Annotated in this window: 57 protein-coding genes and 1 riboswitch (1 of these 58 running past the window's edge); of the genes, 26 read left to right on the top strand and 31 right to left on the bottom strand. The window is 64.0% G+C overall.

Annotated elements, in window-relative coordinates; all coding sequences use genetic code 11:
* The first annotated feature begins 56 nt into the window (after positions 1–56).
* From EB233_RS07950 to EB233_RS07940, 3 genes are all read left to right on the top strand, one after another.
* Positions 57–1,064, top strand: a complete 1,008-nt coding sequence (locus tag EB233_RS07950) for an iron ABC transporter substrate-binding protein (RefSeq protein ID WP_064992414.1) — start codon at positions 57–59, stop codon at positions 1,062–1,064.
* Between the two features lie 173 nt (positions 1,065–1,237).
* Positions 1,238–2,818, top strand: coding sequence for an ABC transporter permease (locus EB233_RS07945; protein ID WP_064992497.1), 1,581 nt, complete (start codon positions 1,238–1,240; stop codon positions 2,816–2,818).
* A complete protein-coding gene (locus tag EB233_RS07940; protein WP_064992415.1) occupies positions 2,815–3,897 on the top strand; it encodes an ABC transporter ATP-binding protein in 1,083 nt (360 codons plus the stop codon). Before EB233_RS07945 ends, EB233_RS07940 begins: the two co-directional genes overlap by 4 nt.
* A gap of 93 nt (positions 3,898–3,990) precedes the next feature.
* On the opposite strand, the gene EB233_RS07935 is transcribed toward EB233_RS07940, so the two are convergent.
* From EB233_RS07935 to EB233_RS07920, 4 genes are all read right to left on the bottom strand, one after another.
* On the bottom strand, positions 3,991–5,091 hold the full coding sequence (locus EB233_RS07935; RefSeq protein ID WP_064992416.1) for a sn-glycerol-3-phosphate import ATP-binding protein UgpC: 1,101 nt from the start codon (positions 5,089–5,091) through the stop codon (positions 3,991–3,993).
* A gap of 14 nt (positions 5,092–5,105) precedes the next feature.
* Positions 5,106–6,020, bottom strand: a complete 915-nt coding sequence (locus EB233_RS07930; RefSeq protein WP_064992417.1) for an ABC transporter permease subunit — start codon at positions 6,018–6,020, stop codon at positions 5,106–5,108.
* A gap of 7 nt (positions 6,021–6,027) precedes the next feature.
* Positions 6,028–6,912 (bottom strand): carbohydrate ABC transporter permease, encoded by an 885-nt coding sequence (locus EB233_RS07925; protein WP_064992418.1) that lies wholly within the window; start codon positions 6,910–6,912, stop codon positions 6,028–6,030.
* 111 nt (positions 6,913–7,023) lie between these two features.
* Complete coding sequence (locus tag EB233_RS07920) at positions 7,024–8,376, bottom strand: extracellular solute-binding protein (protein ID WP_027054066.1); 1,353 nt, start codon at positions 8,374–8,376, stop codon at positions 7,024–7,026.
* Between the two features lie 356 nt (positions 8,377–8,732).
* Between EB233_RS07920 and EB233_RS07915 the strand changes: the two genes are divergently transcribed.
* Positions 8,733–8,909, top strand: a complete 177-nt coding sequence (locus tag EB233_RS07915) for a hypothetical protein (RefSeq protein ID WP_335336348.1) — start codon at positions 8,733–8,735, stop codon at positions 8,907–8,909.
* A 1-nt stretch (position 8,910) separates the two neighbouring features.
* On the opposite strand, the gene tlpA is transcribed toward EB233_RS07915, so the two are convergent.
* Positions 8,911–9,591 (bottom strand): thiol:disulfide interchange protein TlpA, encoded by a 681-nt coding sequence (gene tlpA / locus EB233_RS07910; protein WP_064992419.1) that lies wholly within the window; start codon positions 9,589–9,591, stop codon positions 8,911–8,913.
* A 37-nt stretch (positions 9,592–9,628) separates the two neighbouring features.
* Here tlpA and argH point away from each other — a divergent pair, with 37 nt between their 5' ends.
* The 5 genes from argH to EB233_RS07885 all read left to right on the top strand — a co-directional run bounded on the left by argH (position 9,629) and on the right by EB233_RS07885 (position 16,414).
* Entirely contained in the window at positions 9,629–11,029 is a 1,401-nt protein-coding gene (argH, locus tag EB233_RS07905) for an argininosuccinate lyase (RefSeq protein ID WP_064992420.1), read from the top strand.
* Between the two features lie 164 nt (positions 11,030–11,193).
* Entirely contained in the window at positions 11,194–11,400 is a 207-nt protein-coding gene (locus EB233_RS07900) for a hypothetical protein (protein ID WP_027054069.1), read from the top strand.
* A 69-nt stretch (positions 11,401–11,469) separates the two neighbouring features.
* Positions 11,470–12,738 carry a diaminopimelate decarboxylase gene (lysA, locus tag EB233_RS07895; RefSeq protein WP_064992421.1) on the top strand — a complete coding sequence of 423 codons (1,269 nt, stop codon included), beginning with the start codon at positions 11,470–11,472 and terminating at the stop codon, positions 12,736–12,738.
* Between the two features lie 29 nt (positions 12,739–12,767).
* Positions 12,768–13,709, top strand: a complete 942-nt coding sequence (locus tag EB233_RS07890; protein WP_064992422.1) for a threonine/serine dehydratase — start codon at positions 12,768–12,770, stop codon at positions 13,707–13,709.
* 116 nt (positions 13,710–13,825) lie between these two features.
* Positions 13,826–16,414 carry a TIGR02302 family protein gene (locus EB233_RS07885; protein WP_064992423.1) on the top strand — a complete coding sequence of 863 codons (2,589 nt, stop codon included), beginning with the start codon at positions 13,826–13,828 and terminating at the stop codon, positions 16,412–16,414.
* 48 nt (positions 16,415–16,462) lie between these two features.
* Here the strand turns inward: EB233_RS07885 and EB233_RS07880 are convergent, their stop codons facing one another.
* Complete coding sequence (locus EB233_RS07880; RefSeq protein WP_027054073.1) at positions 16,463–17,320, bottom strand: LysR family transcriptional regulator; 858 nt, start codon at positions 17,318–17,320, stop codon at positions 16,463–16,465.
* A 222-nt stretch (positions 17,321–17,542) separates the two neighbouring features.
* Here EB233_RS07880 and EB233_RS07875 point away from each other — a divergent pair, with 222 nt between their 5' ends.
* Complete coding sequence (locus EB233_RS07875) at positions 17,543–18,490, top strand: DMT family transporter (RefSeq protein ID WP_027054074.1); 948 nt, start codon at positions 17,543–17,545, stop codon at positions 18,488–18,490.
* Here the strand turns inward: EB233_RS07875 and EB233_RS07870 are convergent, their stop codons facing one another.
* The 3 genes from EB233_RS07870 to EB233_RS07860 all read right to left on the bottom strand — a co-directional run bounded on the left by EB233_RS07870 (position 18,491) and on the right by EB233_RS07860 (position 20,190).
* The gene (locus EB233_RS07870) at positions 18,491–18,862 is read right to left on the bottom strand and encodes a response regulator (protein WP_064992498.1); all 372 of its coding nucleotides are present in this window, start codon (positions 18,860–18,862) and stop codon (positions 18,491–18,493) included.
* A 118-nt stretch (positions 18,863–18,980) separates the two neighbouring features.
* The gene (gene hpt, locus EB233_RS07865; RefSeq protein WP_027054076.1) at positions 18,981–19,523 is read right to left on the bottom strand and encodes a hypoxanthine phosphoribosyltransferase; all 543 of its coding nucleotides are present in this window, start codon (positions 19,521–19,523) and stop codon (positions 18,981–18,983) included.
* A 22-nt stretch (positions 19,524–19,545) separates the two neighbouring features.
* The gene (locus EB233_RS07860) at positions 19,546–20,190 is read right to left on the bottom strand and encodes a hypothetical protein (protein WP_064992499.1); all 645 of its coding nucleotides are present in this window, start codon (positions 20,188–20,190) and stop codon (positions 19,546–19,548) included.
* A 189-nt stretch (positions 20,191–20,379) separates the two neighbouring features.
* Between EB233_RS07860 and ftsE the strand changes: the two genes are divergently transcribed.
* The 3 genes from ftsE (at position 20,380) to EB233_RS07845 (ending at position 22,855) form a co-directional block, all read left to right on the top strand.
* On the top strand, positions 20,380–21,039 hold the full coding sequence (gene ftsE / locus EB233_RS07855; protein ID WP_027054078.1) for a cell division ATP-binding protein FtsE: 660 nt from the start codon (positions 20,380–20,382) through the stop codon (positions 21,037–21,039).
* On the top strand, positions 21,032–22,018 hold the full coding sequence (locus EB233_RS07850) for a cell division protein FtsX (protein ID WP_064992424.1): 987 nt from the start codon (positions 21,032–21,034) through the stop codon (positions 22,016–22,018). The genes ftsE and EB233_RS07850 overlap by 8 nt, the downstream gene beginning before the upstream one ends.
* Positions 22,019–22,129: 111 nt before the next feature.
* The gene (locus EB233_RS07845) at positions 22,130–22,855 is read left to right on the top strand and encodes a YdcF family protein (protein ID WP_064992425.1); all 726 of its coding nucleotides are present in this window, start codon (positions 22,130–22,132) and stop codon (positions 22,853–22,855) included.
* A gap of 18 nt (positions 22,856–22,873) precedes the next feature.
* On the opposite strand, the gene EB233_RS07840 is transcribed toward EB233_RS07845, so the two are convergent.
* From EB233_RS07840 to EB233_RS07830, 3 genes are all read right to left on the bottom strand, one after another.
* Positions 22,874–23,506 carry a pyridoxamine 5'-phosphate oxidase family protein gene (locus EB233_RS07840; protein WP_064992426.1) on the bottom strand — a complete coding sequence of 211 codons (633 nt, stop codon included), beginning with the start codon at positions 23,504–23,506 and terminating at the stop codon, positions 22,874–22,876.
* Between the two features lie 128 nt (positions 23,507–23,634).
* Complete coding sequence (locus EB233_RS07835) at positions 23,635–24,105, bottom strand: nuclear transport factor 2 family protein (RefSeq protein ID WP_064992427.1); 471 nt, start codon at positions 24,103–24,105, stop codon at positions 23,635–23,637.
* A gap of 59 nt (positions 24,106–24,164) precedes the next feature.
* The gene (locus EB233_RS07830; protein WP_064992500.1) at positions 24,165–24,716 is read right to left on the bottom strand and encodes a carboxymuconolactone decarboxylase family protein; all 552 of its coding nucleotides are present in this window, start codon (positions 24,714–24,716) and stop codon (positions 24,165–24,167) included.
* A 101-nt stretch (positions 24,717–24,817) separates the two neighbouring features.
* Here EB233_RS07830 and EB233_RS07825 point away from each other — a divergent pair, with 101 nt between their 5' ends.
* Both EB233_RS07825 and EB233_RS07820 read left to right on the top strand, forming a co-directional pair.
* Complete coding sequence (locus tag EB233_RS07825; RefSeq protein ID WP_064992428.1) at positions 24,818–25,729, top strand: LysR family transcriptional regulator; 912 nt, start codon at positions 24,818–24,820, stop codon at positions 25,727–25,729.
* A gap of 72 nt (positions 25,730–25,801) precedes the next feature.
* Positions 25,802–26,590: a lysophospholipid acyltransferase family protein gene (locus EB233_RS07820; protein WP_064992429.1), complete on the top strand. Its 789-nt coding sequence runs from the start codon at positions 25,802–25,804 to the stop codon at positions 26,588–26,590.
* A gap of 18 nt (positions 26,591–26,608) precedes the next feature.
* Here EB233_RS07820 and EB233_RS07815 read toward each other — a convergent pair whose 3' ends face one another.
* The 3 genes from EB233_RS07815 to EB233_RS07805 all read right to left on the bottom strand — a co-directional run bounded on the left by EB233_RS07815 (position 26,609) and on the right by EB233_RS07805 (position 28,919).
* A complete protein-coding gene (locus EB233_RS07815; RefSeq protein ID WP_064992430.1) occupies positions 26,609–27,235 on the bottom strand; it encodes a LysE family translocator in 627 nt (208 codons plus the stop codon).
* Positions 27,236–27,326: 91 nt separating this feature from the next.
* Entirely contained in the window at positions 27,327–28,274 is a 948-nt protein-coding gene (locus EB233_RS07810; protein ID WP_064992431.1) for an aldo/keto reductase, read from the bottom strand.
* A gap of 123 nt (positions 28,275–28,397) precedes the next feature.
* Positions 28,398–28,919, bottom strand: coding sequence for a gamma-glutamylcyclotransferase (locus tag EB233_RS07805; protein ID WP_064992432.1), 522 nt, complete (start codon positions 28,917–28,919; stop codon positions 28,398–28,400).
* Between the two features lie 137 nt (positions 28,920–29,056).
* On the opposite strand from EB233_RS07805, the gene EB233_RS07800 reads away from it, so the two are divergent.
* Together EB233_RS07800 and EB233_RS07795 are read left to right on the top strand one after the other, a co-directional pair.
* Entirely contained in the window at positions 29,057–30,055 is a 999-nt protein-coding gene (locus EB233_RS07800) for a DUF2125 domain-containing protein (RefSeq protein ID WP_064992433.1), read from the top strand.
* 7 nt (positions 30,056–30,062) lie between these two features.
* Positions 30,063–30,992, top strand: coding sequence for a sugar kinase (locus EB233_RS07795; RefSeq protein WP_064992434.1), 930 nt, complete (start codon positions 30,063–30,065; stop codon positions 30,990–30,992).
* Here the strand turns inward: EB233_RS07795 and EB233_RS07790 are convergent.
* Both EB233_RS07790 and hisC read right to left on the bottom strand, forming a co-directional pair.
* Positions 30,989–31,924 carry a prephenate/arogenate dehydrogenase family protein gene (locus EB233_RS07790; protein WP_171892217.1) on the bottom strand — a complete coding sequence of 312 codons (936 nt, stop codon included), beginning with the start codon at positions 31,922–31,924 and terminating at the stop codon, positions 30,989–30,991. The two genes, EB233_RS07795 and EB233_RS07790, sit on opposite strands and share 4 nt — an antisense overlap.
* 19 nt (positions 31,925–31,943) lie before the next feature.
* Positions 31,944–33,053, bottom strand: a complete 1,110-nt coding sequence (gene hisC / locus EB233_RS07785) for a histidinol-phosphate transaminase (RefSeq protein WP_064992436.1) — start codon at positions 33,051–33,053, stop codon at positions 31,944–31,946.
* 136 nt (positions 33,054–33,189) lie between these two features.
* Positions 33,190–33,267: riboswitch (SAM riboswitch) on the top strand.
* Positions 33,268–33,374: 107 nt separating this feature from the next.
* Here hisC and metX point away from each other — a divergent pair.
* A complete protein-coding gene (gene metX, locus EB233_RS07780) occupies positions 33,375–34,544 on the top strand; it encodes a homoserine O-acetyltransferase MetX (protein WP_064992437.1) in 1,170 nt (389 codons plus the stop codon).
* Positions 34,545–34,602: 58 nt separating this feature from the next.
* Positions 34,603–35,217: a methionine biosynthesis protein MetW gene (gene metW, locus EB233_RS07775; protein ID WP_027054094.1), complete on the top strand. Its 615-nt coding sequence runs from the start codon at positions 34,603–34,605 to the stop codon at positions 35,215–35,217.
* A gap of 14 nt (positions 35,218–35,231) precedes the next feature.
* On the opposite strand, the gene EB233_RS07770 is transcribed toward metW, so the two are convergent.
* Positions 35,232–35,552 carry a DUF1330 domain-containing protein gene (locus tag EB233_RS07770; protein WP_027054095.1) on the bottom strand — a complete coding sequence of 107 codons (321 nt, stop codon included), beginning with the start codon at positions 35,550–35,552 and terminating at the stop codon, positions 35,232–35,234.
* A gap of 348 nt (positions 35,553–35,900) precedes the next feature.
* On the opposite strand from EB233_RS07770, the gene EB233_RS07765 reads away from it, so the two are divergent.
* On the top strand, positions 35,901–36,815 hold the full coding sequence (locus EB233_RS07765; protein ID WP_064992438.1) for a glycosyltransferase family 2 protein: 915 nt from the start codon (positions 35,901–35,903) through the stop codon (positions 36,813–36,815).
* 76 nt (positions 36,816–36,891) lie between these two features.
* Here EB233_RS07765 and EB233_RS07760 read toward each other — a convergent pair whose 3' ends face one another.
* The 3 genes from EB233_RS07760 to EB233_RS07750 form a co-directional block, all read right to left on the bottom strand.
* Positions 36,892–37,695 carry a DUF1194 domain-containing protein gene (locus tag EB233_RS07760; RefSeq protein ID WP_064992501.1) on the bottom strand — a complete coding sequence of 268 codons (804 nt, stop codon included), beginning with the start codon at positions 37,693–37,695 and terminating at the stop codon, positions 36,892–36,894.
* Between the two features lie 88 nt (positions 37,696–37,783).
* Positions 37,784–39,601, bottom strand: a complete 1,818-nt coding sequence (locus EB233_RS07755; RefSeq protein ID WP_064992439.1) for an ABC transporter ATP-binding protein/permease — start codon at positions 39,599–39,601, stop codon at positions 37,784–37,786.
* 127 nt (positions 39,602–39,728) lie between these two features.
* Positions 39,729–40,517: a class I SAM-dependent methyltransferase gene (locus EB233_RS07750; protein WP_064992440.1), complete on the bottom strand. Its 789-nt coding sequence runs from the start codon at positions 40,515–40,517 to the stop codon at positions 39,729–39,731.
* Positions 40,518–40,658: 141 nt separating this feature from the next.
* On the opposite strand from EB233_RS07750, the gene gloB reads away from it, so the two are divergent.
* Together gloB and EB233_RS07740 are read left to right on the top strand one after the other, a co-directional pair.
* Positions 40,659–41,426, top strand: coding sequence for a hydroxyacylglutathione hydrolase (gene gloB / locus EB233_RS07745; RefSeq protein ID WP_064992441.1), 768 nt, complete (start codon positions 40,659–40,661; stop codon positions 41,424–41,426).
* A gap of 19 nt (positions 41,427–41,445) precedes the next feature.
* Positions 41,446–41,886, top strand: coding sequence for a cupin domain-containing protein (locus EB233_RS07740; RefSeq protein WP_064992442.1), 441 nt, complete (start codon positions 41,446–41,448; stop codon positions 41,884–41,886).
* Here the strand turns inward: EB233_RS07740 and EB233_RS07735 are convergent.
* The 3 genes from EB233_RS07735 to EB233_RS07725 are packed head-to-tail and all read right to left on the bottom strand — an operon-like array spanning position 41,861 to position 44,267.
* The gene (locus EB233_RS07735; protein WP_064992443.1) at positions 41,861–42,535 is read right to left on the bottom strand and encodes a lysoplasmalogenase family protein; all 675 of its coding nucleotides are present in this window, start codon (positions 42,533–42,535) and stop codon (positions 41,861–41,863) included. The genes EB233_RS07740 and EB233_RS07735 overlap by 26 nt on opposite strands.
* On the bottom strand, positions 42,532–43,440 hold the full coding sequence (gene yddG, locus EB233_RS07730) for an aromatic amino acid exporter YddG (protein ID WP_064992444.1): 909 nt from the start codon (positions 43,438–43,440) through the stop codon (positions 42,532–42,534). The genes EB233_RS07735 and yddG overlap by 4 nt, the downstream gene beginning before the upstream one ends.
* 38 nt (positions 43,441–43,478) lie before the next feature.
* Positions 43,479–44,267 (bottom strand): DUF3108 domain-containing protein, encoded by a 789-nt coding sequence (locus EB233_RS07725; RefSeq protein WP_064992445.1) that lies wholly within the window; start codon positions 44,265–44,267, stop codon positions 43,479–43,481.
* A 258-nt stretch (positions 44,268–44,525) separates the two neighbouring features.
* Here EB233_RS07725 and rpmB point away from each other — a divergent pair, with 258 nt between their 5' ends.
* The 3 genes from rpmB to EB233_RS07710 all read left to right on the top strand — a co-directional run bounded on the left by rpmB (position 44,526) and on the right by EB233_RS07710 (position 46,447).
* Entirely contained in the window at positions 44,526–44,822 is a 297-nt protein-coding gene (gene rpmB, locus EB233_RS07720; protein ID WP_027054105.1) for a 50S ribosomal protein L28, read from the top strand.
* Between the two features lie 183 nt (positions 44,823–45,005).
* The gene (locus tag EB233_RS07715) at positions 45,006–45,686 is read left to right on the top strand and encodes a queuosine precursor transporter (protein ID WP_064992446.1); all 681 of its coding nucleotides are present in this window, start codon (positions 45,006–45,008) and stop codon (positions 45,684–45,686) included.
* Positions 45,687–45,766: 80 nt separating this feature from the next.
* The gene (locus EB233_RS07710) at positions 45,767–46,447 is read left to right on the top strand and encodes a spermidine synthase family protein (protein WP_064992447.1); all 681 of its coding nucleotides are present in this window, start codon (positions 45,767–45,769) and stop codon (positions 46,445–46,447) included.
* 18 nt (positions 46,448–46,465) lie between these two features.
* On the opposite strand, the gene EB233_RS07705 is transcribed toward EB233_RS07710, so the two are convergent.
* The 4 genes from EB233_RS07705 to EB233_RS07690 form a co-directional block, all read right to left on the bottom strand.
* Entirely contained in the window at positions 46,466–47,491 is a 1,026-nt protein-coding gene (locus EB233_RS07705; protein WP_064992448.1) for an esterase-like activity of phytase family protein, read from the bottom strand.
* The gene (gene cobT / locus EB233_RS07700) at positions 47,488–49,386 is read right to left on the bottom strand and encodes a cobaltochelatase subunit CobT (RefSeq protein WP_064992449.1); all 1,899 of its coding nucleotides are present in this window, start codon (positions 49,384–49,386) and stop codon (positions 47,488–47,490) included. The genes EB233_RS07705 and cobT overlap by 4 nt, the downstream gene beginning before the upstream one ends.
* An 11-nt stretch (positions 49,387–49,397) precedes the next feature.
* On the bottom strand, positions 49,398–50,384 hold the full coding sequence (gene cobS, locus EB233_RS07695) for a cobaltochelatase subunit CobS (protein ID WP_064992450.1): 987 nt from the start codon (positions 50,382–50,384) through the stop codon (positions 49,398–49,400).
* Positions 50,385–50,507: 123 nt separating this feature from the next.
* Positions 50,508–51,137, bottom strand: coding sequence for a J domain-containing protein (locus EB233_RS07690; protein WP_032917612.1), 630 nt, complete (start codon positions 51,135–51,137; stop codon positions 50,508–50,510).
* Positions 51,138–51,318: 181 nt separating this feature from the next.
* Between EB233_RS07690 and EB233_RS07685 the strand changes: the two genes are divergently transcribed.
* Positions 51,319–51,621: a BolA family protein gene (locus EB233_RS07685; RefSeq protein ID WP_064992451.1), complete on the top strand. Its 303-nt coding sequence runs from the start codon at positions 51,319–51,321 to the stop codon at positions 51,619–51,621.
* A 30-nt stretch (positions 51,622–51,651) separates the two neighbouring features.
* On the opposite strand, the gene EB233_RS07680 is transcribed toward EB233_RS07685, so the two are convergent.
* The 3 genes from EB233_RS07680 to EB233_RS07670 all read right to left on the bottom strand — a co-directional run.
* Positions 51,652–53,205, bottom strand: a complete 1,554-nt coding sequence (locus EB233_RS07680) for an acetolactate synthase large subunit (RefSeq protein WP_064992452.1) — start codon at positions 53,203–53,205, stop codon at positions 51,652–51,654.
* Positions 53,206–53,317: 112 nt separating this feature from the next.
* A complete protein-coding gene (locus tag EB233_RS07675) occupies positions 53,318–54,118 on the bottom strand; it encodes an alpha/beta hydrolase (protein ID WP_064992502.1) in 801 nt (266 codons plus the stop codon).
* A gap of 84 nt (positions 54,119–54,202) precedes the next feature.
* Positions 54,203–54,876: the 3' portion of an HlyC/CorC family transporter gene (locus tag EB233_RS07670; protein ID WP_064992453.1), read on the bottom strand. Its footprint extends 217 nt past the window's final position; 674 of the gene's 891 nt are visible here — the last part of the coding sequence; the start codon falls outside the window, past its right edge; it ends in the stop codon at positions 54,203–54,205.

The raw sequence follows: 54,876 nt of genomic DNA, 5'->3' as shown, positions 1-54,876 counted from the left end.
ACCATGCTCAGGTATCGATAGGAGAGCCCTGCCAACCTTAAACCAAGGACGACGCCATGAAACACGCTCTTTCCGCCCTTGCCGGTGCTACCGCACTGGCAATCAGCCTGATCACCGCGCCGGCGATGGCAGAAGATGCCGACATCATCGTCTACAACGCGCAACATGAGAGCCTAGCCAAGGAATGGGCCGAAGGGTTCACCAAGGAAACCGGCATCAAGGTCACCTTGCGCAATGGCGGCGACAGCGACTTCTCCAACCAGATCGTCGCCGAAGGCGCGGCCTCGCCCGCCGACGTGTTCCTGACCGAGAATTCACCGGCCATGGTGCTGGTCGAGAATGCCGGCCTGTTCGCGCCGGTCGATGCCGACACGCTGGCTCAGGTGCCGCACGACTATCAGGCAGCCAGCGGCAAATGGGTGGGCGTCGCAGCGCGCAGCACCGTATTCGCCTACAACAAGTCCAAGCTGAGCGCCGACAAGCTGCCCAAGTCGCTGCTCGATCTCGCCGATCCGAGCTGGAAGGGCCGCTGGGCCGCCTCGCCTTCGGGCGCCGACTTCCAGGCCATCGTCAGCGCGCTGCTGCAGCTCAAGGGTGAGGCGGCGACGGCGGACTGGCTGAACGCGATGAAGACCAATTTCACCGCTTACAAGGGCAACAGCACTGTCATGAAGGCGGTCAATGCCGGCGAGATCGAAGGCGGCGTGATCTACCACTATTACTACTTCGGCGATCAGGCCAAGACCGGCGAGAACAGCAAGAACGTCGCGCTGCACTATTTCAAGAACCAGGATCCGGGCGCGTTCGTCTCGGTCTCGGGTGGTGGCGTGCTCGCCTCGAGCAAGCATCCGAAGGAAGCCCAGGCCTTCCTGAAGTGGGTGACCGGCAAGGGCGGCCAGGATGTGCTGAAGAACGGAAACTCCTTCGAATACGCCGTCGGCAAGGGTGCCGAATCCAACCCGAAGCTGGTGCCGCTCGCCGACCTGCAGGCGCCGAAGGTCGACGCCGCGACGCTGAACTCCAAGAAGGTCACCGACCTGATGACGGCAGCCGGCTTGCTTTAGTTGCCGTTCGTCCTAATAAGGGCAACCGACCGTGCTCCCGCGGGACTTTACCTTCCGCGGGAGCGTTTTGTTTTCGAGATGGCATCGTCGATGACGACACGCTGCATTCCTGACCGTCGCCCGTGGTCCCTTGATTGCCGGCACCTCGCCGCGGCCGCGGGACGTCCGAGCTGATGCAGTCCGCGGTCGATCTTGCGGGCTCGGGCTTGCCACCGAGGATGCGCCGAAGGCCACGGCGACGGGCGGCACGCTGGCTTGTCCTTGCCGCCGTCTTCGTCTCGCTGCTCGCGCTTTTGCCGCTCGCCTTCATCGTCTGGATCGCGGTGCAGACCGGCTGGGAGACGGTCTCGGCGTTGGTCTTCCGGCCGCGTGTTGGGGAACTGCTGGTCAACACCACGCTGCTGGTGTTGCTGACCGTCCCGATCGCCATCGTCCTGTCTGTCGCGCTGGCCTGGCTGACCGAGCGCAGCGACCTGCCCGGCGCCAGGCTGTGGGCCTGGCTGTGCGTGGCGCCGCTAGCCATTCCCGCTTTCGTGCACTCCTATGCATGGATCACCATGGTGCCCGGGCTGCACGGCCTGTGGGCCGGCGTCCTGGTGTCCGTCATCGCTTATTTCCCGTTTCTCTATCTGCCCATTTCGGCGGCGCTGCGTCGCCTTGACCCGGCTCTCGAGGACGCGGCCGCGGCCCTTGGCCTTGGGCCGTGGCGCGTGTTCTGGCGTGTCGTGGTGCCGCAGCTCAGGCTCGCCATCTGCGGCGGCTCGCTGCTGGTCGGGCTGCATCTGCTGGCCGAATATGGCCTCTACGTCTTCATCCGCTTCGACACCTTCACCACCGCGATCGTCGACCAGTTCCAGTCGACCTTCAACGGGCCGGCCGCCAACATGCTGGCCGGTGTCCTGGTGACCTGCTGCTTCGTGCTTCTGGGCCTCGAAGTCCTGGTGCGCGGCGAGGAACGCTATGCCCGTGTCGGCTCCGGCGCGGCACGCCAACAGCCGCGCACAAGCCTCGGCCATGCCACCATCCCGAGCCTGCTCTTGCTTGTCGTTACCACGCTGCTGGCGCTCGGCGTGCCGTTCGTCACCATCGGCCGCTGGCTCGTCGCCGGCGGCGCCGAGGTCTGGCGCCTCAACGAGATTGGCCTGGCACTCGGCCAGACCCTGTTCCTGGCGCTTGCCGGAGCACTGCTTGCCACCGTCGCCGCCATGCCGATGGCCTGGATCTCGATCCGCGCGCCGGGACCCTTGCAGCGCCTGCTGGAGGGTTGCAACTACATCGTCGGCTCGCTACCGGGTGTCGTCATCGCGCTGGCGCTGGTCACTATCACCGTGCGCATTGCGCTTCCGCTCTATCAGACGCTGTTCACCATCCTGGTCGCCTATGCCCTCATGTTCCTGCCACGTGCCCTTGTCAGCCTGCGCGCCTCGATCGCCCAGGCTCCGGTCGAGCTCGAGCGCGCCGCGTCCAGCCTCGGCCGACGCCCGCTCAACGCGCTGTGGTCGACGACCATCCGCTTGTCGGCGCCCGGTGCCGCGGCCGGCATGGCGCTGGTGGCGCTCGGCATCATGAACGAACTGACCGCGACCCAGATGCTGGCGCCGAACGGCACCCGCACGCTGGCGATGGCGTTCTGGTCCTACAGCGGCGAGATCGATTACGCCTCGGCCGCCCCTTACGCCTTCATCATGGTGGCGATATCGCTGCCGCTGACCTGGCTGCTCTATGTCCAGTCGAAACGGATGGCCGGACGATGAGCTCTCTCGAAATCCGCGGCCTGCACAAGCATTATGGTCCGGTCGCCGCACTGGCCGGCGTCGACCTCGATGTCGCTAGCGGCAGCCGCACCGCCATCGTCGGCCCCTCCGGCTGCGGCAAGACCACCTTGCTGCGGCTGATCGCCGGCTTCGAGGCGCCGGACGAAGGCCGCATCGTGCTCGACGGCGAGGTGCTGGCCAATGGCGGCACGGCTGTCCCGGCGCATCGCCGCGGCATCGGCGTTGTGGCGCAGGACGGCGCCCTGTTCCCGCATCTGACCATATCGGACAATATCGGTTTCGGCCTGGGCCGCGGCGAGGACAAGCGCACCGAGCGCATCATCGAACTCGCCTATATCGTTGGACTGGACAAAGCGATCCTCAAGCGCCGCCCGCACGAGCTTTCAGGCGGCCAGCAGCAGCGCGTCGCGCTCGCTCGCGCCATGGCGATGAAGCCGCGGCTGATGCTGCTCGACGAGCCGTTCTCCGCGCTCGACACCGGACTGCGCGCCTCGATGCGTAAAGCGGTGGCCGAACTTCTGGAGGCGGCCGGCATCACCACCATCCTGGTGACGCACGACCAGGCCGAAGCACTGTCCTTCGCCGCCCAGGTGGCGGTGATGAGAGAAGGCAAATTCTCGCAGGTCGGCACGCCGCGCGATCTCTACCTCAAGCCGAAGGACAGGATGATCGCCGAGTTCCTCGGCGACGCCATCATCCTGCCGGCGAGCATCTCGGGCGGCTTCGCCAACTCGCCGCTCGGCCGCATCGCCGTCGATACCAGTGACATCCGCGACGTCGCCCGCATCATGCTGCGGCCGGAGCAGATTGCGCTGAAGAGAACATCGCGCGAAGGCATGTCGGGCACATCAGACATGCTGTTTGGCGAAGTGACGGAATCGGAATTCGCCGGTTCGACATGCACGATCGCGGTGCGCCTGCTGAACAATGCCGACCCACCGGACGCCGCGGCGATCGGCAACAAGCCGCTGATCCTGCGCAAATCCGGCATGGACGCGCCGTCGGTCGGCGAGATCGTGCGGCTCACCGTGTCGGGAAAGGCGCATGTGTTCGCCTAAGGTCTGGCGCTGCGGCGCCCGGCATGCGGTAGCGAGATGCGATTTCCGGATTCAACTAAGCAGCTCGGCCGCTGATCAATGACGCCTGAAAAATCAGAGTGCCGGCTCGGGTACGGAGGCCTTGAAGACATCGAGACGGCTTCCGGTCTCCGACGAGAAGAAATGCATGTCTTCGGGCAAGATCTTCAACCCGATGGTGCTGCCGGGCTCGGGGTGGACCGCCTCCGACGTCATCACCGAAAACGGCGCGCCGTCGAGATCGACATAGATGACCCGCCCCGCGCCCAGTTCCTCGACCAGGTCGACGGTGGCCTTGAGGGCTCCCGCCGTACCTGATTTCACCAGCCTGACGGCTTCCGGCCGGATACCCATCGCGACCTTGGTGCCGACCGGCAGGCCGGCGCGCGCCATGGCCAGGCGCCGGCTGCCGCCGAGCAGCGACAGCCCGTCGAGCTCGACCGTGCCTTCGAGCATGTTCATGGCCGGTGCGCCGACAAAGGTGGCGACGAAGCGGCTCGCCGGGCGGGTGTAGATTTCACCTGGCGTGCCGACCTGCTCGACCTTTCCGCCGTTCATGATCACCAGCCGGTCGGCGAGCGTCATCGCCTCGACCTGGTCATGGGTGACGAAGACCGAAGTGGCGTTCAGCCGGCGATGCAGCTTGCGGATTTCCGAGCGCATCTGCACGCGCAGCTTGGCGTCGAGATTGGACAGCGGCTCGTCGAACAGGAACACCTTTGGCTCGCGGATCATGGCGCGGCCCATGGCGACGCGTTGCCGTTGGCCGCCGGAAAGCGCCATCGGCTTGCGGTCGAGCAGATGTTCGAGCTCCAACGTGCGGGCGACCGCCTGGATGCGCTGATTGCGCTCGGCCGCGGGAATACCGGCGACCTTGAGCGAGTAGCCGATGTTCTGCGCCACGCTCATATGCGGATAGAGCGCGTAGTTCTGGAAAACCATGGCGCAGCCGCGCTCGCGCGGTTCCAGTTTGTTGACGACGAGGCCGTCGATGGCGATCGTGCCGTCGGAGATCTCCTCCAGCCCGGCGATCATGCGCAACAACGTGGACTTGCCGCAGCCGGACGGCCCCAGGATGACGACGAATTCGCCCGAGGCGAAGTCGAGGTCGACACCGTGCACGACCTGCGTCTTGGCGTAGTTCTTCTTGACGCCGCGAATGGTGATGGAGGCCATTTTTTTGTCTCCTGTTATTTCTCGGTGGCGATCAGGCCACGCACGATCCAGCGTTGCATGAGCACCACGACAAGCAGCGGCGGCAGCATGACGATCAGCGTCCCGGCCATGGCAATGTGCCATTCCGGAGTGCCGCCGACATTGGGGATCAGCTGTTTGAGCTCCGTCACCGCCATCGCGTGCGACTGGTCGGTGGTGATGAGCAGCGGCCACAGATACTGGTTCCAGGCCCACAGGAACATGATGGTCCCGAGCGCCGCCATGTTGTTGCGCGACAGCGGAAGAAGAACATCGATGAAGAAGCGCAGCGGCCCTGCGCCGTCCATACGCGCTGCTTCGGTCAGTTCATCCGGCACGGTGAGGAAGAACTGGCGGTACAGAAAGGTCCCGGTCGCGGTGGCGACCAGCGGCAGTATCAGGCCGGGGTAGGAATTAAGCAGCCCGAGGTTGAGCGAGACCTGCACGCCCGACAGCTTTTCGATCAGCCAGCTGAAGCCTGTCACGTCGAGGATGGCCTGGTAGGGCGACAGCACGTTGGCGACGACCGCATAGGTCGGCACGATGCGCACTTCCAGCGGCAGCATGAGGGTGACGAAGATCAGCCAGAAGATAAACATCCGGCCAGGAAAGCGGAAATAGACGATCGCGAAGGCGGTGAGCGCCGAAATGATCACTTTGCCGGCCGCCACGCCGCCGGCGACGATGAAGCTGTTGAGCAGCTTGGGGCCGAGACCGGCCGTTACCCACGCCGTCTTGATGTTGACCCAGAAGTCGCTACCCGGCAGCAGCGACATCGGCACATCGTTGACATCCCTCAGGTTGTGCGACGCGGCGATGGCGACGACCGCGAACGGCGCGACGCAGAAGACAAAACCGACGAACAAAATCAAATGCGTGAAGAAATTGAGGAATGGGGTGCGCTCTACCATGTCATCCTCACCCGTAATGCACGCGCCGCTCGATGAAGCGGAACTGGAAGATGGTGAGGACGATGATGAGCAGCATCAGGATGATGCTCTGCGCGGCGGCGCCCGAATAATCCAAACCTTTGAAGCCGTCGGAATAGATCTTGTAGACCATCAGATTGGTTGCATTAGCCGGGCCGCCTGACGTCATGATGTCGACGATGCCGAAGGAATCCTGGAAGCTTTCGGTGATGTTGATGACCAAAAGGAAGAAGATGGTCGGCGTGATCAGCGGGAACTGGATGTCCCAGAAACGCCTGATGACGCCCGAACCGTCCATTGCGGCGGCCTCGATCAGCGAGCGGGGTATGGCCTGGAACGCGGCCAGGAAGAAAATGAAGTTGTAGCCGACATATTTCCACGAGAAGGCGACGATGATCGACGCCATGGCATCCGCGCCATCGAGACCCGGATCCCATATCCCCGGCCACATCCGGTTGATGACGGAAAGGAACCCCGCCTCCGGCGCTAGAATGAAGCGGAACGCCAGCGCCAGCGCCGGTGCGGCGATGCCGTAGGGCCAGATCAGCACCACGCGATAAAGGCGCGAGCCAGCGAGTTGCCGATCGGTCAAGGCGGCGAGCACGAGCGCGATGAACATCGCAAGCCCGGTGCTGATCCCGGCAAAGACGAGGCTGGCGGTTATCGAATTCCAGTAGTCGGCGTTGGCCAGGATCGAGCGGAAATTGTCGAGCCCGACCCAGATGTTGCCTCCGCCCCAGGGCTGCTGCAGCGTCAGCGACCAATAGACCGCTTGGCCCGCCGGCCAGTAGAAGAACGTGAAGATCAGGAGGAGCTGCGGCACCGCGAACAGGATGCCGATCGTCCAACTGCTGAAAGTGACGCGTTTTTCCATCGGTCCGCCGATGCCGCCGAGCGGCCAGTCACGTTTGCATTAAATACGCGAAACAACCGCCCGTCGACTCGAAGCACAGGAGTCGGCGGGCGGCCTGAAAATTTCCAGCGATCAGGGCAAGGTCTTGCCTGGATAGGTCTGCTGGAACCGGTCGAGGATGGCGTCGCCATTCTTGACCAGCGTGTCGAGGCCTTCCTGAACGCTGACCTTGTTGGCGAAGATCGCCTGCATCTGCGTGCCGAACTCGGCGCGGATCTGGGTGAAGTTACCCAGCCGGATGCCGCGGGTGATTTCGGTCGGCTCGGACGCGGTCAGGCTGGCGATGGCGACTTCGCGACCTTTGTAGGGAGCCTTGTCGTAGAAGCCCTGGCCTTTCATGTAATCGAAGCCCGACTTCGTCACCGGAATGTAGCCGGTATTGGTCGACCAGAACAAGGCGGTCTTCGGATCATGGATGAAGTTCAAGAAGGCCGCCGCGCCCTTGTATTCGGCATCCGACTTGCCGGAAAGCACCCACAGCGAAGCGCCGCCGACCAGCGAATTCTTGCGCTCCGTGCCGGCATAGACCGGCAGTTCGGCGACATCCCAGTTCATGCCTTCCTTCTGCGTCCTGCCGACCGTGCCATGGTCGCCGACCGAGGTCAGGATGACCTGGCACGTTCCCGAGGCGAAGGCCTGGACCATGTCCTGGCCGAGATCCTTGGACTTGATCTTGATGAGGCCGGCGTCATACCATTTCTTGAGATCGGTGACGTACTGGACGAACTTGGTCTTGTTGACTTCGAGACGCGCGTCGAGGCCGTCATAGCCATTGTTCTTGGTGGCGATCGGCTGGTTGTGGAGCGCCGAGAACTGTTCCATCAGCTGCCAGCTTTCGTTGGCCGAGATGTTGATGGCCATCGGGCATTCGTAGCCGGCGTCCTTCATTGCCTTGAGGTCGGCGCCGACATCTTCCCAGGTCTTCGGCGCCTCCGTCTTGCCGATCTTGGCGAAGGCGTCCTTGTTCCAGTACATCAGCGGGGTCGACGAGTTGAACGGGAAGGACAGCATCTCGCCCTTCGACGTCGCGTAATAGCGCGCGATGCCGGGGAAATAGTCGGCGTAGTCGATCTTGTAGCCGTTTTCTTCCATCAGTTTGTCGGCAGGCTTGTAGGCACCCGACAGCATCATCGTGGCGGTGCCGACATCATAGACCTGGACGACGGTCGGCTGCTTGCCGGCGCGGAAGGCGGCGATCGTGTTCTGCAGCGTGGCGTCGTAATTGCCCTGGCTGGTGCAGACGACCTCGTAGTCCTTCTGCGAGGCGTTGAAGTTCTTGCACATCGTGTCGACGACGCGGGCGAGGTCGCCCGAAAGGCCGAACCAGAAATCGAATTTTACCGGTTCCGCAAAGGCAGGCATCGCGAGCGCGGTGCTAAGCGCGCCGGCCGCAAGGGCAGCAAAGCCCCGCTTGATCATGGTCATGGTTTCCCTCTTGAGTGGCTGTTGACAAGGGTCTTGCGCAAGTCCTTGCCGGCTCTCTTAGAGAAGGTATGTGACAGTTCTGTTGTGGCCCTCCGACCTTTGCACAGCTGCTCGCTCCTCTCCCTCGGCGGCTTGGCCGGCATCAAAATTCATACCGGCATCTCAGCCAGCTAGGGCGGCTGGCGAGCAGGTAAAGACCGTGGGCCTCCACAATTACACGGCTAAGGGGAACCGCGGGTAACGCAGCTGACGCACGTGTCCACCACCGACAGGCTAGCGAGACGCGGAGAACCCGGCGCGCTAGAAATCGCCGGCTCGGCAGTCCGAGTTCGGATCATGAGGAGACACTTGGGGAGTTGAAATTCCTGAATGCCGAAGCCTGCGAGATCGGCCAAGGCTACTATCTCGGCAAGCCGGCGCCGATCGAAGCGTTCGACGATCTGACCGGCCACGGCAAGCGTGCCCTGATACACGCCTCCGAGCACCACGACGGCGGCCTCGTACTGCTCAAGTCAAGCGCGCGTTCGGCCTAACTTACGATCCGAGTGCCGTCTCGACCAGCCGCCTGGCGTCGGGCCCAGACCATTCGGCCGGGCCATTCATATGAGCGATCAGGCAGCCTTCGCCGTCAATCAGCATGGTGACGGGAAGGCCGAGCGCCAGGCCTCGCGCCTTAAGGTCGTTGAACAGCGCCACGGTCGAATCCCGGTAGTAGCCGAGCGCCTGGACGCCAGTGTCCTTGAGGAATTTCTTCGGCTTCACATCGTCGCCGGCATCGACATTGACGGCGACAACCTGAAAGGCGTCGCTGCCTTTCTCCTTCTGCAGCGCGTCGAGCGCCGGCATTTCGGCACGGCACGGCGCGCACCATGTCGCCCAGAGGTTGAGCAGCACCGTCTTGCCGGCATGGTCGGCAATCGTCATCGGCCTGCCGTCCGGACCATTGAAGGCAAGGCTCTTCATCGATTGCGGCGGATCGGCGGGCAGAAGTGCCGCGACCTCGCCAGTGGCGGCAGCCGCAACCTTCTTGGCGCGGTTGCTCTTGGCGGCGCAGGCGACGTCGTCCTTGCTGTCGCCGACGGCGACCTGGGCCGGTGCATTGTTGCCAGACCTGCTCTCGCTGACATATACCGCGACCGCGCCGGCCAGCGCTCCCACCACCAGGGCGGCGAGGATCAGGCGCGGGGCCGGGAAAAATCTGTTTCCGTCTGCCATGTTCTCAAAACTGCTCCGAAGCACGGGTTTTATAGCGATGAGCGACAAGAAGACCAGCAACCAGATGTGGGGCGGACGATTTGCCTCGGGTCCGGCCGCGATCATGGAAGCGATCAACGCGTCGATCTCGTTCGACCGCAAACTTTATGCGCAAGATATAAGGGGTTCGATCGCGCATAGCGAAATGTTGGCTGAGACGGGCATTATTTCAGCGGCCGATCAAGAAAAAATCGCTCACGGCCTGAACACGATCCTGAAAGAGATCGAGGCCGGCAGCTTCGAGTTTTCAACGAAGCTGGAAGACATTCACATGAATGTCGAGGCTCGCCTGGCCGACCTGATCGGCCCGGCCGCCGGCCGCCTGCACACCGCGCGTTCGCGCAACGACCAGGTGGCGGTCGATTTGAGGCTCTGGGTCAAGGACGAGTGCTTTCGCGTCGCCGAGGCGCTGAAGGGCCTGATCGCGGCGCTGCTGGAGCGGGCCGAGGAGCACGCGGCGACCGTCATGCCGGGCTTTACCCATATGCAGGCGGCGCAGCCGGTGACCTTCGGCCATCACTGTATGGCTTATGTCGAGATGTTTTCGCGCGACCTGTCGCGCGTGCGCGACGCGATCGAACGCATGGACGAGAGCCCGCTGGGTGCGGCGGCCCTGGCCGGCACCAGCTTCCCGATCGACCGCCACAAAACCGCCAGGGCGCTCGGCTTCCGCGAGCCTATGCGCAATTCGCTGGACAGCGTCTCCGATCGCGATTTCGCGCTCGAGTTCCTCGGCATGGCCGCGATCTGCGCCACGCATCTGTCTCGGTTGGCCGAAGAGATCATCATCTGGTCGACGCCGCAATTCGGCTTCATCAGGCTGTCGGATAGCTTCTCCACCGGCTCCTCGATCATGCCGCAGAAGAAGAACCCCGACGCCGCCGAACTGGTGCGTGGCAAGACCGGCCGCGTCAACGGCCATCTGGTCGGCCTCCTGACGGTGATGAAGGGCATGCCTTTGACCTATGGCAAGGACATGCAGGAAGACAAGGAATCCGTCTTCGACGCCGCCGAGACGCTCGACCTGATGCTGGCGGCGATGACCGGCATGGTCTCGGACATGACGGTGAACGCAGCCGCGATGAAGAAGGCCGCCGGCTCCGGTCACGCCACCGCGACCGACCTCGCCGACTGGCTGGTGCGCACGCTCGGCCTGCCCTTCCGCGAGGCGCATCATGTTACCGGTCGCGCCGTGGCGCTTGCCGAGGAGAAGAAGGTGAGCCTGGAGAAGCTTTCGCTGGAGGACCTGCGGTCGATCAATCCCGGCATCACGACGGACATATTCTCGGTGCTGGCGGTGCAGAACTCGGTCAAAAGCCGCACCAGCTTCGGCGGCACGGCGCCGTCGGAAGTGAGGAAGCAGATCCGCTATTGGAAAAAGCGCATCGCAAAGGCGTGATTTCGGATATTGCGATAGCAATATCCCGGCTGTTGCGATTGCAATGGCCCGGACATTACGGCTGCACTATCCCGGATAGTGCAATCGGCGATATCCCGGGGTGCAATACGCCGAGAACTCGGCTAAAAGCGGCGGCTGACAAAATGTTTCGCACGGATGGATCGATGACCGGAAGCAGGATTTTGGTGACGCTGACGCTGCTGGCGGCAATGGCCGCCGTGACCGCCTGCGGCCGCAAGGCTGGTCTCGACACCCCCTATGAAGCCGCCGAACAGGCCCGCAAGGACGCCGAGAAGGCCAAACAGCCACTGCCGCCGGAACCGGAAAAACCGGTCAAGGACAAGAAGTTCTTCCTCGACCCGCTGATCTAGAACCGGTCGGGCCGGGTTTGGTCTTCTGAGCCCCCGTCTCGTCGCGCTCCAACTTCCGGAACCACTCTCGTGAACCATTTCGACTACCGCGACGGTGTGCTGCACGCCGAGGACGTGGCAATACCCGATATCGCCGCCCAGGTCGGCACGCCGTTCTACTGCTATTCGACCGCCACCTTGACCCGGCACTACCGCGTCTTCGCCCAGGCCTTTGCCGGGCTGGACGCACTGGTCTGCTACGCCATGAAGGCCAACTCCAACCAGGCCGTGCTGCGGACCCTGGCCAGGCTCGGCGCCGGCGCCGACGTGGTCTCGGAAGGCGAATTGCGCCGGGCCTTGGCCGCCGGCGTCCCGGCCGGCAAGATCCTGTTCTCCGGCGTCGGCAAGACCGCGCGCGAGATGGATTTCGCCCTTGAGGCCGGCATTCTTTGCTTTAACGTCGAGTCGGAACCCGAACTCGAGCTGCTGTCGGCGCGTGCCGTGGCACTGGGCAAGGTGGCGCCGATCTCGCTGCGGATCAATCCCGATGTCGACGCCAAGACCCACAAGAAGATCTCCACCGGCAAGGCCGAGAACAAGTTCGGCATTCCGTGGCAGCGCGCGCGGCAGGTCTATGCCCGAGCGGCAACACTTCCGGGCATCAAGGTCACCGGCATCGATACCCATATAGGCAGCCAGATCACCGAGCTGCAGCCTTTCGACGACGCCTTTGCCCTGCTGGTCGATCTGGTCGGCGCGCTGCGCGCCGATGGCCATGCCATCGATCATATCGACCTCGGCGGCGGGCTGGGCATTCCGTACCGCGTCGACAACAATCCGCCACCTTTGCCCGACGCCTATGCCCAGATCGTCAGGAAGCATGTCACCAAGCTCGGGCTGAAGGTGATGTTCGAACCGGGCCGGCTGATCGTTGGCAATGCCGGCATTCTCGTCTCGGAAGTGATTTTCGTGAAGGAAGGCGACGCCAAGAATTTTCTGGTCGTCGACGCCGCCATGAACGACCTGATCCGGCCGACCCTCTACGATGCCTTCCACGACATCAAGCCGGTCGTGCAGCCACCCGCCGACACGCCGCGCATGATGGTCGACGTGGTCGGCCAGGTCTGCGAGACCGGCGATTATCTCGGCCTCGACCGCGACCTGCCCAGGCTGAAGGCCGGCGATCTCGTCGCCGTTTCCACGGCCGGCGCCTATGGCGCCGTGCAGGCTGGCACCTACAACACCCGCCTGCTGGTGCCCGAGGTGCTGGTCGACGGCGACCGTTTCCATATCGTGCGCCCGCGCCTGACCTATGACGATCTGATCGGGCTGGATTCGGTACCGGACTGGCTGGCATAAGGCTGGCATCGCAAGACCAGGAGCAAACCATGTCGCAGCGCATTACCGTCACACGCGAACGCATCGCCGCGATGGAACCGCGCATCCGCCCCTATATCCGACACACGCCGGTGCTGCGCGTCGACATGGCCGATTTCGACCGCCCGCCGCTGGCGGTCGACCTGAAGCTCGAATGCCTGCAGCATTCCGGCTCGTTCAAGGCGCGCGGCGCCTTCACAAATCTGCTCGAGCGGCCCGTTCCCGCGTCTGGCGTCGTGGCCGCGTCCGGCGGCAACCATGGCGCCGCCGTCGCCTACGCCGCCATGCGGCTTGGCCACAAGGCGACCATCTTCGTTCCCGAAGTGAGCCCGCAGGCCAAGCTGGACCGCATCCGCTCCTATGGCGCCGACCTCGTTGTCGGCGGCGCCCGCTATGCCGAGGCGCTGGCCGCCAGCGAACGTTTCGCCGAGGAAACCGGCGCCTTGCAGATCCACGCCTTCAACCAGGAGGAAACGCTGGTCGGCCAGGGCACGCTCGGCCTCGAAATCGAGAAGGACTTGCCTGAGATCGATACGCTGCTGGTCGCCGTCGGCGGTGGCGGCCTGATCGGCGGCATCGCGGCCTGGTATGCCGGTCGCATCCGCATCGTCGCCATCGAGCCGGAGGGCGCGCCGACACTTCACCGGGCCTTCGAGGCCGGTCACCCCGTCGACGCGCCGGCCGAAGGCATCGCCGCCGATTCGCTGGCGCCGAAGCGCGTCGGCGAAATGATGTTTCCGATCGCCGAGGCCTTCGTCGAACGCTCCATCCTGGTCAGCGACGACGACATCATCGCTGCCCAGAAGGCGCTGTGGAACCGGGTGCGCATCATCTCCGAGCCGGGCGGTGCTGCCGCCTTCGCCGCGATCCTGTCCGGCCGCTATGCGCCGGTGGCTGGCGAACGCGTCGCCGTGCTGGTCTGTGGTGCCAACGCCAACCCCGCTAATTTCTGATTGCAACCATAGCGGCGGGCTTCACGTTTTTTGAAAGCGCCTCGCCTTTGCCGTGTTTGCTGGTATTCTTCGAGTCGTGAGGATCGGGCTATCCCGCCTGAGTCCAGGAAGGGCCGATGACGCAACGACCCACCTCTAGTGATCGCGGTCTCGCCGGGCGCCTGGCCTTGAGCCGGCTGGCGACGCGGGTCTCGATGATGATCGAGCGCGGCTGGCCGCTGCTGCTGCCGCTGGTCATTGTCGCCAGCCTGTTCCTGAGCATCTCCTGGTTTGGCGTTTTTTCCCGGCTGCCGGATATGGCGCGCATCGGCCTTGTCGCCGGGTTCGGACTGGCGGCAGTGGCGGCGCTCTATCCGCTGCGCTTCTTCCGTATGCCTGGAGCCTCCGAGGTCGATCGCCGCATCGAGGCCGCCAACGAGCTGCTGCACAGCCCCGTGCTGGTGCAGGCCGACCGGCCAAGCGGCCGGGAAAGCAGCTTCTCGCAAGCGCTGTGGCGCGAACATCAGAAGCGCATGGCCGCAAAGCTCGACAGCCTCGGCCCCGACCTGCCGCGCACACGAGTGCCGGAGCGCGACCCCTGGGGGCTGCGCGCGGTGGCCGCGCTGCTGCTCGTCACTGCCTTCGCCTTCTCCTTCGGGCCGGCGGGCGGCAGGATGGTCGACGGCTTCAGCGCGCATGGCACGCACGATGCCGTGCCGCCGCGCATCGACGCCTGGGTGACGCCGCCGGCCTACACCGGCAAGCCGCCGATCTTTCTGACCGCCGACGCCAACCAGGCGACGCCAACGTTTCATGTGCCCGAGGGCAGCGATGTCTCCTTGCGCGTCACCGGAGGTTCGGGCGATGAGACGCTTGCCTATGCCGACAAGGATGGCAATGCGCGCGCTATCGACCCTACCGCGCCGCAGGCCGCCGCCAAGCCGGCCGCAAGCCCCGCATCGCCCGCGAAGGTACGCCAGTTCACCGGCAAGCTGACCGGCGACGGCACGCTGACACTGCAATCGGGCGAGGACCAGCTCGGCCGCTGGGCCTTCGCCGTGATCCCGGACAAGCCGCCGCAGATCCGTTTCGTCGGTGAGCCCAAGCGAGCCGCCAACGGCGCCTTCGAACTCAACTACCAGATCGACGACGACTATGGCGCCGCCAACGCCAAGGCGGTCTTCGAACTGGCCGATCCGCAGCCGCCGGGCGCGCATCCGCTCTACGGCCCGCCCGAAATGCCGCTGACGCTGCCGCGCCGCGGCGGCAAGTCGAACGCCGCCAAGACCACCAAGGACCTGACAGAGCATGTCTGGGCCGGCAGCAGCATCAAGTTGACGCTTGTCGCCACCGATGACGCCGGCCACACCGCCTCGAGCGAAACCAAGACGCTTGTCATGCCCGAGCGGCCGTTCGCCAACCCGCTGGCGCGGGCTGTGATCGAACAGCGCCGCCTGCTGGCGCTCGACGCCAATGCCAGGCCACGCGTGCTCGACCTGATCGACGCCATCACGCTGCGGCCCGAAGACACGTTCGACAACATGTCCCACTACCTCGCCATCATGAGCGCGCGCAGCCGGCTGAAGCTGGCGGCGAACGACGATCAGCTGCGCGGCGAGGTCGCCTATCTCTGGGAAATCGCGCTCGGCATCGAAGAGGGCAACCTGTCGGCCGCCGAAAAGCGGCTGCGCCAGGCCCAGCAGGCGCTGCAGGACGCCATCAAGAACGGCGCCAGCGACCAGGAAATCGAGAAGGCGATGAAGGAACTGCGCGAGGCGATGAACCAGTTCCTGCAGGAATTCGCCGGACGCGCCAAGCAAAACCCGAATGCGCCGCAGATGCAGCAGAACGGCCAGGAACTGCGCCAGAGCGACATCGACCGGATGATGGACCAGATCGAGAATCTGGCGAAGTCGGGCGACCGCGACAAGGCACAGCAATTGCTGTCGCAGCTGCAGGACATGATGAACAATCTCCAGGCCGGCCGTCAGCAGCAAGGCGGTGAGCAGGACAGCCAGATGCGCCAGCAGATGGACAAGCTCGGCGAGATCCTGAGGCGCCAGCAGGAGATGATGAACGACACCTTCCGCATGGACCAGATGCAGCGGGGCGAGCGCCAGCGCGGCCAGAACCGTGACGAGCAGCTCGGCCAGGGTGGTGGCGAGGACCAGGACAAGCCGGGCGTTGGCCAGGACCGCGATCCTGTCGCCAGGCAAAAGCCGATGACGCCGCAGGAATTCGCCGAGGCAATGAAGCAGTTGCAGGAAGGCCAGGGCCAGTTGAAGAGCGATCTCGAGAAGCTGAAGAAGAGCCTCGAAGGCATGGGCATGGAGCCGAATGAAGGATTTGGCGAAGCCGGCAAATCCATGGGCAGCGCCGAGCAGGCGCTCGGCGAAGGCCAGGGCGACGAGGCCACCGGCCACCAGGGCCGGGCACTGGAAGCGCTGCGCAAGGGCGCCAAGGACATGATGAAGCAGATGCAGGCCATGCAGGGCGATCAGGGCGGCAGCCAGGAAGGCGGACGTCAGCAGAATGCCGACCGTGACCCGCTCGGCCGGCCGCGTGCCAGCCAGGGACCGGACTTCGGCGATTCGGTGAAAGTACCCGACGAGATCGACGTCCAGCGCGCCCGCCAGATCCTGGAAGCGATCCGCAAACGGCTTGGCAATGCGCTCAGCCCCGATATCGAGCGCAGCTACCTGGAGCGGCTGCTGGAGCTGAAGTAGCAACGGCGAGCGCAGCCGGCCGCATTTGCGCGAATTCCTTGGCCAGCCCTACCTGTTGACGAAAGCGTCGCGGATCGCCTCCTGCATGCCGTCAATCGCCTCGCCCGAGGCATTCGGGTTGCGGTGCATGACCACATTCGAGGCATCGATGTCGCCGAAGCCGTCGGCCGCGGTCAGTTCGCGGCAGTCCGCCGGAATGTTGCTGCGCGAGATCGGTGCGATCGCCAGGCCCGAGGTGACGGCAAGCTTCAGGCCGCCGGTGGTGTCGCTGGAATAGGCGACACGATAGGCGAGCCCACGCTGTTCCAGCGACTTGATGGCGAAGTCCTTGCACCAGCTGACCCGGTTGTAGAGCGCGATCGGGACCGGGCGTTCCTCATGCATGTGATGCAGGTTAGACGTCACCCAGACGGTCGGATCGTGCATCAGCACTTCGCCGCCGGAAGGATCCTGCCATTCGAACACCACGCACAGATCAAGCTCGCCGGCGGCGAGCGCCGCGATCTGCGCCTCGGAATGCGCGTAGCGCACCGTGACCTCGACCTTGGTGTGGCGCTTGGAAAATGCGCCCAGCGCCCGCGACAGGATGGCGTGGCCATACTCCTCGGGAATGCCGATGCGCACCGGTCCGCCGAGCGGCGCCGCCGACATCGACGCCGCCGTCTCGTCGAGCAGCGCGACGATGCGGCGAGCGTTGACGATGAGTTCGCCGCCACGCCGCGTCAGCGCGACGCCGCGTGAGCCGCGCTCGAACAGGCTGTCACCGACCAGCTCTTCCAGCTTCTTCATCTGCATTGACACGGCCGACTGGGTACGGCCGGCCTGCTCGGCCGCCCTGGTGAAATTGCCGGCCTCGGCAATCGCGACGAAGGTGCGCAGGAGGTCGCTGTCGAGAGTTGGTCGCATGGTGCCAGCCATAAGAAAATCTGATTGCAGCTATCATTCCAATTCGTTTGCAACATGTCAAACACCGGACGATAGTTGTCCTACCCATTGGATAGGCGGCTGCGATTTCGGCCGCGGACCAATAAAGAGTCCTCACTCGTACCCGCTGCCCGAAACGGTGGCGGGTTCTTTTTACCCCGCAGGCGGCAGCTTCGGATCATGCGCGCAGGAGCCGGAACCCAGATGCAGAATAGGATGGTGCGCGGCATCCTGAGCCTGTGCCTGGGTGTGCTGGTGTTCTCGCTGCAGGACCCGCTCGTCAAAGCCGTGTCAAGCGGTTACCCGGTGACCGAGGTGATGGCGATCCGCTCGATCGTCGCCTTGCCGATTCTGATCGTCCTCGTCCACGCCGATGTCGGCTTGCGCGCAATCCTGTCGAAGCGGTTCGGCCTGCTGACGATACGCGCTTTCATCCAGTTCACCTCCTACACGGTTTATTATCTGGCCATCGCAGCGCTGCCGCTGGCCGACGCGGTGGCGCTTTATTTCATGGCGCCGCTGTTCATCATGGCACTGGCCGGACCCTATCTCGGCGAGCGCGTGTCCTGGCGGACGCTGGCGACCGTGCTGATCGGGCTGTTCGGCGTCATCGTCATGGTGCGCCCCGGCGCCGGCCTGTTCGACTGGGCGGCGCTGCTGTCGCTAGGTTCGGCAGCGCTCTACGGATTCTCGCAACTGATGGCCCGCAAGATCGGCGATACCGAATCGTCCACCGTCATGGCCTTTTACCAGAACGGTGCTTATCTCGTTGGCGCAGCCGTCGTTGCCGGCACATTCCACCTTGCCGGCATAACCCACGCCGTTCACCCGAGCGTCGAATTCCTGGTGCGGCCATGGATATGGCCGACGCTGCCGGATTTCCTCAAGATGGCCGCCTGCGGTTTCGTCGCCTCGGCCGGCATGATCCTTTTGTCGCAGGGCTACAGGCTGGCGCCGGCCAACCGGGTCGCCACCTTCGAATACACCGGCATCCTGTGGTCGCCGCTGTGGGGTTTCCTGTTCTTCGCCGAGGTGCCCAGGTCGACCACGGTCATCGGTGCGGCGCTGATCATCGGCGCCGGCCTGCTGGCGCTCAACACGGCACGGCGCAAGAGCGCGGCGCCGGTGCTTGCAACCGCCGATCCGGTGTGATCAGGCGAAGCAGATCAGCGCCCGTTCGACGCGCGAGCGGATTTCGGCCAGCGTGAAGGGCTTTTGCACGACATCGAGGATGATGCCGTTCAACTCCTCGGCGCGCTCGCGTTGGTCGGCATAGCCGGTCATCAGCATGATCTTAATTGCCGGGAAAAGGGCGGCCGCCGCGATCGCCATCTCGATGCCGTCCATCTCCGGCATGCGGATGTCGGAGACGACGAGATCGTAGCCGCCGCTCGCGGCGCGGATCAGCGCCAGGCCTTGAGCGCCGTCGGCGGCGATATCGATTGCATGGCCGGCGCGTTCCAGCGCGCGGGCAGCGAGGGTGCGGACGGACTCATCGTCCTCGACGATCAGAAGCTTTGCCATGGCCGGCAATTTGGCCGCGAAAAGTTGATGTTTCCTGAAAGGACCCACCGGCCGACCGGCCTAATTTTTCCATGGCGTTAAGGCCTTCTTCAGACCTCGTCGGCAGGCGGCGGTGGCCTCACGCATCGCCTTTCACGACGCCGACGAACGGCAATTCACGAAAGGCGTGCGCGACATCCATGCCATAGCCGACAACGAAATAATCGGGGCAGTCGAAGCCGACATAATCGGCGGTGAGCGCGGTCTGGCGGCGCATGCGCTTGTCGAGCAGCACGGCAATGGAACAGCTTCTCGCGCCGCGCGACAGCATCAGGTCGCGGGTGAAGGTCAGCGTCTTGCCCGATTCCAGAATGTCGTCGATCAGCAGCACGTCGCGGCCGGCAACCTCATTGTCGATGTCGCGCAGCACCCTCACCTCGCCGCTGGTGGTGCCGGCGCCATAGCTGGAGATGAAGATGAACTCGACCTCGGGCGACAGGCCGACATCATGCATGGCGCGGATAAGGTCGGCGGCGAAGATGAACGAGCCCTTCAGCACCGAAATCACCAAGAGATCATGATAGTCGTGCCCGGCGATCTCCTTGGCGAGTTCGAGATTACGCCGTGCGATCGCTGATGCCGAAAACAGGACTTCGATGTCCTTGTCGCGTACGATTGGCATTGTGGTCTTCCCCGGTGATCGCCTAGTCAGCGAAAGTAACCAAAACGGTCTTTACGCCGTTCTTAGGCACGTCGAGCCGGCTGGCAAAGCCGAATCTTTCGCCCGATGCCAGCGAATGGCCGGATGTCCCCAACGTATAGCGGGTCGTGCGGCCGTCATTGCCTGTCACCCGGATTTCGAGTGGCGGCATTGTCGCCGGCGCGATCCCGTCATTGGCCGCCTCGCCATCGACGAACAGCACTGGATTCGCCCCCGAGGCGCCGACGCGCGAGGTGACGCCTGAAATCGTCAACGCCGACGCTTGCGCCCCGGAAAGGAACGGTGCCTGGCGCATCAGCGCATGCCCGCCGGAGACCCAGAAGGCGGCCAACGCGGCACCAATTCCGGCGATCCAGAAGATCGGCCCGCCGCGCGCGGCCCGCGGCCGTTCCGCCGGCGTTTCCGGCTTGCGCAACATGTCCATGCCCTCGATGGGCGGCGTGACGATCAAGCGCGGCTGTGGCGAAACGTTTTCAACCGGTGGGATCGGCCGCGAGATCACCACATAGTCCGCGTCGACGATATCGGCCGCCGGGCCGCGCACGATCCGGTCCGCCACGGCGATTGCCGGGGGATCGGTCATGATTTCGCCGGAAACCGGGCGCGCGGTTCGTTCGTCAGCCATCAAGGCCCCGTTATTGCGCGTGTTCGCTTTTCGTTTCTTTTGCGTAAACACAAATGGTTAACGCTTCCCCACCGGAGCCCTCTTGAAGAGCCGAAAGAACCCAGGAATTAACCGCCGGTTAACCATGCCGGCCGATGGTCTTCTTCCAGAACAGGCTGGCTCGCCGCCACCCGGAATCTCAGGTCGTCGAAATTGATTCGCTTCGAAAATGTCGGCCTCCGCTATGGCATGGGTCCGGAAATCCTCCGCGACATTTCCTTGCATATACCGGAGCGCTCCTTCCAGTTCCTGAGCGGACCTTCGGGCGCCGGCAAGACGACGTTGCTGCGCCTTTTGTTCATGTCGCTCAAACCGACGCGCGGGCTGATCACGATTTTCGGCAAGGACCGCTCGCGCATCTCGCGCACCGAATTGCCGCATCTGCGGCGCCGCATCGGCGTGGTGTTTCAGGATTTTCGCCTGCTCGACCACATGACCACCTATGAGAATGTCGCGCTGCCGCTGCGGGTGCGCGGGCGCGAGGAAACGAGCTACCGCACCGATGTCACCGAGCTGTTGAAATGGGTGGGGCTGGGCGAGCGCATGCATGTGCTGCCGCCGGTCCTGTCGGGCGGCGAGAAGCAGCGCGCCGCCATCGCGCGTGCCTTGATCGAGCAGCCGGAGATCCTGCTGGCCGACGAACCGACCGGCAATGTCGATCCTCCGCTGGCGCGGCGCCTGCTGCGGCTGTTCATCGAGCTCAATCGTCTCGGCACCGCCGTGGTGATCGCCACGCACGACCTCGGCCTGATGGAACAGGTCGACGCGCGCCGCATGATCCTGGCCGGCGGAAGGCTGGACATCTATGACTGAGCTGTCCGCCGAACACCTTGACGAGCAGGACGCCGAGGCGGCCGAGGCAAGGCCACGCGCCCAGCGTCGGATGGCGCCGATCGTGCCGGCGCAGAACATCGCCGGCCGGGCACTCGTCCTGGTCATCGCCATCATGACTTTCCTGTCCTGCCTGACCTTCGGCGCGGTGACGCTGGTGCGCGACACCGCTTCGGTCTGGGAGAACCAGATCTCGCGCGAGGCGACGATCCAGATCAAGCCGGCCGACGGCCTCGACATGGAGGCAGCCCTAACCCAGGCCTCGCAGATCGCCGGCGAATTCGCCGGTGTGAAGTCGACGAGGATCATCGATCGCGAGGCGACCGCCAGGCTCTTGGAGCCATGGCTGGGTTCGGGCCTCAACATCGACGAACTGCCGGTGCCGCGCCTGATCATCGTTACCATCGACGAGAACAGCCCGCCCGACTTCGCCGCCATGCGCGCCGCCATCACGCCGAAGCTGCCTAGCGCGTCGCTCGACGATCACCGCACCTGGGTCGACCGGCTGGTGGCCATGGCCCGCACCACGGTGACCATAGGCATCGCCGTGCTGGCGCTGATGCTGTCGGCCACGGTGCTGACCGTTGTCTTCGCCACCCGTGGCGCCATGGCTGGCAACGGTCACATCATCGAGGTGCTGCATTTCGTCGGCGCCGAGGCGACCTTCATCGCACGCGAATTCCGCCGCCATTTCCTGGTCACCGGCATGAAGGGCGCCGCCGCCGGCGGGGCTGCGGCGGTGCTGGTCTTCATCGTCTTTTCCTGGTGGTCGTCGCGCAACATGGCAACGCCGCAAGCCGATCAGGCAACCGCTTTGTTCGGCAATTTCGCCATCGGCTCGGCAGGTTATCTCGGCGTCGTCCTGATGGTGCTGGTGATCGGCGCGCTGACGGCGGCAACCTCACATGCCACCGTCGTCGCCTATCTCAGCGACATCGACGTTCGCCAGCCCGACGCATGAAAAGGGCGCATGCTTTGGCGGGAATGGAAGAAGGGTGATCACGGATGGAGAAACGGCGTAACGCAAAGTGCGTCTTTTACCTACCAAAGGCCGCATTTCGGGATTAACCATATGGCTATGGACGTGCGGGACTCGACCGGGACGGCTGGGCAGATGCCAGTGGTGGTTGCTCGTTTGCGCGACCGCAGCCCAGTTAGCCGTTTAAGGACCGCGCTGCGCATATCCGCGCTCTCTCTCCTCGTTCTTGTCATGTTGTTCGCCGGCGGCTTCGGCTGGTTCGCCAACAAGGTCGCCCATCTGACCACGCCCGCCAATCCGGCCAAGGCCGATGCCATTATCGTGCTGACCGGCGGCCAGTCCCGCCTCGATGCGGCGATGGATCTGCTGGCGTCAGGCAAGGGCGAGCGGCTGTTGATCAGCGGCGTACATCCTTCCGCCAGCCGGCGCCAGCTGCAGGCCGCGACCGGTGGCGACAAGAAGCTGTTTTCCTGCTGCGTCGACATCGACCGCGCCGCGCTCGACACGATCGGCAATGCCGAGGAAAGCGCCAAATGGGTCGAAAGCCATGCTTATGGCACGGTGATCCTGGTCACCAACAACTACCACATGCCGCGCAGCCTGCTGGAAATGGGCCGGTTGCTGCATGGCGCCAAGCTGGAACCCTATCCAGTGGTCAACTCCAATCTCGACAATGGCGGCTGGCTGACCAAGCCACGGGCCTTGCGGGTACTGTTCACCGAATACGCCAAATACTTGCTGGCGCTGGCGCGCGGCATCGTACCGATGAAACCGACCCCTGACGGCATCGCACTGGCCGAGACGGCGGCCGGCGGCTGAGCCCCCGGCGAGACCCCGTCATTCCTCGTCTGTCCCCTTCGACGCGGCTTTCAGGCGTAAAACCTCCTGCTCCAGCTGTTGAATGCGCCGGTCCCGCTCGCCAAGCGCCGCCGCCACGTCGGCAGCCTCGAAGCGCTGCGGGATGTGTTGCGGGCAGTTGGCATCCCAGGCCGAGACGGTAAACAGGATGACCTGTTCGGGCCGTGCCTTGTAATCCCGCGGCATCAGCTTCGCCATCAGCTCGGCATCATTCTCGACGACGCGGGCCGTGCCCCAGATCTTGATGCGCTGGCGCAGCATGTAGTCGATCAGGAACAGGAAGGCTTGCGGATTGTCGGCCAGGTTGCCCTGCGTGATGAACTGCCTATTGCCGGAGAAATCGGCAAAGCCGATCGTCTTTTCATCCAGCACCTTGAGAAACCCGGCGGGGCCGCCGCGATGCTGGATATAGGGCTGGCCATCGCTGTTGGCCGTCGACAGGAAGGCGCTCGTCTGCAGCGCGATAAAAGCGGCAAGGTCCGGCGTGATGACAGCCTGCCAGCCGCCGCGCTCCTCGACGCGGGCATAGGACTGGCGCGAGCCCTTGCGCGCCTGGATCGCCTTGACGGTCGGCGTGAAGGCGACGTCGCTGGTGAAAGCATGCGCGTTCATCGAAAGCCTCCTTAATTCGAGCCGGCCTCCAGCAATTCCAGGAAAAGTGTGTAACGGTTTTCCGTCCGGAATTGCGTAAAAACAAAGAGTTAGAGCGGTTCGGCGATTCCATCAAACGCTGAACCGGTCTAAAGTCCGAGCTCCGACAATATTGGGTGATCGTCCGGGCGGCGCCCGAGCGGCCAATGATATTTCCGCTCGGCTTCCGCGATCGGCAGGTCGTTGATGCTGGCGATGCGCAGGCGCATCAGCCCGTGCTCGTCGAACTCCCAGTTCTCATTGCCGTAGCTGCGGAACCAGGAGCCGGAGTCATCGTGCCATTCATAGGCGAAGCGCACGGCGATGCGGTTGCCGTGGAAGGCCCAGACCTCCTTGATCAGCCGGTAGTCTAGCTCCCGGCTCCATTTACGCGTCAGGAAGGCCTGGATGGCTTCGCGGCCTTGCAGGAATTCGGCGCGGTTGCGCCAGCGGCTGTCGGTCGTATAGGCGAGCGCGACCCGTGCCGGATCACGCGAATTCCACGCATCCTCGGCCATGCGCGCCTTCTGCGCGGCTGTTTCGGCGGTGAAGGGCGGTAGCGGCGGGCGACTTTCAGACATGGGAATCCTCTGTGGCATGACGGGTGGGGACCGGCGGCACCGCCAGCCCCTTTCCGGATTCAGGCAGCATCGCGGGCAGAAACAACCGGAAAATCGATCTCGGTCTGGGCAACCTCGTTGATATAGTTGGTCCAGACGTTGAGGGCGACATGCTGGACGATCTCGATGATCTCCCCATCATCGTAGCCCGCCAGCCTGACGGCAGAGAGATCCCCGTCGCCGACATGCCCACGGCTTTGCGCAACCCGGGCGGCAAAATGCACAGCCGCGGCCGCCTTGGGGTCCGTGGAGCCACCATGGCGATTGGCCATGATCTCGGCTTCGTCGAGCCTCGCGAGGTTCTTGCCCAGGTAGGTGTGCGCGGAAAGACAGTAATTGCAGCCATTGATCTCGGCGATGGCCAACGCAATGCGCTCGCGTGTCGACGCCGGCAACCGGCCCTTGGCCAGCGCCCCCGACATGCCCAGATAGCCTCCGAGCGCGGCCGGACTGTTGGCGACCATTCGAAACAGGTTCGGCACGGCACCGAGCTGTTTTTCAACCGCCTGCAGCAGGGGCTGCGCTGCGGCGGGAGCAGCGGCAATGGACGATGGTGTGGCGATGCGGGACATGACGACTTCCTTGTTGATGTGCACGGCTTATATGCATCCTTCCATCTGATGGATGTAGATGCCATATTTGCAATCAACCTTTCCAATTTCCGGAAGAAGTTATGGATCGCCTGGAAGCCATGTCCCTTTTCATCGCGGCGGCGGAAGACGGCAGTCTTTCAGCCGCCGCACGCCGTTGCGGCATTCCGCTGGCCACAGTCAGCCGCAAGGTCTCCGAACTGGAACGGCATCTCAAGACACGCCTGCTGAACCGCTCGACACGGCGGCTGACGCTTACCGATGCCGGCGACGCCTACCTTGCCGCCTGCCGCCGCATTCTCGACGAGGTCGGCGAGGCCGAACGCATCGCCGGCGGGGAATACAGCGCTCCCACGGGTGAGCTGATCATCACTGCGCCGATTGTCTTTGGCCGCCTTCATGTGCTGCCGGTCGTCACTGCCTTCCTCGCCGCGTACCCGCAGGTGGATATCCGCCTGACGCTCGGCGACAGGATAGCTCAATTGGCCGAGGACCATATCGACCTCGCCGTCCGCATCGGCCGGTTGCCGGATTCGCGCATGGTCGCCATCAAGGTCGGCTCGATTGGTCATGTCGTGTGCGCAAGTCCGGCCTATCTGGCGGACCGGGGCACTCCGAAAAGCCCGGGAGATCTCGCGACGCACAGCTGCATCACTTTCGAGGGCCTCAGTTCTCTCGCCACCTGGACCTTCGCGGTGGACAAGGCCGACTTTGCCGTGCCGGTCCGCTCGAGGCTCCGCGTCAACACTGCCGAGGCGGCGATCGACGCGGCAATCGCCGAGGTCGGGTTGACGCGGGTGCTCTCCTACCAGGTCGTCGCCGCTGTGCGGTCAGAAGCGCTGCGTCCCGTGCTCAGGGATTTCGAACCCGAGCCTTGGCCGGTAAACCTGGTGCATGCGGGCCAGGGCCGGTTGCCGGTGAAACTTCGCGCCTTCCTCGACTTCGCCGCGCCGCGCCTCAGGGAACGTCTGGCGCAGGCGACCTGGCAGGAATGAGCCGCATCGCGGTGTTTCCTTTTTGCGCCCGCTTGGTGTAACCAACGCACACTTCCTCACCGGACCTCCCCCATGCTCTATGTCAGATCGCTGGCGTTCAACTTCGTCTTCTACGTCAATCTGATCGTCCAGATGATCCTCTGGACCCCCTATTATTTCCTGTCGCCCCGTCACCGCGCCTGGTTCGTACCGAAATTCTGGTCGCGCAGCTGCATGTGGCTCTATGACAAGATCGCCGGCACCAGGAGCGACATCACCGGGCAGGAAAACCTGCCCGAGGGCTCCTTCATCCTGGCGCCCAAGCACCAGTCGTTCTGGGACGCGATTGCGTTCTTCCCCTTCCTTCAGGATCCGCTCTACATCCTCAAGCGCGAGTTGACCTGGATCCCGTTCTTCGGCTGGTACATCATGAAGATGCGCATGATCCCGGTTCATCGCGGCAGCCGCTCCAAGGCCTTGAAGGCGGTGGTCGCGGCGACCAAGGAAGAGATGGCGCGCAACCCACGCCAGCTGATTATCTATCCCGAGGGCACGCGCCGCGCGCCGGGCGACGAGCCGGCCTACAAATACGGCATCGTCGAAATCTATACGCAGCTTGGCGTTCCGGTGGTGCCTGTGGCCCATGTCGCCGGCCTCTATTGGCCGCGCCGCAAATTCCTGCGCTATCCCGGCACCATCAAGGCGCGCTTCCTGCAGCCGATTCCGCCGGGCCTCGGCAAGGAGGAATTCATGGCGCGGCTGATCGGCGAAACCGAAGCCGCCTGCGATCAGATGCTCGTCGAGGCATCGCGCGCGCCCAACCCGCCGGCGCTGCCGCCGACGGCGGTGAAACGGTTGCGGGAGCTCGGCGCGAAGGCCTGAAGGTCCTCCTGCAGGCAATCAGCCATAGACAGCCAGCACCGTGGTCAGCACCAGCGTCGCGGCGAACACCAGGTTGATGATCCGCGACGCGACGGGCCTGCGCAGGAAGCGCGCGAGCGCGGCGCCGGCCAGCAGCCACAAGGCGTGGATGACAAGGATCATCGCGGCGAGCACCGCCAGCTTCAGCCAGAGGCCGGGTTCGGCACCGCCCTGTTTCGACGAGGCGCCGGCGAACACGGCGGCGATCGCCACATAGGCCTTGGGGTTGGCGACAGCCAGAAGAAACCCGGCCAGCCAGGTCGGGCGCGAAGCGTCGGCGGCGCCCGCCGCGAGCGGGGGCGCCGTGGCGATCCTGAAGGCGAGATAGAGAATGTAGGCCGCGGACGCGACAACCAGCACCGGCGCCAGCCTCGGCATCGAGGAAAGCGCCGCCGTGATCCCGGTCGCCACAACCAGCAGCACCGCGATCGTGCCAAGAACGACCCCCCAGGCATAGCGCAGCGAATCGCGCAGGCCGAAGGCGGCGCCAACGGCGGTGACGCTTATCGTTGCCGGCCCCGGACTACCCATGACAACGATCGAGGCCAACACCAGCGCGAGCAGCGGTCGCCAAAGCTCCGGCTGCGAGAGAAGCGGCTCACTCATTGCACACCCTGTCTTGCCTTGAGCGCAGGACGCTAAGGCAAGACAGGGTGGGTGGTCTTGGACGTTCGTGCGAGTCGAGCTGGCCGAAGCCTCAGCCGCTCGCTCTGTCGAGCTCGGCCATGTCGTCGGCGGTCAGTTTCAGCGACGCCGCCTTGATCAGGCTGTCCATCTGGCTGGGCTTGGTGGCGCTGGCGATCGGCGCGGTGACGCCGGGCCGCGCAATGACCCAGGCAAGCGCAACCTCGGCCTGTTTGGCCGAATGCCTGGCGGATACCGCGTCAAGGGCGGCGAGAATACGCATGCCCCGCGCATTGAGGTAGTCTTTCACCCCGCCTCCGCGCTCGCTTTGGCCAAGATCGGCCTCGCTGCGGTATTTGCCGCTCAGAAAACCCTTGGCCAGGCTGAAATAGGTGATGACGCCGATGTCCTCGGCCACGCACAGATCGCGCAGCGGCCCATCGAAGGAGGAGCGGTCGTAAAGATTATATTCCGGCTGCAGCACCTCGTAGCGAGGCAGGCCGCGCAGGCTTGCCACGTCGAGCGCGGCGCGCAGCTGGCCGGCGTCGAGGTTCGAGCAGCCGACATGACGGACCTTGCCCTTGGCGAGCAGTTTCTCGTAGGCCCCGAGCGTTTCCTCGTATGGCGTCGTCGGGTCCGGCCAGTGCGACAGATAGAGATCGATGACATCGGTCTGCAGCCGCTTCAGGGAGGCGTCGACGGCCTTTTCGATATAGGCGGCTGACAGGTCCTTGTGGCCTTGCCCCATATCAGAGCCGACCTTGGTGATCACCACGACCTTGTCGCGGTTGCCACGATCTTTCATCCAGTTGCCGATGATGGTCTCCGATTCGCCGCCCTTGTTGCCCGGCACCCAGCGCGAATAGGCGTCGGCCGTGTCGATGGCGTCGAGGCCGCCTGCGACGAAGCGATCGAGCAGGTCAAACGAGGTTTTCTCGTCGGCGGTCCAGCCGAACACATTGCCGCCCAGGACCAGCGGCGCGATGGAAAGGTCGGTGCGACCGAGACGGCGTTTCTGCAAGACTGATCTCCGTGATGATTTGGGGCCGGGCGCAGGACGCCCGCTCGCTGGGTTCGGACCCTAACCTAGGTCTTGCCGCATCGAGGTCAAAGGCCTGGCGGCCTTTTCCGCAGAGCCAGCGCTTCACAAAGGTGCTATCCCCCGCGCCACCCCCTCCAGCCAATGGTCGCGGATGCCGAGTGCTTCCAGATGTTTCAGCGTGCTGAGCACATAGTCCTCGTTGTTGCCGGATTGGCCGACCGCGCCGCGCACCATTGCTGCCGCATCCGCCGCGTCCAGCGCCCCGGCATATTGCTCATGCTTGCGGTCGACGATGTAGGCCACCGCCTCGACCGCCGCGCCACCATCGAGGCGGACCTTGAGCGTGCGCTCGAGATAGACTGATGTGACGAGCTCACGCTCGCGCAGATAGGCGATGACCTCGTCGCGCAATTCGCCCGGCACGCGGAAGGCAAGGCCGACGCAGGAGCCGCCATGGTCGAGGCCGAGCACCAGTCCGGGCCGCTGGCGCGTGCCGCGATGCACGAAGGAATAGACACAGAGCGAGCGGCGGTAGCCGTGCAGATGGGCGCGCCGTGTCTCGACATGCGCGAAACCCGGCCGCCAGATCAGCGAACCGTAACCAAACACCCAAAAATCGCCCATATCGCCGCGCCTGATTGCAAAAAGAATGGCAACACCGCACCGGAAACCGGTGTTTTTTCCGCTCGTCTCTGTCTACCTAGTGTTGTCGGAATCGAAGGTCCGTCCACCAATACCCATGCGTTAATGAGAGCCAAAGCATGACGTCAAGTGACGAACGCCAACCAAAGTCCCGCCGCGGCCTGTTCTGGCTCGTGGCGTTCATCGTTGTGCTGTTCGCCATTTACAGCGCCGGCTGGTTCTACCTGGCCAACAGGGTCAGGACAGAAGCCGACAAGGCGGTTGCCACGCTCAACAAGAGCGGCATCCAGGCCGGCTGCGCCAATCTCCAGGTCAGTGGTTATCCCCTGAGCTTTGCCGTGTCTTGCGACAATCTGGCGTATGAGGACGATGCCAGGAATATCGCGGCCTCGGCCGGCTCCTTCAATGCCGTCGCCCAGATCATCCAGCCTTTGTCGCCCGTCGCCGATCTGCGCGGTCCGCTCAGAACCTCGGTCCCCGGCATGGTGCCGCTGTGGATCGACTGGGACAACCTGCAGGCCAACGTCAAACTGTCATGGCCGCTACCACGGCGCATTGCGCTGCAGGCGGACGGCCTGTCGGGCCAGACCGATCCGGCCGACGACACCGATCCGGTGGAGTTGTTCAGCGCCGGCAAGGCATCAGGCCAGCTGCAGCCGAACGGCGGGGATATCGACTATGTCGGCAGCTTCACCGATCTGGAGATCGACCCAGACGCGATCGGCGGGCGCGTGCTGCCGGCGCTCGATGCCGGCGGCGACGCCACGCTGAAGAATGGTGTGGCGCTGATTGGGACGCAGGTGAAGAGCCTGCGCGGCCAAAAGGTCGAGATCCGCAACCTCGATCTGTCCTCGGGCACGGCGCGGGTCACCGTTTCCGGGCCGTTGTCGGTCGATACGGAAGGCCTGGTCGATGCCGACCTGATGATCCGGATCAAGGATCCCAAAGCCGTGGCGACCATCCTGGCCGGTGCCATACCCGAGCAGAAGAATGCAATCGAGCAGGGTTTTGCCGCGCTGGCCATGCTCGGCAGCGAACCGTCGATGCCGCTCAAAGTGATCAAGGGCAAGGCCTCGCTCGGTTTCATCCCGCTCGGCAAGATCAAGCCGGTTCAATAGCGCGGCCATGGCAAGACCAGCGAGGCTCCTGAGTGTCGGCGCGCTGACGCTGGACACCATCCTGCGTGTCGAGACGTTGCCCACGCATCAGGGAAAATTCATTGCGGCCGACGGTGTCCAGATCGCCTCGGGCATGGCCACCAGTGCTGCCTGCGCCGCACATCGCCTTGGCGCCGACGTGTCGCTGTGGGCGAGCGTCGGCGATGACACAGTCGGCGATCAGCTGATTGCCGGCATCGAGGCTGAGGGTGTCGATTGCAGCCACGTGCGTCGCGTCAGTGGCGCCCGTTCGGCACTGGCCTCGATCCTTGTCGACGCCCATGGCGAGCGCATCATCGTGCCTTTCTACGACAGCCTGGCACAGGCCGATCCCGGGACTTTGCCTTTCACGGACATCGCTGTGTTCGATGCCGTGCTGGTCGACGTGCGCTGGCCGGGTGCCGCGGCGCTAGCCCTGAAGGCGGCGCGCGCCGCCGGTCGGCCGGCGATCCTCGATGCCGACACAGCACCGCTGGCGGTGCTGGAGCAGCTGTTGCCGCTGGCCTCGCACATCGTCGCCTCCGAGCCGGCGGTCCGCATCGTATGCGGCCACGCGCTGGATCTGCAGACCGCATGCACCGACATGGCTTCCCGCACCGACGCATTCGTCGCGGTCACCGGCGGCGCGGCAGGCACATGGTGGTTCGATCGCAGCGCCGGATCATCCCGCCATGTCGCGGCACCAAATATCAAGGCGGTCGACACACTGGCGGCGGGCGATGTCTTTCACGGCGCCTTTGCCGTCGGACTTGCGGAAGCCATGCCGGTCGAGCAGGCTTTGCGCTTTGCCAGTGCCGCCGCCGCGCTCAAATGCCTGCGCTTCGGCGGCAGGCTCGGCGCACCGGACCGCGCCGAGACGCTGGCGATGGTCGCGGCGACCTGGCTTGCAACAGCCTAGCTCTTCGCCGGGTGCTCGACCGCCTGCCGGCCGAAATCCGGCGCATCGATATCCTGGCCGGCCTCGATGATCGAGCGGCGTACGGCGCGGGTGCGGGTGAACAGGTCGAACAGCTTGTCGCCGTCGCCCCAGCGGATCGCGCGCTGCAGGAACGCCAGGTCTTCCGAAAACCGCGCCAGCATTTCGAGGATGGCGTCCTTGTTGTGCAGGCACACGTCCCGCCACATGGTCGGGTCGGAGGCTGCCAGACGCGTGAAGTCGCGAAAGCCGGAGGCGGAATATTTGATGACTTCGGTCTTGGTCACCGATTCCAGATCGTCGGCTGTGCCAACGATGTTGTAGGCGATGATGTGCGGCAGGTGCGAGACGATGGCGAGCGTCATGTCGTGATGCTGCGGGTCCATCGTGTCGATGTTGGCGCCGCAGCGGCGCCAGAATTCCGACAGCCTTTCCAGCGCCTCCGGATCGGTGTCCGGCAGAGGCGTGAAGATGCACCAGCGATTGTCGAACAGATCGGCAAAGCCGGCATCCGGTCCGGATTTTTCCGTACCGGCCAGCGGATGTCCGGGGATGAAATGGACGCCGCCAGGCACATGCGGCTGCATTTGCGCGATGACCGAGGCCTTTGTCGAGCCGACATCGGTAAGAATCGCACCCTGCTTCAGCGCCGGGGCGATTTCCTGCGCCACCGCCCCCGATGAGCCGACCGGCACCGAGACGATGACCAGATCGGCGTCGCGAGCCGCTTCCTTCGCATCCGTCGTGTAGGACGAGCCCAGTCCAAGCTCCCGCGCCCGCGCCAGCGTCGCGGCGCTGCGGGTGGAGATGGCCACGTGGCCTGCCAGGCCTTCGCGGCGGATGACGCGGGCCAGCGACGAGCCGATCAGGCCGATGCCGACCAGCGCGATCTTTTCAAACATCGGTGATGTCATGGTGCGGCTTTCGGGCGTTCTAGCTTTTCAGGAATGTCGTCAGCGCGGCGACGACGCCGCGATTGGCCTCTTCGGTGCCGACGGTCATGCGCAGCGCGTTGGGGAAACCGTAGCCAGAAACGCGCCGCAATATATAGCCGCGCGCCGTCAGGTAATCGTCTGCCGCCGCCGCCGAATGCTTCTGGTCGTTGGGAAAATGGATGAGCAGGAAATTGCCGACGCTCGGCGTCACCCGCAATCCGAGCCCGGTCATCTCCGCGCTCAGCCAGGCAAGCCAGGTCTCGTTATGCGCCACGCTACGCTCGACATGGGCCCGGTCGCGGATCGCGGCGATACCGGCCTCGATCGCCGTCGCATTGACGTTGAAGGGACCGCGTACGCGGTTGATGGCGTCGACGATGTGCATGGGTCCGTACATCCAGCCGATCCGCGCCCCGCCGAGGCCGATCTTGGAGAAGGTGCGGGTCATGACCACATTCTCGGCGCTGCCGGCCAGTTCGATGCCGGCTTCATAATCGTTGCGGCGGACATATTCGGCATAGGCCGCGTCGAGCACCAGGAGCACGTTGCGGGGCAGGCCGGCATGCAGGCGGCGCACCTCCTGGAACGGCACATAGGTGCCGGTCGGATTGTTGGGATTTGCGAGAAACACGATTTTCGTACGCGGCGTGACGGCGGCCAGGATCGCATCGATATCGGCGCGCTCGTCGGTCTCCTTGACCACAACCGGCACCGCGCCTGCCGACTGTATGTAGATCTTGTAGACCATGAAGGCGTGTTCGGTGAACACGGCCTCGTCGCCAGGGGCGAGATAGGTCTGAGCCAGAAGACCGAGGATCTCGTCGGAACCGTTGGAACAGATGATGTTCTGCGCATTGAGGCCATGCACCTCGGCGATCGCCTCGCGCAGCCGCCTGGCGGTGCCATCGGGATAGATGTCGAGCTTTCCAGCAATCTCCCGCGCGGCCTCGATCGCCTTCGGTGACGGACCGAGCGGATTCTCGTTCGACGACAGCTTGTAGACCTTGGCGACGCCGGCCGGCGCCGTGCTCTTGCCGGGCACATAGGCGTCGATGTCCATGATGCCCGCGCGCGGGGTTGGACGTGCCTGATCCGGTGTCTGTGTCATTTTCCGTAAAATCCGTCGAAATGCCCCCATCTGGAGGCCGCAGCGGAAATACAAGCCATGGGCGGCAATGTCGAGAGGTGGCAGTGGGGCCAGCAGACGGCATTGACGACGGAGCGGACGAGTTCTAGAAGAACAATGACAGTCCCGTGGTGATTTGGCCGGTCGGCTTGCAGCCACGTTAAACAATTCGCTAAAGGGCCGTTTGCGTGACGTAACCGGCTTTGCGAATGGCAATGCCGGTTTTTTTATTGTCCGCTGCCGGCCGGACGACGCATCGGCGGGCGATCTGTCGGCTGATACGATGCAGCAAGTGAGACGAGAATGGCCGCTCCGCGTGCAGGAAAGACCAACAACGAGGCCGACCAGCCGTCGAGCCCGGTGTTGCGCTTCGGGCGCGACAAGCCGCTCAAGCTCGACGCCGGCACGCTTCTGTCGCCGTTCCAGATCGCCTACCAGACCTATGGCACGCTGAACGATGCCCGCTCCAATGCCATCCTCGTCTGCCACGCATTGACCGGTGACCAGCATGTCGCCAGCACCAACCCGGTGACCGGCAAACCGGGCTGGTGGGAAGTGCTGATCGGCCCCGGCAGGATCATCGACACCAACCGTTTCTTCGTCATCTGCTCCAACGTCATCGGCGGCTGCCTCGGCTCCACCGGGCCGGCCTCGACCAACCCCGCCACCGGCAAGCCCTATGGGCTCGACCTGCCGGTCATCACCATCCGTGACATGGTGCGCGCGCAGCAGATGCTGATCGACCATTTCGGCATCGAGAAACTGTTTTGCGTGCTCGGTGGCTCGATGGGCGGCATGCAGGTGCTGGAATGGGCGTCGAGCTACCCCGAGCGCGTCTTTTCGGCGCTGCCGATTGCCACCGGCGCCCGCCATTCCTCACAGAACATCGCCTTCCACGAGGTCGGCCGACAAGCCGTCATGGCCGATCCGGACTGGCATGGCGGCAAATATTTCGAGCACGGCAAGCGCCCGGAAAAGGGCCTGGCGGTGGCCCGCATGGCTGCCCACATCACCTACCTTTCCGAGGCCGCCCTGCACCGCAAATTCGGCCGCAATCTGCAGGACCGCGACCACCTGACTTTCGGCTTCGACGCCGACTTCCAGATCGAGAGCTATCTGCGCCATCAGGGCATGACCTTCGTCGACCGCTTCGACGCCAACTCCTACCTCTACATGACGCGGTCGATGGACTATTTCGATCTCGCCGCCGACCATGGCGGCAGGCTGGCGGACGCCTTTGCCGGCACCAAGACCCGTTTCTGCCTGGTGTCGTTCACATCGGACTGGCTGTTTCCGACCGAAGAAAGCCGCTCCATCGTGCATGCGCTCAACGCCGCCGGCGCATCGGTATCCTTCGTCGAGATCGAGACCGACCGCGGCCACGACGCCTTCCTGCTTGACGAGCCGGAACTGTTTGCCGCCATCAAGGGCTTCATCGGCTCGGCGGCTCGCGCCAGGGGGCTGAGCGCATGACCCGGGAAAGTCGCGGACTTGTCCGTCCAGGATCACGCCCCATCCAGGAGGCGACATCATGAGTGTCAACGGCAGCCAGCGCGTCGATCTCGAGGTCGTCGCCAACCTCATCCCACCGCAGTCGCGCGTGCTCGACGTCGGGTCGGGCGACGGTTCATTGCTCGAATTGCTTCAGGAGACCAAGCAGGTCGACGGCCGCGGGCTTGAATTGTCGCAGCGTGGCGTCAACGAATGCGTTGCGCGCGGCCTCTCGGTCATCCAGGGCGACGCCGACAAGGATCTCGAATTCTATCCCGACAAGGGTTTTGACTTCGTCGTCCTGTCACAGACCTTGCAGGCCACCCGCAATCCGAAGCTGGTACTCGACGAACTGCTCCGGATCGGCAATCGGGCAATCGTGTCCTTCCCCAATTTCGGCCATTGGCGGGTGCGCCTGTCGCTGTTCGTCAACGGCCGCATGCCGGTAACGAAGGACCTGCCCTATTCCTGGTACGACACGCCCAACATCCATTTCTGCACCATCCGCGATTTCGTCAATCTGTGCGAGGAACTCGGCGCGACGGTGGAAAAGGCAACCGCGCTCGATGCCGCCGGCCAGAAGATCGGCCTGTCCATGCCCTGGTGGTTCTGGAACTTCTTCGGCCAGCAGGCGGTGTTCCTGCTGAAGCGATAGGCGCATCGGCCAACCTATCGCAGAACATCCGTCGCCTTGTGCGGATGCTCGACGCCGTCGACCATGATGACGACGGAGTCCGAGTTATCGGTGCGCAGCGAGAGGATCGCCTGATACGCGGGCGACCCATACCAGCCGCGCATCCGTCGCCGATCGGGGAACTCGATGATGATCAGATGACCCGGCCATTCGTTCTCGACCGCCTCGACATCGCCGCCATGGACGAGGAAGCGGCCGCCGAAAGGTTCCAGCGTGGCATCGATCCTGTGCAGATATTCGACGATCTGCGGACCCATCGTGACTTGGCGCATATGGGCAACGGCGTAGGCGGTCATGACGCAACTCCTTTGTCGATCGAAGCCGATTTACCGGCTCGATGGACGCAATGTGCCAGGGGACAGGAGGGAGTGCGATTACGCGAGAGGTAATGGAAAAGGCGCGACAGCAACCCGCACGAAGACACGCGACCGCACGGAGTTCGGCCCGCAGCGGTGTTGCCATCGAGTCACGGAACGGCGAATTCATCGTCTTCGCGAGATGGGAACCCTGGTCGAAAGCATGACATCAGGACATGTCTTCTGTAGCGTCTCGTATCTGAGCCGAGACGTGAAAAGGGATGGTTGTATCCGTCCGGTCACTGTAAAAAATCGAAGCCGCCTAGCCGGGGATTGAGCCGATACGACGTGTCCGACAACGCAGACACCCCTCCCCTCATCACGGTCGTCACGCCGACGCATAACAGGCGCGAGACGCTGTTGCGCGCCGTGCAAAGCGTGCTTTCCCAGAGCCTACGGCGGCTTGAGCACATTGTCGTCGATGATGGCTCGACCGACGGCACCGGTGCGGCGCTGGCCCGCATTCATGACCCACGGCTGGTCTATATCGGCGCGAAATGGCGCGGCGCCAACGCCGCCAGGAATGCCGGCATCGAGCGGGCGAGCGCGCCTATCGTAACATTTCTTGATTCCGACGATGTCTACCTGCCACACCGGCTCGAACGGACCTTGGCCTGGTTCGAGGACAATCCCGCACTTCAGGTGCTGCTCTCCTCATACGTTTCCCTGAAAGGAAATCGAACCACCAATTGTGTCAACCGCACCGCCTTTCTGAGCCCGCCCATGCTGGAGCGCGCGGTGTTTGTGCAGACAGCTTTCGTCGCCGGTTCGGCGATAACGGCTCGTCGCGAGGCCTTGTTGGCCATAGGCGGCTATGACAGCGACATCAACCGGATGCAGGACCGGGAGTTGCTGCTGCGTCTCGCCGCACGCTTCGGCGCGCAATTGTCCGGCGACATCGACTGGACGAAGCACAATTCGCAGAACTCGATCTCGAGCCGCCGGGGCGGTTATATCGAAGCCTATGCGAGCCTGATGGCCAAACATCCGGATATCGCCCGCCGCTATCCGCACATCCCGCCTTTCATGATCGCGCGGCAGATCCTCGCCGATCTTCTCAACGGCCGTATACCTCAGGCATTTGCCGGATACATGACCAACCGCTCATCGTCAGCGCTCGGCTATTCCCTGCCGGAGCTGGTCAATGGCTATGTCTGTGGCCGACGCACGCGTCGCGACCTCTACAATGAAGTTCGCGGCTAACGCTCATAGCTGCGCTGAAGAGAACCCTTTCAGATTGCTCCAGGGTTAGAGCCGCGCCGGCGTGACCGCCGGCGGCTCACCGGTCGAGTTCGGGGAAATAGGGATCCGACAGGAACCGCCTGTCGCGTTCGCCCCGCAGACAGTCGATCGGCGCGTCGGCGTCGACGGGTATGGCCCTGGCCTTGTCCTGGACGCCGCTCACTTCGAGGATCAGCTTGCGCCGGATGGCGGTTGAAAATTCGGCAGCCGCGTGGATCGGCAGCACGAAGGAACCAGGACCACCGGTCACGCACTGCGCATAGTACTGGTCGAGATGGCTGAAGGTCGGCGACGGATTGATCAGGATCGGCAGGCCGTTGACGACGATGCCTTTGGCGGTTGCCGCATCGCGCATCGCGGTGACCGGCGGCCCAATATTGTTCGGACCATCGCCCGATATGTCGATGACGCTGCGTTCGCCCTTGAAATTCGTCCCGTCGAACAGCCCGGCGCCGAAGGCAAGAGCCGTGGAAATCGAGGTGCCGCGAAAACTCCAGAACGGCCGCGCCGCCACCTTGTCGGCGAAGCTGTTGGCGCTCTCGGCGCTGTCGATGATCTGCCAGCCGATGATCGCGTCATCGCGCACCGTGCCGGCCCATTCGAAATAGGCGATGGCGATGCGGCCCGTATTGCCGGATCGGACAGCCTGGATGAAGTCGGTATGCCGCAACGCCTCGACATAACCGGCGCGTTGCAGGGCAGATTCCTTCTCGTCCATCGACAGCGAGATATCGACCGCCAGCACCAGTTCGACGTCGACAGCCAGCGCCTCCGATGGCGACGCAACGGGCATTGGCTGGGTACAGGCAAGACAGGCAAGCAGGCGCAGGGCATCGAGCATCGCCACCGCCAAGGTTCGCTTCTCCGGGAAATCTTCCTTTGCGATCGCGGCAAAATAAAGCTCGCCGCGACAGTACGCGAAAACGGCCCTATTTCTTGCGGCGGGCGGCAGCCGGCGGCGGATCGATGGCGCCGGCCCGGACGCGGGCGGGCTTCAGCGCCTGAGCATCGGAATCCTTCACGATCGTCAGGCCGCGCGGAAAGAACTGAGGGTTGTGCTGGCCGCGTCCGATGTTGATGATCGTAGCGCCCTTCAGATGCTTCTCCAGCATCGACAGCACGCGCCGCAGCGAGGGCCCGTCGAACGCATCCATGGCTTCGTCGATGATTACCCATTTCGGCTGCCGCAATGCGAGCCTGGCCACGCCCAGCAAACGCTGTTCGTCATCGCCCAATTCATGGTCCCAGCGCCCGACACGGTCGAGCGAGGACGACAGCCGCTCGAGACCAACCTCGGCCAGCACCGCCGCAATATCGGCATCGGTCGCCGGCGCATGCCCGTTGGCGTGATTGAGCACTTCGCGCAAGGTGCCGGCCGGCAAATACGGGACGTGCGGCACGAAGATGAGGGTTTCTCCCGCCGGCAGGCCTATGGTTCCGCTGCCCCACGGCCAAAGCCCGGCAATGGCGCGGAAGAACAGCGTCTTGCCGGCGCCCGGCTCTCCGGTGATCATAACGCGTTCGCCAGCTCGAATCTCGACATGCTTGTCGGAGAGTTTCGTGCAGCCCTCGGGCGAAGCCACATGAAGCGTCTCGAAGGTCAGGCTGCCATTGGCGTTTTGATCGAAGGTGATGCGCTTTTCGGTGTCGTGCAGCACATCTGTTTCATTGAGCGCGATGCGGAAATCGGCAACGCGCATCAGCGTGGCCCGCCAATCGGCGATGCTGCCGATATTGTTGATGAACCAGCGCAACGAAGAGTGGACCTGGTTGAAGGCGCCGACCGCCATCATCAACCCGCCGAAGCTGATATCGCCCGAGAAATAGACAGGCGAGGCGACCAGGATCGGCGCCACGACGGTGATCCAGCCATAGGTATCGGTCACCCAGGACAGATTGATCTGGGCTGTGTAGATGCGTCGCATGGCGCCCAGCACCGTACCGAGGTCGAGCTCAAGCCGTCGCCGGGCATCATCCTCGCCATGATAGAGCGCGATGGCATCGACATTCTCGTTGACCCGCACCATCGAGGAGCGCAGCTCCGCCTCTCGTGTGTAGCGGTCACTGTTCAGGCTGATCAGCGGTCGTCCGACCAGCCAGCTCAGCCACGAGGCGGTGCCGGCATAGAGGAACGCGGCCCAGACCATGTAGCCCGGTATGGCCAGCGCCCAGCCATTGACGTGGAAGACGAAACCCGAAGACAGCTCCCACAGCACGCCGACGAAGGACACGAGCAGGATGAGCGACTGCAAGAGCCCGACGCCGAGGTCCGTCGACAGATCAGACAGATGCGCCGCATCCTGCTGCATGCGCTGGTCGGGATTGACGCCGATGGCACCGGCATTGGCCAGCCGGAAGGCGCGCGCCGGCCGCATCCACTGGTCGATCAGGTCCAGCGTCAGCGCCTCGCGCAGCTTCAGCCGGATCATCTGGTTGAGCCAGGTCTGGCCGATATTGAGCACCAGAAGTCCGCCGGCGATCATCGCAAAGACGAGGAGCTGGTGCAGGAAGGCCGCCATGTCGCGGCGCGCTAGCGCATCGTAGAAGGGCTGGTTCCAACGGTTGAGCAGGACCTGGCCGATCGACGTCGCGATGATGACGGCCATGATGCCGACCGATGTCCACAGCAGCCACTTGCGAACCGGCGAGCCCACCAGCGCTTGTTTGATCGTCGTCACCTGATCGCGCAGGCTGCTGGCCACAGCGACCGGCTGAACGGTGGCCTGATTGTCCAATTGATCAGCCATATCAGAGGTCCTTGCGTTCAGGTGCGATGCTGAACCGGATGAAGAGAGCCGACCGCCGCTGCCGGTCAACCAGTCCGCGAGAGAGATAGGTCGGAAAAATGCCGCGCGAGCAAGGTTACCACCTTGATCACGAAGGTTTCACTTGGCGAGCCGGTGCGGTCGCGCCTCCGGCCTCGGCCCGACGTCCGAGCCGCGTCGCGCCGTGTGGCGACAGCACAGGCACGAAAACGCGGCGCGAGGCGCGCTGGGCGACCGGCACGCCTTGATACAGCCGCTTTTGGGCCTCGACGACGATGACGCCGGAAAAGATCGGCCACAGCCGCCGGCCTGCACGTTCCAGCACATTGTGGAAGCGCATCATGAAGCGCCGCCGCGATGGCGGGAAGAACAGGGCGTCGGACCATGCGGCAGGCGTGAAATTCGCCTCGCGCAGCAGCTCCGTCAATTGCCCGCGCGAAAACGGCCGGCCATTGCCGAACGGCGTATGCTCGAAGCGCGCCCAGACACCGCGCCGGTTGGGCACGACGATGACGACGCGGCCCGCGGGCGACAGCACCCGCCAGATCTCGTTCAGCGTCTCGCGCGGATTTTCGACATGTTCGAGTGAATGGACGAGCAACATGCGGTCGATGCAGGAATCGACCAGCGGCAGTTCCTCGTCGAAGACCAGCGCCGTCGACGTCGGCCCTGTCGCCGGCCAGACCACGGCGCCCTGCGTCGCCGGCATGAAAGCGAAGACCCGCTCGGCGTCGGTGCCGAAACGCTCCAGCCAGGGCAAGGTATAGCCGAGACCAACCAGCCGTTCATTGGGGACAGTGGCCCATATCGACGACAGCGCCATGGTGATCGAGCGCTCGGCGAACCGGCCGAGCGTTGTCGAATAGAAGGAGCGAAGGTCGACGATGTCGGAATGCATTTCAGGGATGTAGCCGCGATACCGGCAGGTTTCAACAAAAGCGCTCCACTGTGGCCGACATCCAGGAGTGACATTTGTCATCGCCAGGATGACATCCACGCGCCGACGCCCTATGTCTGCGGCAACTAATGGAGAGATGTGATGGCGGTCGAAATCGAACAGTTCATGTGCCGCAGCGACAATTTCGGCGTGCTGGTGCACGATCCCAAAAGCGGACAGACCGCGATCATCGACGCCCCTGAGGAAGCGCCGATCCTGGCCGCGCTCAAGCGCACCGGCTGGACGCCGACAATGATCCTGACCACGCATCATCATATGGACCATGTCGAGGCCAATCTGGCGCTCAAGGAGCGCTTCAAGCTGCGCATCGTCGGCCCGGAGGCGGAAAAGGCCAAGATCCCCGGCATCGACGAAACCGTCGAAGAGGGCTCCGTCCTTCATCTCGGCGACGAGCGCATCGAAGTGATCGCCACCCCCGGCCATACCGCCGGCCACGTTTCCTATCATCTGCCCGCGTCGAAAGTAGCGTTCACCGCCGACACGCTGTTCGCGCTGGGATGTGGGCGGCTGTTCGAATGCAAGCCGCCGGTGATGTACGAATCGCTGAAGAAGCTTGCAGCCCTTCCCGCCGAGACGGTGATTTATTGTGGCCATGAATACACACTCGCCAACGCTCGTTTCGCGCTTAGCGTCGACCCGACCAATTCGGCATTGAAGGAACGCTCCGCCAGGATCGAGGCGCTGCGCGCCGACAACAAGCCGACGCTGCCGACGACGATCGGCGAGGAATTGTCGACCAATCCTTTCCTGCGCTGGCACGATCCGGCGATCCGCAAGCATCTCGGCATGGAAAAGGCCGGGGATGCCGAGGTGTTCGCCGAGATCCGCAAGCGCAAGGACAATTTTTGAGCGTGCGGGCCTTCGACCGATGACCAGTTCAGCAGAAATCATCGCGACACTCGGACTGAAACCGCATCCCGAAGGCGGCTGGTACGCGCAAACCTTCCGCGACGAAGCCGGCGGTCCGCGCGGCCATTCGACCGCCATCTACTTTCTGCTGGAGGAGCATCAGCTTTCGGCCTGGCATCGGGTCAGGGACGCCGCCGAAGTCTGGCATTTCCATGCAGGCGCGCCACTGGCGCTGTCGATGTGGGAAGACGGCAGCGCCGTCATAGAGCAGGTGCTGGGCATCGATCTGGCCGGGGGCGAACGGCCGCAGATCATCGTGCCGGCCGGCTGGTGGCAATCGGCTCGTAGCCTCGGCGAATGGACGCTGGTTGGCTGCACGGTCGCGCCGGGTTTTGAGTTCGCCGCCTTCGAACTGGCCGAGCCAGCATGGACTCCTACCCCAGCAGGAAACCCAGCGTAATCGCCAGCTGGGCGGCGTAATACAAGACCCAGACGGCAAAACGCATCCAGCCGCGATGCGGCGAGATGGCCGCCACCAGGAACTTTTCCGTGGCGAGCAGCCCGTCCGATGCCATGAACAGCACGGCGCCGCCGATAACCCAGGTGCTGTTGGTGGTCAGCGCCGCCATGCCCATCGCCAGGATCGCCACGACATAACAGGCGATCGGGATACGCAGGCTGGGGCCGACGCGACGCCACAGCGCAGCGAGCATGACGATGACAAACACCGCCAATGCCAGCGCGATCGCCCCGCGCCAGGATTCGGCGCCAAGCAATCCGAGACCGCCGCCAACATGCAGGAACAGCACGATGTAGACGATGTGAGCGACGAGAAAACTCGCCAGTCCGCCGAGAAACGCCTTTTCGCCGTCGCGCGACAGGAAGGCGTCGCCAATGGCGCTGAGCGCAAGGGCGACGACCAGCAACAGCGGGCCGCCTTGCAGTGCTGAAAGCACGGCAAGCATCGCCACCGCGAGCGTCTTTGCCGCCGAGCGGGCAAGCGTTGGCGGCATGCCCAGCGTGAAGGCATAGATCACCGCCGCCACCAACGAAAAGGTCAGCGTCGCATTGGCATTGGCGTCGATGCCGCCGGCAAACGGCATGGTCATGCCCGGGCTCCGCCTTCGGATGCCCCGCCTTCGGCTGTTGTCGGCTTGCGCTGGAACAGCGACTTCGCCGCAAGGGCCGCGCCACCGGTGATGAGCACACAGGCGGCTAGAATGCGCAGCGACGGCTCGGCGACGCCGGCCGCGATCAGCACCAGCGTCGACAAAAGCGGCGCCGCATAGCTTGCCGCACCCAGCACCTGGATGTTGCCGCGCTTGACGCCGATGTCCCAGGCGTAGAAGGCGGCGCCCACCGGCATCAGGCCAAGGCCGAGCACCGCCAGCCACTGGCCGGTGCTTTCAGGCAGCACGGTTTGCTCCAGCGCCAGATGGCAGACAAGTGACAGCACGGCGGTCGCCGCGCAGAACCAGGTGACGATGCTGGTCGGCACCGACGGGAAGCGCCGCGACAAAAGCGAATAGGATGACCACAGCACCGCGCAGACGGCGGCCATGGCGTAGCCGAAGGCGTAGCGCGCATCGAAGGCCAGCCCGCCGCCCTTGGTGACGATCAGCACTGTTCCCGCAAGACCGAGCAGCGCGCCGACGACATGGTTCCAGGCCAGTTTTTCGCCTGGCATCAGCGCCGAGCCGAGCACGATCAGCAACGGCCACAGATAGGCGATCAGGCTCGCCTCGACCGCCGGCGCGTTGCGCAAAGCGGTGAAATAGAAGAAGTGGTAGCCGAACAGGCCGGCAATGCCGATCAACCACACTTGCGGCGGTATCTTCTGGCTTTTGTCGGCGGCCGGCATGAACAGCCGCGCGACAAGCCCGACGCCGGTGCCGATCGAGAAGGTGATCGCCGACAACAGGAACGGCGGCACTTTGCCCGAAGCATCCGTGAGCAGCGCCAAAAGCGCCCACATGGCGACCGCCGAAAAGCCGATCAGTGTTGCGCGCGCCATGCCCTCTCCCGTGGCGCGCCCAATTCCCGGGGGCAGGCCTATTGTACCGCTTCGAAACGCCCGGCGCTGATGGTCAAGGTGCCGATCTGCGTTCCAACCGTGGCGTGGATCGGCGCATATACCCCGGTTTGGCCGAGCGGTGCAAACGTCACCATCATGCGGCTTTTGTTCTCGAGATAGTTGAGCGCCTTGCGGCCCTTGCGATAGCCCGCCACCGGCTCAAAGCCCATCCGGCAGGTGATGGTGTCGCCTTTGTAGCCCGGCACCGAGATCGTGCCTTTCGAATCGTAGGCCAGCGTCAGGTCGGCCCGCATCTCGCCATCGTAGAATTTCACCGTGCGGCCGCAGACCTGGTCGAGACTGTCGGCATGGATGACGGTGGCGGCCATCGGATCGAGCACCGATGCCAGGTCGCCGGCACCGATCGGCACCCAATTGTTGGGATCGCGCTTGCCCGGCGCCGGAATGACCTGCGTCGAGGTCACCCCGCCATTGGTGAAGCGGATGTCGATCGCGGACACCTTCTTGCCGGAGGTATAGTCGGCGCGGAACGCCTGCGGCACCATCTTCTGGCCCGAAATCGTGCCCTTGGATGAGATCGTGCCCCGCGTGTCATCGAACAGTTTGGCCAGCCCCGCTGACTTGACGGTGCCTTCGATGGCATAGACGCCGTTCTCGTAGTGGCTGGAAAAGGTCGATCTTGCGATCGAGAGGCCAAGGAACGACACCGTGTATTCGCCCTTGAAAGACTGCGGCGAGGCCGCCGATGCGGCGGACGGCAAGGCGATGGCAAGCGCGGCAACGAGCGCGTGAGGCAAACGAGGCATGGCGGGATCGGATCCTTGATTTTCGGCCGGAGCGGGCGACTCCGGTCTGGCATGTCCCTATGAGACTGCTTATAGGATGAAATCCGGCCTTAATATGAAATGCCGAGCGCTTCCGTGGCGAAGCCGGAGCTTGACGCATCGGTGAAATGCAACTATGGAACGCCAACTTTTTCCATAAGGCCGCCTGACCAGAACCGCGCGCCACCCGGCGTGGGCACAAGGGTTTGGCAGGTCCCGAGAGAATTGAAGGTTAGAATTATGTCCCGCACCTGCGAACTCACTGCCAAGGCAGTCATGACCGGCAACAATGTGAGCCACGCCAACAACAAAACCAAGCGTCGCTTCCTGCCGAACCTCGTCAATGTGACGCTGATCTCGGAAGCGCTGAACCAGAATGTGCGCCTGCGCATCTCGGCCAACGCGCTGCGTTCGGTCGAACATCGCGGCGGTCTCGACGCTTTCCTGGCCAAGGCCGACGTCAAGGAACTGTCGCAGCGCGCGCGTCTGCTGAAGAAGCAGATCGCCAAGAAGATCGCCGAGCAGGCGGCCGCTTAATTCTTTCAGGCGGGGGACAACCGCCCCGGCCAACTTCTAGTCGGCCGCCGGCCAACTTGCTGTTGGCCTGTGAGCATCGGATCGAAGCCGCGAAGCGGTTCTCGGGTCCGATGCCCCGAACAAAGCGAGCGTGATCCGGTTTCGGCAAAATGCTCCTCTGGTTCCATTACCCAGGATAAAAAAATGAGTTCCTTCTCGCGATATTTGCCCTTCGTGGCCGCCATGGCGCTTGTCGTCGTGGCATCGAACATCCTCGTGCAGTTCCCGATGCAGGGCCAGATCGGCGGCCTGTCGCTGGCCGACCTGCTCACCTGGGGCGCGTTCACCTATCCCTTCTCCTTCCTGGTCACCGACCTTGCCAACCGCCGCTACGGGCCTGCCGTGGCGCGCCGGATCGTCTTTGTCGGCTTCATGACGGCAGTGGTCTGCTCGATCCTGGTGCCGCCCTTCCTGTTTCGCCACGGCCTGATCGAATTCGAGACGGCGGCCGACCGGCTGGTGCGCATCGCCGCCGCGTCCGGTGCAGCCTTCCTGTCCGCGCAACTGCTCGACGTCACCGTGTTCAACCGGCTGCGCCGGCAGAGCTGGTGGCGGGCGCCGATCGTCGGCACGCTGGTCGGCTCGGTGTTCGACACGATGGTCTTCTTCACCGTCGCTTTCTCGGCCGCTTTCGCCTTTGCCGGCCCGAACGACAGCTTCGCGCTCGAAACGGCGCCGCTGATGGGCGTCTTCCATATCGACGCCATGCGTTGGGTTTCCTGGGCATTCGGGGACCTCAGCGTGAAGCTGATCATCGCCGTGGTCGCACTCATCCCCTACCGGCTGCTTGCCGCCCGCTGGAGCCAGCCGGCAGTCATGGCTTAGACCATGATCCCGAACCGAAGGTCCGCGTCAGCGAAACCTGGTCTCCGGTTTTGGGATGAGATCATGGTCGGGCAAAGATCATGATCCCCTGGGTCCAGCTTGATTCGGCCAAGACCCCGGACGGTGCGCAGGAGCTGCGCCTCAAGCGGCGCGGCGCCGAATTCTCGATCATGCTCGGCACCAACGAGCTGATGAACAGCCGCCTCAGCGGCTCCGAGGAAGCGTTGGCGAAACTGTCCTGCCAGAGGGTTGCGGGCCATCGGCGGCCTAGGGTCCTGATCGGCGGCCTTGGCATGGGCTTCACCTTGCGCGCCGCCTTGGCAGAACTCGGCAACGACGCCAGCATCGTCGTCGCGGAACTGGTGCCGGCGGTCGTCGCCTGGGCACGCGGCCCGATGGCGGAGGTGTTTGGCGGTTGCCTCGACGATCCCCGCGTCACCATCCGGGAGACCGATGTCGGGCACTTGATACGATCCGAGCCCGCGGCCTGGGACGCCATCCTGCTCGATGTCGACAATGGCCCGGAAGGCATCGTCCACAAGGGCAACGATGCCCTTTACAGCCTCGCTGGCCTCGCCGCCGCGCGCGCGGCCTTGAAATCGGGCGGCGTGCTGGCAGTGTGGTCGCAAGGACCGGATGCCGGCTTCACACGACGGCTGAAGCAGGCCGGTTTCACGGTCGAGGAGGTCAACACGCGCGCCAACGGCAAGCGTGGCGCGCGTCATGTCATCTGGATAGCGGTCAACGGCTCGCGGACGTGACGAGCAGGCCCCCGCCATTCAATCCTGATGCAGGATGAATTCCAGATAGAGGTTGCGCTGCAGGATCGAGTGGTTGTCGTCGGAGATCAGCGACACCATCAGCGCGCCGTCGTCGCGGGTCCAGACGTCGAGCCCTTCCATATTGTCGATCTGGTAGCCCATGTCGGCGTCCAGCAGCACCGGTCCGTCAGCGACGGCGCCCTTCTCGACACTCTCGCCATAGATGCGCCGCAGCCGCATCTTGAGGCCACCAGCCATGGTGAAACTGCGCTCCAGCAGCAACAGGTCGCCATCGGGCAGGAAGGCGCCATCGGTGATGTCGAAATCGCCGTTGCGCTTGACGGTAAAGACGCCCTTGTGCGGACCTTCGATGATGGCGGCATAGATGTTGCCTGATTTGTCGAGGCTCTTTTCCGAGACCACGACAAGACCACCCTGGTGCTGGCCGTTGGCATTGGCATGGGTAACGGTCTCGAAGCCGCGATTTTGGCGCAGCTCGCGTGCCGGCACCAGGAAATCCAGCTGCTTGAATGGCGCCTTCATGTTGGCCGGATCGATCCGGAACTGGGCGACGCGGTGGTTGCGCTCGAAACCGACCGTGGCGACGCCATCCTTGACGGCGAGGCCTTCGGCGTCGACTTCCCATTTCTCGTCGATCGGCTGGCCGCTCTGGTCGACCATTTGCTGCATGCGGAAGTTCTGGACGGCCACGGGCCGCCTGTCGACGTCGCGCGCCACCGTGCCGAAGAACCAGTAGCCGGTGTCGGCCACGCCGATGAAATCGCTGCCCGCTTTCAGGAAGCGAAAGGCCGACAGCGCACCGAAATCACGCGATTTCGAGGTCATTTCCAGCCCGCCGACGAATTCGAGCGGACCGAACTGCTTCTCTTCATGTCCGATCTTGAATTGGCTTATCGGCCGCGCCGACACCTCGACCGGCTCGACTGCGGCCGGCCCGGCGGCAATCGCCGGCGAAAAGGCCACGCCGGCGAGCGCGCTAGCGGCAAGGACCGTTCGCCGAAACGCAGCCCGCGAAAAGATCATCCGGCGCGCCGCATGCCGCCGCGCCGCGTGTCGCGGGCGCTTTCCTCGGCAAACAGCGAAGCCAGTTGCTCGGTCATGGCGCCGGCCAGTTCCTCGGCATCGACGATGGTAACGGCGCGCCTGTAATAGCGCGTGACGTCATGCCCGATGCCGATCGCCAGCAGTTCCACCGGCGAGCGCGTCTCGATCAGCTCGATGACGGCGCGCAGATGGCGTTCGAGATAGTTGCCCGGATTCACAGAAAGCGTCGAATCGTCGACCGGCGCGCCGTCCGAGATCATCATCAGGATCTTGCGCTGTTCCGGCCGGGCGATCAGCCGGTTGTGCGCCCACAGCAGCGCCTCGCCGTCGATGTTTTCCTTGAGCAGGCCTTCGCGCATCATCAGGCCGAGATTGCGCCGGGCGCGGCGCCACGGATGGTCGGCGGACTTGTAGATGATGTGGCGCAGATCGTTGAGGCGGCCGGGGTTCGGCGGCTTGCCGTCCTTCAGCCACTTCTCGCGCGCCTGGCCGCCCTTCCAGGCCCGCGTGGTGAAGCCGAGGATCTCGACCGAGACGCCGCAGCGCTCCAGCGTGCGCGCAAGGATGTCGGCGCAGGTCGCGGCCACCGTGATCGGTCGGCCGCGCATCGAGCCCGAATTGTCGAGCACCAGCGTCACCACCGTGTCGCGGAATTTTGTGTCGCGCTCCTGCTTGAAGGACAGCGGCTGCATCGGATCGATGACGACGCGCACCAGCCGCGCCGGATCGAGATAGCCCTCTTCCAGGTCGAAATCCCAGGAACGGTTCTGCTGCGCCATCAGCCGGCGCTGCAGCCGGTTGGCCAGCCGCCCGACGACACCGGACAGATTGGCCAGCTGCTTGTCGAGGAACGCGCGCAGCCGGTCGAGTTCTTCTTCCTCGCACAATTCCTCGGCGCCGACCGTCTCGTCGAAGGCCGTGGTGTAGACCTTGTAGTCGATTTCCTTCGGCAGATTGGCGAAGGGATTGTCGTTGCGGCGCGCCTCGCCGGGCGTCTCGGCATCCGCATCGTCATCGTCGGACAGGTCGTCGGCGGTGGCGTCGGACGCCTCCGTCTCGGACGATTGTTCGTCATCGGCCGAAGCCTCGGCATCCTCGGACTGCGACTGCTCGGAGCCGGAATCCTCTTCGCCGCCCTCCTCGCTCTGCTCCTCGCCTTGCGGCTGGTTGTCGTCATTGTCCTCGGAATCTTCGGTTTCCTGGTCGTCGCCAAGTTCCTCGGCCATCTCCATGGAGGCGAGCATGTCGCGCACGACGCGGGCGAAGGCCTGCTGGTCGTCGAGCTTGGCCGACAGCCCGTCGAGGTCGGCCTTGGCCTTCTCCTCGACCCAGGGCCGCCAGAGTTCGACCAGCCGCTCGCCGCTCTTCGGCACCGGCCGGCCGGTCAGCTTCTCGCGCACCATCAGCGCCAGCGCTTCCTCGATCGGCGCGTCTGCCTTGTCCTTGACGTCGACCAGATTGGCCTTGGCGTATTTGTCCTCCAGCATCGAGCCGATATTGTCGGCGACGCCTTGCATGGCGCGGCTGCCGATCGCCTCGACGCGGGCCTGCTCGACGGCGTCATAGATGGCGCGGGCCGCCTTGCCTTCCGGCGCCAGCTTGGTGTGGATGCGTTGATCGTGACAGGCGCGCTTCAGCGCCATGGAATCGCCGAGGCCGCGGGTGATGGCGATGTCGGTTTTCGACGCCTTCTTCGGCAATTCGGGCAAACGCGCGCGGCTGCCGGCGAGTGCCGGCCTGTCCTTGGCGAAACCGACTTCCATGTCCTTGTCGCCGGCAATGGCGCGCATGCAGACGGTGACGGCGCGCTTGAAGCTGTCCGCTTCAGACCCCGTCTTCGACTTGTTGCGCGTATTGTCGCCCGGACCCGCCATCGAGGCTCTGCTTAGCCCAGCACCACGTTGGCCGCACTCTCCGGCAGATCCTCGCCAAAGGCACGCTGGTAGAACTCGGCCACCACCGAGCGCTCGAGCTCGTCGCACTTGTTGAGGAAGGTCAGCCGGAATGCCATGCCGATGTTGCCGAAGATCTCGGCATTCTCGGCCCACGTGATGACGGTACGCGGGCTCATCACGGTCGACAGATCGCCATTGATGAAGGCCGAGCGCGTCATGTCGGCGACGCGCACCATCTTGTTGACGATGTCCTTGCCCTTGCCGTCGCGATAGTGCTTGGCCTTGGCCAGCACGATGTTCACCTCATTGTCGTGCGGCAGATAGTTCAGCGTGGTGACGATCGACCAGCGATCCATCTGCGCCTGGTTGATCTGCTGCGTGCCGTGATAGAGGCCGGTGGTGTCGCCGAGGCCGACCGTGTTGGCGGTCGAGAACAGCCGGAACGCCGGATGCGGACGGATCACCCGGCTCTGGTCGAGCAGCGTCAGCCGGCCCGAGGATTCCAGCACGCGCTGGATGACGAACATCACGTCCGGGCGGCCGGCATCATACTCGTCGAAGCACAGCGCGACATTGTGCTGGTAGGCCCAGGGCAGGATGCCGTCGCGGAATTCAGTGATCTGCAGCCCGTCCTTGACGACGATCGCGTCCTTGCCGACGAGATCGATACGGCTGACATGGCTGTCGAGGTTGACGCGCACGCAGGGCCAGTTGAGGCGGGCGGCGACCTGTTCGATATGGGTCGACTTGCCGGTGCCGTGATAGCCCGACACCATGACGCGGCGGTTGTATGCAAAGCCGGCGAGGATCGCCAGCGTCGTCGCCTTGTCGAACAGATAGTCCGGATCGATATCGGGCACATGTTCCGATGTTACCGAATAGGCCGGCACCACCATCTTGGAGTCGAAGCCGAATTTTTCCTTCACCGACACCGTCGTGTCGGGCAAGTTGGCGATATCGCGATCGACCTTGTTCATATCTCTCAACGTCTCCACGGGCGAAACATCCCGTTTCGCCGGCAATCGATTTTGTTCGGGGGCGGTCTTAGAGCCTTTTCCAACCTTATGAAAGTTGGAAAACGACACGAACCGTAGGGTCGCTCAGCACAGGCCCGCCTGTTTGAGCACGCGATAGGCTTGCAGCACATCGCGGAACCGGTCTTCCGAACCTCTATCGCCACCATTCGCATCCGGATGGTGACGCTTCACCAATTCCTTATAGCGCGCCTTGATGTCCTTGCCAGTCGCCTTTGTATCAAGGCCAAGCGTTTCCAGCGCCTTGGCCTCAAGCGGCTTCGCCTTGCGCTCGCGAGCCTCGCGCGGATCCTTCGGTCCCTTGAACAGGTCGAACGGGTCGCGCATGCGGTTGTAATAGCCGGCGCGGCCCGAGCGCATCTGCGCCATATCGGGCGACGAACGCGTCGAGGCGCCGTTGACGCCCATCTTCCAGGTCGGCCGGTGGCCGGTCATGGCTTCCTTCTGGAAGCGCGCGACCTCGGTGTCCGGCACGCCGGAGAAATAATTGAAGCCCTTGTTGTACTCGCGCACATGGTCGAAGCAGAAGCGGAAATACTCGCCCTCCTTCATGCGCCCGACCGGCGCGCGGTGCGTGCCGGCTTCCTTGCAGCCGTCCCACTGACAGATTGGCGAATGCGACTTCACCTCCGCGTCCTTGTCGGGGCGGACGCGAATCTTCTCGAAATATTTGGGATACGGCTTCATCTCACCCATTTATGGGGCGTTCGCAGATGCGAAACAAGAATTGACATTTTCACGATCATCGCCCTAACCGCTGAATCGCGGCATAAAGCAGGCGAATGACGGATTTTGTTGCGCGGCAGCGGCCTCTTGTGAAACCGGTTTCCGGTTTTTACCCAAGCGCGCCAGCCATATGTGGTGAACGGAGACGGCTATGTCCATACAGGCGACCATGGAAGACAAGCTCAACAAGGCATTTTCGCCGGAGCGGCTGGTCATCATCAACGAAAGCCATCTCCACGCCGGCCATCATCATCACGGCTCCGACCATCACGGCGCCTATGACGGCACCGGCGAGACGCATTTTCGCGTCCGCATCGTCTCTGCCGCCTTTGCCGGCATGAGCCGCATCGACCGCCACCGCGCCGTCAACGAACTGCTAGCCGACGAATTGAAGGCCGGCGTGCACGCGCTGGCGATCGAGCCGGCGGCGCCGGGCGAACAGACGCGCTGGTAGCTCAGACCCCCACGGCGCTATCCGGAGCCTTCAGATCACCGCCTCGATCAGGAACGGCCCGCGCCGCGACAAAGCGCTGTCCAGCAGTGCGTCGAAGCGCTCGCAAGTGTCGGCGCGGGCCGCTTCCACGCCCATGCCCTTGGCCAGCGACACCCAGTCCAGCGCCGGATGGTCGAGGTCGAGCATGCGCCTGGCGTTCTCGCCGATCGCATTGACGCCGACATTGCGCATCTCGCCATGCAGGATCGCATAGGTGCGGTTGGAAAAGACGATCGTCACCACGTCGAGATCTTCCCGCGCCTGCGTCCACAGCCCCTGCACCGTGTACATGCCGCTGCCATCGGCCTCGAGATTGATCACCTTGCGGTCCGGACAGGCGATCGCCGCACCGGTTGCCATCGGAATGCCGCCGCCGATCGATCCGCCCGTACCCATCATGTAATCATGCGGCGCGGCAAAGGCCGACAGCGCGAAGAAACGCCGCGCCGAGGTGACCGCTTCGTCGCAGACGATCGCATTGTCCGGCAGTTTTCGCGCCACCGACAGCGCGATGGCGTCTTCCGTCAGTCCGCCGCTCGGCGTTGGCTCATCCGGGAAAGCGGTCGCGAATAGCGTTGGTTGAGACGGTCTGACGCCGAGCTCGTCGCGAAGCGCCTCCAGCGCCGCATGCAGGTCCTGGCCATGGGCGGCGAGCGTCAGCACCTGGCAGTCTTCGCGGACGAGCCTGCCCGGTTTTCCCGGATAGGCGAAGAAGGCGACCGGCTCGTTGCCGCCGACCAGCACCAGCACATCGATATCCCGCAGGACCGCTATTGCCGCATCGATCGGATAAGGGATGCGGGTCGGCGCGACACGACCGCGCCCGCGCTGCATGCGGGCGATCAGAACCTCGCTGAACAGGCGGACATCGCTGCCTGTCGAAATCTGCCCGGCGATCTCAAGCGGATCGGCGCGCGCCGCCCGCCCGCGAAGGACCATTCCGACACGGCCCGGAGCGGCACGGATCGCAGCAGCAATCTCGCGCACGGCATCCATGTCGATCGCCGGCGGCGGCGCAAGGACGACCTTGCCCGGTGCGGCCGGGTCGGCGCCACCCCAGGCGGCATCCGCCGGCAGGATCAGCGTCGTGACGCCGGGCGGCGTCAGCGAGGCGCGAAAGGCCGCCTCCGTGGCCCGCTGGACATCGTCGGGTCCTGCGATGCGGCGAACCCAGTTCGACATCGGCGCTGCAAGGCCCTCTATGTCGCTGGTGAGCGGCGCGTCGAGCGGCAGATGATAGGAAGCATGGTCCCCGACGATGTTGATCATCGGTGTCCTTGCACGGCGCGCGTTGTGCATGTTCGCCAGACCGTTGGCCAGACCCGGGCCGGTATGCAGCAAAGTCGCGGCCGGGCGGTCGGTCATGCGCGCATAGCCGTCCGCCGCACCCGTCACCACGCCTTCGAACAGGCCGAGCATGCAGCGCATTTGAGGTTTGCGGTCGAGCGCGGCAACGAAATGCATTTCGGAGGTGCCGGGGTTGGCGAAGCACACCGTCACATCATTGGCCAGCAGCACGTCGCACAGGACATCGGCGCCATTCATGCAATTTTCTCCCATTCACGAGGAGCAATTGCACCCAGTGACGCTTACACGGCAATATCCCGCCGCCGCTTTTAGCCTGATCCAGGCAACGGGCGAGCGGACGGCGGCGGGATCAACCGACCGTCGATTTCAGGAATGTCAGCGCGGCAGCAGTCAGCGCGTCGCCATCCCTGCCGAAATCGCGGTTGATCGACATATGCGTATAGGCACTACCGTCGAACAGGGTGACTTTGGTACCGGCGGCGCGCAGGCGCTCGGCAAAGGCTTTGGATTCCTCGCCACGGCCTTCGGCGCGCGAATAGGCGATGAAGGTCGGCGGATGTTGGCGGCCGTCGACATAGCTGGCCGGCGAAAGCGCGGCCCATTGCGACGGATCGGAAAAGACCCGTGCATAGGCCCGCACCATGCCGCCATTTTTTTGAAGCGCCGGGAGATCATAGGCCCTGGTATCGTCGAGCAGCAGCCCGGCGACGCCGGGCAATCCACCGCGCAGGCCGGTCAAGGCGATGAGATGGCAGCCGGCCGAATGGCCCATGCCGACGATGCGCTTTGGGTCACCGCCATGCCCGGCGATGTTGGCTCTGACATAGGCATAGGCCTTTTCCACATCGGCGGCCTGGGTGGCGACATCGGCCTGCGGCAACATGCGGTAGTCGATCGAGACGAAGCAGAAGCCGTTGGCAAGCAGGAAGGCCGGCTTGGCGCCGACCTGGCTGCGTTTGCCGAACTCCCAGGCGCCGCCATGGACGAAGAAGACGACAGGCAGGTCTTTCGCGCCGTCCGGCGCGTAGATGTCGAGCTTGGCCGGCCCGTAGTCGAAGGTTTTGGCCGATGGCGACGACTGCCGTGCAAACGCCGCGGCTGGCAGCAAAGCCGCCATCGAAACCAGAAGCAGGGTTCGCCGATCGATCATCATCTTCTCCTGACCGCCCGGCGCAAAATGCACCGGGACGCCGCGAAGTTCCAATGAACGATTGGTAACGTCGCCCAGGTGGCGTCAGGCGACCGGCCTGATCCTCAACCGGGCAATCCGGTTCTTGTCGCGCTTCATGACGATGAAGCGCTTGCCGTGGAAGGTAAAAGCTTGCTTCTCATCGGGGATCGACTGTGCCTCGTGGATGACGAGGCCGGCGATGGTGGTCGCTTCCTCGTCCGGCAGGTTCCAGTCGAGCGCCCGGTTGAGGTCGCGGATCGGCACATTGCCGTCGACGACGACGGAGCCGTCGGCTTCCTGCTTGACGCCCTGGATGTCGATATCGTGCTCGTCGGCGATTTCGCCGACGATCTCCTCGATGATGTCCTCCAGCGTCACCAGCCCCTCGACCTCGCCATACTCGTCGACGACGATGGCGAAATGCGTCTTGCGGCGCAGGAAGGCGTTGAGCTGTTCCTGCAAGGTCGTGGTGTCGGGTACGAACCAGGGTTTCGAGGCGATCTTCATCACGTCGATCCTGGAAAAGTCGTTGCCGACTTCGTTCAGCGCCCGCAGCAGATCCTTGGCGTGCAGCACGCCGACGATGTTGTCGAGCGAGCCCTTCCACAGCGGCATGCGTGTGTGCGGGCTCTGCAGGATCTCGCGCACCACCGCCTCCGGCGCGTTGTCGGCATTGACCGAGCGCATGTTGGTGCGATGGACCATGATATCGGAGACTTCGAGCTCTTCGAGATCGA

The organism is Mesorhizobium erdmanii (genome assembly GCF_013170725.1).
GTDB classification, from domain to species: domain Bacteria; phylum Pseudomonadota; class Alphaproteobacteria; order Rhizobiales; family Rhizobiaceae; genus Mesorhizobium; species Mesorhizobium erdmanii.
Note: the sequence above shows the minus strand (reverse complement) of the source record. Positions and strands in the feature narration are given on the sequence as shown.

Excerpts from the sequence above, each read along its gene's own strand:
- EB233_RS07850 (WP_064992424.1), top strand. The coding sequence starts at position 21,032 with ATGACTGAGCTGTCCGCCGAACACCTTGACGAGCAGGACGCCGAGGCG.
- EB233_RS07945 (WP_064992497.1), top strand. The coding sequence starts at position 1,238 with ATGCAGTCCGCGGTCGATCTTGCGGGCTCGGGCTTGCCACCGAGGATG.
- cobS (WP_064992450.1), bottom strand. The coding sequence starts at position 50,384 with ATGAACAAGGTCGATCGCGATATCGCCAACTTGCCCGACACGACGGTG.
- EB233_RS07825 (WP_064992428.1), top strand. The coding sequence starts at position 24,818 with ATGGATCGCCTGGAAGCCATGTCCCTTTTCATCGCGGCGGCGGAAGAC.
- EB233_RS07760 (WP_064992501.1), bottom strand. The coding sequence starts at position 37,695 with ATGCTCGATGCCCTGCGCCTGCTTGCCTGTCTTGCCTGTACCCAGCCA.
- EB233_RS07935 (WP_064992416.1), bottom strand. The coding sequence starts at position 5,091 with ATGGCCTCCATCACCATTCGCGGCGTCAAGAAGAACTACGCCAAGACG.
- EB233_RS07880 (WP_027054073.1), bottom strand. The coding sequence starts at position 17,320 with ATGCGACCAACTCTCGACAGCGACCTCCTGCGCACCTTCGTCGCGATT.
- EB233_RS07820 (WP_064992429.1), top strand. The coding sequence starts at position 25,802 with ATGCTCTATGTCAGATCGCTGGCGTTCAACTTCGTCTTCTACGTCAAT.
- cobT (WP_064992449.1), bottom strand. The coding sequence starts at position 49,386 with ATGGCGGGTCCGGGCGACAATACGCGCAACAAGTCGAAGACGGGGTCT.
- EB233_RS07735 (WP_064992443.1), bottom strand. The coding sequence starts at position 42,535 with ATGACCATGCCGTTTGCCGGCGGCATCGACGCCAATGCCAATGCGACG.
- EB233_RS07795 (WP_064992434.1), top strand. The coding sequence starts at position 30,063 with ATGGCAAGACCAGCGAGGCTCCTGAGTGTCGGCGCGCTGACGCTGGAC.
- EB233_RS07750 (WP_064992440.1), bottom strand. The coding sequence starts at position 40,517 with ATGCATTCCGACATCGTCGACCTTCGCTCCTTCTATTCGACAACGCTC.
- EB233_RS07925 (WP_064992418.1), bottom strand. The coding sequence starts at position 6,912 with ATGGAAAAACGCGTCACTTTCAGCAGTTGGACGATCGGCATCCTGTTC.
- EB233_RS07900 (WP_027054069.1), top strand. The coding sequence starts at position 11,194 with ATGACCGGAAGCAGGATTTTGGTGACGCTGACGCTGCTGGCGGCAATG.
- EB233_RS07840 (WP_064992426.1), bottom strand. The coding sequence starts at position 23,506 with ATGAACGCGCATGCTTTCACCAGCGACGTCGCCTTCACGCCGACCGTC.
- EB233_RS07685 (WP_064992451.1), top strand. The coding sequence starts at position 51,319 with ATGTCCATACAGGCGACCATGGAAGACAAGCTCAACAAGGCATTTTCG.
- argH (WP_064992420.1), top strand. The coding sequence starts at position 9,629 with ATGAGCGACAAGAAGACCAGCAACCAGATGTGGGGCGGACGATTTGCC.
- EB233_RS07710 (WP_064992447.1), top strand. The coding sequence starts at position 45,767 with ATGATCCCCTGGGTCCAGCTTGATTCGGCCAAGACCCCGGACGGTGCG.
- EB233_RS07885 (WP_064992423.1), top strand. The coding sequence starts at position 13,826 with ATGACGCAACGACCCACCTCTAGTGATCGCGGTCTCGCCGGGCGCCTG.
- EB233_RS07805 (WP_064992432.1), bottom strand. The coding sequence starts at position 28,919 with ATGGGCGATTTTTGGGTGTTTGGTTACGGTTCGCTGATCTGGCGGCCG.
- tlpA (WP_064992419.1), bottom strand. The coding sequence starts at position 9,591 with ATGGCAGACGGAAACAGATTTTTCCCGGCCCCGCGCCTGATCCTCGCC.
- EB233_RS07770 (WP_027054095.1), bottom strand. The coding sequence starts at position 35,552 with ATGACCGCCTACGCCGTTGCCCATATGCGCCAAGTCACGATGGGTCCG.
- rpmB (WP_027054105.1), top strand. The coding sequence starts at position 44,526 with ATGTCCCGCACCTGCGAACTCACTGCCAAGGCAGTCATGACCGGCAAC.
- EB233_RS07845 (WP_064992425.1), top strand. The coding sequence starts at position 22,130 with ATGGCTATGGACGTGCGGGACTCGACCGGGACGGCTGGGCAGATGCCA.
- EB233_RS07930 (WP_064992417.1), bottom strand. The coding sequence starts at position 6,020 with ATGGTAGAGCGCACCCCATTCCTCAATTTCTTCACGCATTTGATTTTG.
- EB233_RS07800 (WP_064992433.1), top strand. The coding sequence starts at position 29,057 with ATGACGTCAAGTGACGAACGCCAACCAAAGTCCCGCCGCGGCCTGTTC.
- hpt (WP_027054076.1), bottom strand. The coding sequence starts at position 19,523 with ATGCCAATCGTACGCGACAAGGACATCGAAGTCCTGTTTTCGGCATCA.
- gloB (WP_064992441.1), top strand. The coding sequence starts at position 40,659 with ATGGCGGTCGAAATCGAACAGTTCATGTGCCGCAGCGACAATTTCGGC.
- EB233_RS07835 (WP_064992427.1), bottom strand. The coding sequence starts at position 24,105 with ATGTCTGAAAGTCGCCCGCCGCTACCGCCCTTCACCGCCGAAACAGCC.
- metX (WP_064992437.1), top strand. The coding sequence starts at position 33,375 with ATGGCCGCTCCGCGTGCAGGAAAGACCAACAACGAGGCCGACCAGCCG.
- EB233_RS07680 (WP_064992452.1), bottom strand. The coding sequence starts at position 53,205 with ATGAATGGCGCCGATGTCCTGTGCGACGTGCTGCTGGCCAATGATGTG.
- EB233_RS07830 (WP_064992500.1), bottom strand. The coding sequence starts at position 24,716 with ATGTCCCGCATCGCCACACCATCGTCCATTGCCGCTGCTCCCGCCGCA.
- hisC (WP_064992436.1), bottom strand. The coding sequence starts at position 33,053 with ATGACACAGACACCGGATCAGGCACGTCCAACCCCGCGCGCGGGCATC.
- EB233_RS07920 (WP_027054066.1), bottom strand. The coding sequence starts at position 8,376 with ATGACCATGATCAAGCGGGGCTTTGCTGCCCTTGCGGCCGGCGCGCTT.
- EB233_RS07755 (WP_064992439.1), bottom strand. The coding sequence starts at position 39,601 with ATGGCTGATCAATTGGACAATCAGGCCACCGTTCAGCCGGTCGCTGTG.
- EB233_RS07725 (WP_064992445.1), bottom strand. The coding sequence starts at position 44,267 with ATGCCTCGTTTGCCTCACGCGCTCGTTGCCGCGCTTGCCATCGCCTTG.
- EB233_RS07705 (WP_064992448.1), bottom strand. The coding sequence starts at position 47,491 with ATGATCTTTTCGCGGGCTGCGTTTCGGCGAACGGTCCTTGCCGCTAGC.
- EB233_RS07790 (WP_171892217.1), bottom strand. The coding sequence starts at position 31,924 with ATGACATCACCGATGTTTGAAAAGATCGCGCTGGTCGGCATCGGCCTG.
- EB233_RS07740 (WP_064992442.1), top strand. The coding sequence starts at position 41,446 with ATGACCAGTTCAGCAGAAATCATCGCGACACTCGGACTGAAACCGCAT.
- EB233_RS07815 (WP_064992430.1), bottom strand. The coding sequence starts at position 27,235 with ATGAGTGAGCCGCTTCTCTCGCAGCCGGAGCTTTGGCGACCGCTGCTC.
- EB233_RS07715 (WP_064992446.1), top strand. The coding sequence starts at position 45,006 with ATGAGTTCCTTCTCGCGATATTTGCCCTTCGTGGCCGCCATGGCGCTT.
- EB233_RS07950 (WP_064992414.1), top strand. The coding sequence starts at position 57 with ATGAAACACGCTCTTTCCGCCCTTGCCGGTGCTACCGCACTGGCAATC.
- EB233_RS07890 (WP_064992422.1), top strand. The coding sequence starts at position 12,768 with ATGTCGCAGCGCATTACCGTCACACGCGAACGCATCGCCGCGATGGAA.
- EB233_RS07875 (WP_027054074.1), top strand. The coding sequence starts at position 17,543 with ATGCAGAATAGGATGGTGCGCGGCATCCTGAGCCTGTGCCTGGGTGTG.
- EB233_RS07675 (WP_064992502.1), bottom strand. The coding sequence starts at position 54,118 with ATGATCGATCGGCGAACCCTGCTTCTGGTTTCGATGGCGGCTTTGCTG.
- metW (WP_027054094.1), top strand. The coding sequence starts at position 34,603 with ATGAGTGTCAACGGCAGCCAGCGCGTCGATCTCGAGGTCGTCGCCAAC.
- EB233_RS07690 (WP_032917612.1), bottom strand. The coding sequence starts at position 51,137 with ATGGGTGAGATGAAGCCGTATCCCAAATATTTCGAGAAGATTCGCGTC.
- EB233_RS07870 (WP_064992498.1), bottom strand. The coding sequence starts at position 18,862 with ATGGCAAAGCTTCTGATCGTCGAGGACGATGAGTCCGTCCGCACCCTC.
- yddG (WP_064992444.1), bottom strand. The coding sequence starts at position 43,440 with ATGGCGCGCGCAACACTGATCGGCTTTTCGGCGGTCGCCATGTGGGCG.
- EB233_RS07940 (WP_064992415.1), top strand. The coding sequence starts at position 2,815 with ATGAGCTCTCTCGAAATCCGCGGCCTGCACAAGCATTATGGTCCGGTC.